49 protein-coding genes and 1 riboswitch (2 of these 50 only partly in view) are annotated in these 57671 nt (G+C 70.5%); of the genes, 31 read left to right on the forward strand and 18 right to left on the reverse strand.

Translation table 11 applies throughout. The annotated features are described in order from the left end of the window. Positions 1-743 carry the 5' portion of a terpene cyclase gene (locus OG538_RS30565; protein WP_406100372.1) on the reverse strand. 280 nt of this gene lie to the left of the window's left edge, so 743 of the gene's 1023 nt are visible here — the first part of the coding sequence; its start codon is at positions 741-743; its stop codon lies off the left edge, out of view. Positions 744-1049: 306 nt separating this feature from the next. Between OG538_RS30565 and OG538_RS30570 the strand changes: the two genes are divergently transcribed. From OG538_RS30570 to OG538_RS30590, 5 genes are all read left to right on the forward strand, one after another. Continuing rightward, positions 1050-2516 carry a GuaB1 family IMP dehydrogenase-related protein gene (locus OG538_RS30570; protein ID WP_406098662.1) on the forward strand — a complete coding sequence of 489 codons (1467 nt, stop codon included), beginning with the start codon at positions 1050-1052 and terminating at the stop codon, positions 2514-2516. A 195-nt stretch (positions 2517-2711) separates the two neighbouring features. After that, positions 2712-4169, forward strand: a complete 1458-nt coding sequence (locus tag OG538_RS30575) for an aldehyde dehydrogenase family protein (protein ID WP_406098663.1) — start codon at positions 2712-2714, stop codon at positions 4167-4169. A gap of 136 nt (positions 4170-4305) precedes the next feature. Next, positions 4306-4761: an Lrp/AsnC family transcriptional regulator gene (locus tag OG538_RS30580; RefSeq protein ID WP_406098664.1), complete on the forward strand. Its 456-nt coding sequence runs from the start codon at positions 4306-4308 to the stop codon at positions 4759-4761. Between the two features lie 254 nt (positions 4762-5015). Next, positions 5016-5813 carry a carbon-nitrogen hydrolase family protein gene (locus OG538_RS30585; protein WP_406098665.1) on the forward strand — a complete coding sequence of 266 codons (798 nt, stop codon included), beginning with the start codon at positions 5016-5018 and terminating at the stop codon, positions 5811-5813. Between the two features lie 51 nt (positions 5814-5864). Then, on the forward strand, positions 5865-7565 hold the full coding sequence (locus OG538_RS30590) for a flavin monoamine oxidase family protein (protein ID WP_406098666.1): 1701 nt from the start codon (positions 5865-5867) through the stop codon (positions 7563-7565). A gap of 6 nt (positions 7566-7571) precedes the next feature. Here OG538_RS30590 and OG538_RS30595 read toward each other — a convergent pair whose 3' ends face one another. The 10 genes from OG538_RS30595 to OG538_RS30640 form a co-directional block, all read right to left on the reverse strand. Then, complete coding sequence (locus tag OG538_RS30595) at positions 7572-8420, reverse strand: fumarylacetoacetate hydrolase family protein (protein WP_406098667.1); 849 nt, start codon at positions 8418-8420, stop codon at positions 7572-7574. Between the two features lie 39 nt (positions 8421-8459). Continuing rightward, positions 8460-9485 (reverse strand): hydroxyacid dehydrogenase, encoded by a 1026-nt coding sequence (locus OG538_RS30600; RefSeq protein ID WP_406098668.1) that lies wholly within the window; start codon positions 9483-9485, stop codon positions 8460-8462. Continuing rightward, a complete protein-coding gene (locus OG538_RS30605; protein ID WP_406098669.1) occupies positions 9469-10524 on the reverse strand; it encodes a dihydrodipicolinate synthase family protein in 1056 nt (351 codons plus the stop codon). Before OG538_RS30605 ends, OG538_RS30600 begins: the two co-directional genes overlap by 17 nt. Before the next feature lie 8 nt (positions 10525-10532). Then, a complete protein-coding gene (locus tag OG538_RS30610; RefSeq protein ID WP_406098670.1) occupies positions 10533-11561 on the reverse strand; it encodes an NAD-dependent epimerase/dehydratase family protein in 1029 nt (342 codons plus the stop codon). A gap of 6 nt (positions 11562-11567) precedes the next feature. Beyond that, positions 11568-12515 (reverse strand): carbohydrate ABC transporter permease, encoded by a 948-nt coding sequence (locus OG538_RS30615; protein WP_406098671.1) that lies wholly within the window; start codon positions 12513-12515, stop codon positions 11568-11570. Between the two features lie 2 nt (positions 12516-12517). Further along, positions 12518-13423, reverse strand: a complete 906-nt coding sequence (locus OG538_RS30620) for a carbohydrate ABC transporter permease (protein WP_406098672.1) — start codon at positions 13421-13423, stop codon at positions 12518-12520. Between the two features lie 88 nt (positions 13424-13511). Then, the gene (locus OG538_RS30625) at positions 13512-14768 is read right to left on the reverse strand and encodes an ABC transporter substrate-binding protein (protein ID WP_406098673.1); all 1257 of its coding nucleotides are present in this window, start codon (positions 14766-14768) and stop codon (positions 13512-13514) included. 41 nt (positions 14769-14809) lie between these two features. Beyond that, positions 14810-16066 carry a Gfo/Idh/MocA family protein gene (locus tag OG538_RS30630; protein WP_406098674.1) on the reverse strand — a complete coding sequence of 419 codons (1257 nt, stop codon included), beginning with the start codon at positions 16064-16066 and terminating at the stop codon, positions 14810-14812. Between the two features lie 32 nt (positions 16067-16098). Continuing rightward, complete coding sequence (locus OG538_RS30635) at positions 16099-18249, reverse strand: peptidase C14 (protein WP_406098675.1); 2151 nt, start codon at positions 18247-18249, stop codon at positions 16099-16101. A 208-nt stretch (positions 18250-18457) separates the two neighbouring features. Beyond that, the gene (locus OG538_RS30640) at positions 18458-19315 is read right to left on the reverse strand and encodes an IclR family transcriptional regulator (RefSeq protein WP_406098676.1); all 858 of its coding nucleotides are present in this window, start codon (positions 19313-19315) and stop codon (positions 18458-18460) included. A gap of 290 nt (positions 19316-19605) precedes the next feature. Between OG538_RS30640 and OG538_RS30645 the strand changes: the two genes are divergently transcribed. The 6 genes from OG538_RS30645 to OG538_RS30670 all read left to right on the forward strand — a co-directional run bounded on the left by OG538_RS30645 (position 19606) and on the right by OG538_RS30670 (position 27144). After that, complete coding sequence (locus OG538_RS30645; protein WP_406098677.1) at positions 19606-20976, forward strand: aspartate aminotransferase family protein; 1371 nt, start codon at positions 19606-19608, stop codon at positions 20974-20976. After that, positions 20976-22163 carry a mandelate racemase/muconate lactonizing enzyme family protein gene (locus OG538_RS30650; RefSeq protein WP_406098678.1) on the forward strand — a complete coding sequence of 396 codons (1188 nt, stop codon included), beginning with the start codon at positions 20976-20978 and terminating at the stop codon, positions 22161-22163. Before OG538_RS30645 ends, OG538_RS30650 begins: the two co-directional genes overlap by 1 nt. Beyond that, positions 22160-23005, forward strand: a complete 846-nt coding sequence (locus OG538_RS30655) for an amidohydrolase family protein (protein WP_406098679.1) — start codon at positions 22160-22162, stop codon at positions 23003-23005. The genes OG538_RS30650 and OG538_RS30655 overlap by 4 nt, the downstream gene beginning before the upstream one ends. A 167-nt stretch (positions 23006-23172) precedes the next feature. Next, positions 23173-24012 (forward strand): SDR family NAD(P)-dependent oxidoreductase, encoded by an 840-nt coding sequence (locus tag OG538_RS30660; RefSeq protein ID WP_406098680.1) that lies wholly within the window; start codon positions 23173-23175, stop codon positions 24010-24012. A gap of 64 nt (positions 24013-24076) precedes the next feature. Next, positions 24077-26215 (forward strand): peptidase C14, encoded by a 2139-nt coding sequence (locus tag OG538_RS30665; protein WP_406098681.1) that lies wholly within the window; start codon positions 24077-24079, stop codon positions 26213-26215. Continuing rightward, a complete protein-coding gene (locus OG538_RS30670) occupies positions 26212-27144 on the forward strand; it encodes a GNAT family N-acetyltransferase (RefSeq protein WP_406098682.1) in 933 nt (310 codons plus the stop codon). Before OG538_RS30665 ends, OG538_RS30670 begins: the two co-directional genes overlap by 4 nt. 133 nt (positions 27145-27277) lie before the next feature. On the opposite strand, the gene OG538_RS30675 is transcribed toward OG538_RS30670, so the two are convergent. Both OG538_RS30675 and OG538_RS30680 read right to left on the reverse strand, forming a co-directional pair. Next, complete coding sequence (locus tag OG538_RS30675; RefSeq protein WP_406098683.1) at positions 27278-28672, reverse strand: uracil-xanthine permease family protein; 1395 nt, start codon at positions 28670-28672, stop codon at positions 27278-27280. Positions 28673-28812: 140 nt separating this feature from the next. Beyond that, positions 28813-30045: an MFS transporter gene (locus OG538_RS30680; protein WP_406098684.1), complete on the reverse strand. Its 1233-nt coding sequence runs from the start codon at positions 30043-30045 to the stop codon at positions 28813-28815. Between the two features lie 146 nt (positions 30046-30191). On the opposite strand from OG538_RS30680, the gene OG538_RS30685 reads away from it, so the two are divergent. The 11 genes from OG538_RS30685 (at position 30192) to OG538_RS30735 (ending at position 41082) form a co-directional block, all read left to right on the forward strand. Further along, positions 30192-31370: an ROK family transcriptional regulator gene (locus OG538_RS30685; RefSeq protein ID WP_406098685.1), complete on the forward strand. Its 1179-nt coding sequence runs from the start codon at positions 30192-30194 to the stop codon at positions 31368-31370. Between the two features lie 904 nt (positions 31371-32274). After that, a riboswitch (FMN riboswitch) is annotated at positions 32275-32405 on the forward strand. 155 nt (positions 32406-32560) lie between these two features. After that, positions 32561-33661 (forward strand): bifunctional diaminohydroxyphosphoribosylaminopyrimidine deaminase/5-amino-6-(5-phosphoribosylamino)uracil reductase RibD, encoded by a 1101-nt coding sequence (gene ribD, locus OG538_RS30690; protein ID WP_406098686.1) that lies wholly within the window; start codon positions 32561-32563, stop codon positions 33659-33661. Continuing rightward, entirely contained in the window at positions 33662-34279 is a 618-nt protein-coding gene (locus tag OG538_RS30695) for a riboflavin synthase (RefSeq protein ID WP_406098687.1), read from the forward strand. Next, positions 34276-34920 carry a nicotinamide riboside transporter PnuC gene (locus OG538_RS30700; protein ID WP_406098688.1) on the forward strand — a complete coding sequence of 215 codons (645 nt, stop codon included), beginning with the start codon at positions 34276-34278 and terminating at the stop codon, positions 34918-34920. The genes OG538_RS30695 and OG538_RS30700 overlap by 4 nt, the downstream gene beginning before the upstream one ends. After that, a complete protein-coding gene (locus OG538_RS30705) occupies positions 34917-36209 on the forward strand; it encodes a bifunctional 3,4-dihydroxy-2-butanone-4-phosphate synthase/GTP cyclohydrolase II (RefSeq protein WP_406098689.1) in 1293 nt (430 codons plus the stop codon). The genes OG538_RS30700 and OG538_RS30705 overlap by 4 nt, the downstream gene beginning before the upstream one ends. Positions 36210-36254: 45 nt before the next feature. After that, positions 36255-36740 (forward strand): 6,7-dimethyl-8-ribityllumazine synthase, encoded by a 486-nt coding sequence (gene ribH / locus OG538_RS30710; protein ID WP_352123673.1) that lies wholly within the window; start codon positions 36255-36257, stop codon positions 36738-36740. A 35-nt stretch (positions 36741-36775) separates the two neighbouring features. Then, entirely contained in the window at positions 36776-37048 is a 273-nt protein-coding gene (locus OG538_RS30715; RefSeq protein ID WP_018551335.1) for a phosphoribosyl-ATP diphosphatase, read from the forward strand. Between the two features lie 61 nt (positions 37049-37109). Beyond that, on the forward strand, positions 37110-37958 hold the full coding sequence (gene hisG / locus OG538_RS30720) for an ATP phosphoribosyltransferase (RefSeq protein WP_406098690.1): 849 nt from the start codon (positions 37110-37112) through the stop codon (positions 37956-37958). Positions 37959-37980: 22 nt separating this feature from the next. Then, entirely contained in the window at positions 37981-38433 is a 453-nt protein-coding gene (locus OG538_RS30725) for a PH domain-containing protein (RefSeq protein WP_406098691.1), read from the forward strand. A gap of 184 nt (positions 38434-38617) precedes the next feature. Next, positions 38618-39988 carry a hemolysin family protein gene (locus OG538_RS30730; protein WP_406098692.1) on the forward strand — a complete coding sequence of 457 codons (1371 nt, stop codon included), beginning with the start codon at positions 38618-38620 and terminating at the stop codon, positions 39986-39988. Then, a complete protein-coding gene (locus OG538_RS30735; protein ID WP_406098693.1) occupies positions 39985-41082 on the forward strand; it encodes a hemolysin family protein in 1098 nt (365 codons plus the stop codon). Before OG538_RS30730 ends, OG538_RS30735 begins: the two co-directional genes overlap by 4 nt. A gap of 75 nt (positions 41083-41157) precedes the next feature. Here the strand turns inward: OG538_RS30735 and OG538_RS30740 are convergent, their stop codons facing one another. After that, on the reverse strand, positions 41158-43074 hold the full coding sequence (locus tag OG538_RS30740) for an AAA family ATPase (RefSeq protein WP_406098694.1): 1917 nt from the start codon (positions 43072-43074) through the stop codon (positions 41158-41160). 359 nt (positions 43075-43433) lie between these two features. Further along, complete coding sequence (locus OG538_RS30745; RefSeq protein WP_406098695.1) at positions 43434-44063, reverse strand: uridine kinase; 630 nt, start codon at positions 44061-44063, stop codon at positions 43434-43436. Positions 44064-44249: 186 nt separating this feature from the next. Between OG538_RS30745 and OG538_RS30750 the strand changes: the two genes are divergently transcribed. Next, positions 44250-45620, forward strand: a complete 1371-nt coding sequence (locus OG538_RS30750) for a peptidase C39 family protein (RefSeq protein WP_406098696.1) — start codon at positions 44250-44252, stop codon at positions 45618-45620. Positions 45621-45873: 253 nt separating this feature from the next. On the opposite strand, the gene OG538_RS30755 is transcribed toward OG538_RS30750, so the two are convergent. Beyond that, complete coding sequence (locus OG538_RS30755) at positions 45874-46866, reverse strand: LacI family DNA-binding transcriptional regulator (protein ID WP_406098697.1); 993 nt, start codon at positions 46864-46866, stop codon at positions 45874-45876. Positions 46867-47155: 289 nt separating this feature from the next. Here OG538_RS30755 and OG538_RS30760 point away from each other — a divergent pair, with 289 nt between their 5' ends. From OG538_RS30760 to OG538_RS30780, 5 genes are all read left to right on the forward strand, one after another. Continuing rightward, positions 47156-48082: a carbohydrate ABC transporter permease gene (locus OG538_RS30760; protein WP_406098698.1), complete on the forward strand. Its 927-nt coding sequence runs from the start codon at positions 47156-47158 to the stop codon at positions 48080-48082. Positions 48083-48087: 5 nt separating this feature from the next. After that, positions 48088-49023, forward strand: coding sequence for a carbohydrate ABC transporter permease (locus OG538_RS30765; RefSeq protein ID WP_406098699.1), 936 nt, complete (start codon positions 48088-48090; stop codon positions 49021-49023). A 114-nt stretch (positions 49024-49137) separates the two neighbouring features. Continuing rightward, a complete protein-coding gene (locus OG538_RS30770) occupies positions 49138-50475 on the forward strand; it encodes an ABC transporter substrate-binding protein (RefSeq protein WP_406098700.1) in 1338 nt (445 codons plus the stop codon). Positions 50476-50517: 42 nt separating this feature from the next. Next, positions 50518-52614: a beta-galactosidase gene (locus OG538_RS30775; protein ID WP_406098701.1), complete on the forward strand. Its 2097-nt coding sequence runs from the start codon at positions 50518-50520 to the stop codon at positions 52612-52614. A 337-nt stretch (positions 52615-52951) separates the two neighbouring features. Then, the gene (locus OG538_RS30780) at positions 52952-53104 is read left to right on the forward strand and encodes an SCO1431 family membrane protein (protein WP_406098702.1); all 153 of its coding nucleotides are present in this window, start codon (positions 52952-52954) and stop codon (positions 53102-53104) included. A gap of 77 nt (positions 53105-53181) precedes the next feature. On the opposite strand, the gene OG538_RS30785 is transcribed toward OG538_RS30780, so the two are convergent. Then, on the reverse strand, positions 53182-54456 hold the full coding sequence (locus OG538_RS30785) for a glycoside hydrolase family 18 protein (RefSeq protein ID WP_406098703.1): 1275 nt from the start codon (positions 54454-54456) through the stop codon (positions 53182-53184). 383 nt (positions 54457-54839) lie between these two features. On the opposite strand from OG538_RS30785, the gene OG538_RS30790 reads away from it, so the two are divergent. Continuing rightward, complete coding sequence (locus OG538_RS30790; RefSeq protein ID WP_406098704.1) at positions 54840-56012, forward strand: acyl-CoA dehydrogenase family protein; 1173 nt, start codon at positions 54840-54842, stop codon at positions 56010-56012. A 454-nt stretch (positions 56013-56466) separates the two neighbouring features. Here the strand turns inward: OG538_RS30790 and OG538_RS30795 are convergent, their stop codons facing one another. After that, complete coding sequence (locus OG538_RS30795) at positions 56467-56868, reverse strand: hypothetical protein (protein ID WP_406098705.1); 402 nt, start codon at positions 56866-56868, stop codon at positions 56467-56469. A 203-nt stretch (positions 56869-57071) separates the two neighbouring features. On the opposite strand from OG538_RS30795, the gene OG538_RS30800 reads away from it, so the two are divergent. Further along, on the forward strand, positions 57072-57512 hold the full coding sequence (locus tag OG538_RS30800; protein WP_024493538.1) for an Lrp/AsnC family transcriptional regulator: 441 nt from the start codon (positions 57072-57074) through the stop codon (positions 57510-57512). A 63-nt stretch (positions 57513-57575) separates the two neighbouring features. Beyond that, a protein-coding gene (locus OG538_RS30805; RefSeq protein ID WP_406098706.1) for an amidohydrolase crosses the window boundary here: on the forward strand, positions 57576-57671 show its 5' portion. Its footprint extends 1545 nt past the window's final position; the window shows 96 of its 1641 coding nt (coding positions 1-96); its start codon is at positions 57576-57578; its stop codon lies off the right edge, out of view.

Genomic DNA, 57671 nt, shown 5'->3' on the forward strand with positions numbered 1-57671 from the left:
CGCACGAGGTGGACGAGGTTGTGGATCTCGCCGAGCACCTGTTCCTTCTCGTACGAGTACACGTCGTTCGCCCAGCACACGACGTTGCACGACGCTTCGAGCGCGGTGATGAAGCGCGGATCGTTGTGGATCGACTCGGGCGCCTCGATGCCGGCCACGATCTCTATCAAATCCATGCAGACGTGTATCGCGCCCGTGTGGCGGCGCTTCTCGATGTACGTCGCCTCGGACGGAACCACGCCGTCCGCACGGTTGCCGGCCTCCCAGGTGGTGGCCGTCCTGAGGTACGTGATCAGGTGCCAGGCGAAGCGCCGCCGCCAGTGCGCGGCGGCGGCCGGCGTGGTGCGTTCCCACAGGTCCGTCAGGGCGACGACCGCGGCCGGCAGCCGCTCGTTGGCCAGGGTGCCCGTGCCGGCGCCCTCGACCACGGACTGCATCAGGGCGACGACGTCGCGTACCCGGTCCGGGCTGCGGCCCAGATGCCCGTCGTCGAGCTGGTCGTCGACGAGGAACAGCCAGACGAACCAGTCGGCGACGAGGTCCAGGTTCTTGCTGTCGGCGGTCGGATACACCATGCCGACGAAGGCGCCGAAGTCCGCCTGCTCGAAGCGATCCCTGGCTGAATCCCGGTGCACCAGACCGGTGTTGCGGGTCCAGCTGTCGAGATGCTCCCTTACGTGCCCGACGTGCGGATTCGTCCGCTGGGGGAACGGGCAGTAGATGTCCGGCAGTTCATGCTCCACGGGCGGGTCGTCATCCTCTCCGGTCATGTGTGCGGCGGGAGTTGCGGCCGCACCACCTTGATGCTCCGGGGCGTCGTGTGACCCGCGGGACCTGCGCGTTTGAAGCTACCTGACCCCAAGTCACCAGGTCCAGAGAAGGTGATCACGAATGGTTCGGGCACCCGTCGGGTAGGGTCCGTGGGCAAGGCAGGTTCCACTTGCCCGGGACTCCCGACCTGTTCCTCGGAGGAACATACGAACGCGGGAGTCATTTGCTGTGTCTTCGTGGAAGCGACCTGCGCCATTTCGTATGAAAACATGAGTGTTATGCGTTTTCTTGAGCCCGGCACCGGTCGATACACAGAGTCCCCCTCCGTCCCGTACGACCTCACGTACGACGACGTCTTCATGGTCCCGGGCAGGTCGGCGGTCGGATCCCGTCAAGGGGTCGACCTGTCCTCGCCCGACGGCACCGGCACCACCATCCCGCTCGTCGTCGCGAACATGACGGCCATCGCGGGCCGCCGGATGGCCGAAACCATCGCCCGTCGCGGTGGGCTCGTCGTCATCCCGCAGGACATCCCGATCGAGGTCGTCACCGAGGTCATCAGCTGGGTGAAGACGCGCCACCTCGTGCTCGACACCCCCATCGTGCTGGCCCCCGGCCAGACGGTCGCCGACGCCCTGTCCCTGCTGCCCAAGCGCGCCCACGGCGCCGGGGTGGTCGTCGACGGTGAGCAGCGCCCCGTCGGCGTGGTCACCGACCACGACCTGACCGGCGTCGACCGCTTCACCCAGCTCTCCGAGGTCATGTCGAAGGACCTGGTGCTGCTGGACGCGGACATCGACCCGCGTGACGCCTTCAACAAGCTCGACGGCGCCAACCGCAAGCTCGCCCCCGCGGTCGACGCGGACGGCCGGCTCGTCGGCATCCTCACCCGTAAGGCCGCACTGCGCGCCACTCTCTACACGCCCGCCACCGACGGGGCGGGCAGGCTGCGCATCGCGGCCGCCGTCGGGATCAACGGCGATGTCGCGGGCAAGGCCAAGCAGCTCCTCGACGCCGGCGCCGACACGCTCGTCGTCGACACCGCGCACGGCCACCAGGAGTCCATGATCAGCGCGGTGCGTGCCGTCCGGGCACTGGATCCGCAGGTGCCGATCGTCGCAGGCAACATCGTCGCCGCCGAGGGTGTGCGCGACCTCATCGAGGCCGGCGCGGACATCATCAAGGTCGGTGTCGGGCCCGGCGCCATGTGTACCACCCGGATGATGACGGGCGTGGGCCGGCCGCAGTTCTCCGCCGTCCTGGAGTGCGCCGCCGAGGCGAAGAAGTACGGGAAGCACGTGTGGGCCGACGGGGGTGTCCGCCACCCGCGCGACGTGGCCATGGCGCTCGCCGCCGGTGCCTCCAACGTGATGATCGGCTCCTGGTTCGCCGGGACGTACGAGTCGCCCGGCGACCTCCAGCAGTCCGCCGACGGTCGCTTCTACAAGGAGTCCTTCGGCATGGCGTCCGCGCGCGCCGTGAAGAACCGCACATCCGACGAGTCGGCGTACGACCGGGCCCGCAAGGCGCTCTTCGAGGAGGGGATCTCCACCTCGCGGATGTTCCTGGACCCCTCCCGCCCCGGCGTCGAGGACCTGGTCGACTCGATCATCGCGGGCGTCCGTTCCTCCTGCACCTACGCCGGTGCGGGCTCCCTCGCGGAGTTCGCCGAGAAGGCGGTCGTCGGCGTGCAGAGTGCCGCCGGGTACGCGGAGGGCAAGCCGCTGCACGCCAGCTGGAGCTGATCGCCCGCCTCGCACCGACCGTGCCCCTTCCGGCTGTCTCGCAGCCGGGAGGGGCGCTCGCGTTTCCGGGCAGCGGAGGGCCGGGACACGGCCGGAAACCGTGCCCGGGGCGGGCTGGGATCCATATCAACTCGCTGGAAAAATAAGTAATATGAATCCCACTCAGCTGCCCGCCACTCTGCGGTAAGGGATCTCATGTCCTTCTTCACTGACCTGGCCCATCAGTACATCGACGGCGAGTGGAGGCCGGGCAAGGGGTCCTGGGACATCATCGACTTCAACCCGTACGACGGGGAGAAGCTCGCCTCCATCACGGTCGCCACAGCCGATGAGGTGGACCAGGCCTACCGTGCGGCCGAGACGGCTCAGCAGGCGTGGGCGGCCACCAACCCGTACGCCCGGCGAGCGGTGCTGGAGAAGGCCCTGCGCGTCGTCGAGGAGCGCGAGGAGGAGATCGGTGACGCGATCGTCGCCGAGCTCGGCGGCACTCGGCTGAAGGCGGCCTTCGAGCTGCACCTGGCCAAGGAGTTCCTGCGCGAGGCGGCCCGGCTCGCGCTGCGTTCCACCGGGCAGATCCTGCCCTCGCCCACCCCGGGCAAGGAGAACCGCGTCTACCGGGTGCCGGTCGGCGTGGTCGGGGTCATCAGCCCGTTCAACTTCCCCTTCCTGCTGTCCCTGAAGTCCGTGGCGCCGGCCCTGGCGCTGGGCAACGCCGTGGTGCTCAAGCCGCACCAGAACACCCCCGTCTGCGGTGGCACCCTGGTGGCCAAGGTGTTCGAGGACGCCGGACTGCCCGCCGGTCTGCTGAACGTCGTCGTCACCGACATCGCGGAGATCGGTGACGCCCTGCTGGAGCACCCGATACCGCAGGTCATCTCCTTCACCGGCTCCGACAAGGTCGGACGGCACGTCGCGACGGTGTGCGCGGCGAACCTCAAGCGCTCCGTGCTCGAACTCGGCGGCAACAGCGCGCTGATCGTCCTCGACGACGCCGACGTGGACTACGCCGTCGACGCGGCGGTGTTCAGCCGGTACGTGCACCAGGGGCAGGTCTGCATGGCGGCCAACCGGATCCTCGTCGACCGCGCGGTGGAGAAGGAGTTCACCGAGAAGTTCGTCGCGAAGGTCGCCTCCCTGCGCGTCGGCGACCCGGCCGACCCGGCGACCCAGATCGGCCCGCTGATCAACTCCACCCAGGCCGAGGCCATCTCCGCCCTCGTCGACCAGACGGTCGAGGCCGGTGCGACGGCACTCCTGCACGGACGGGCCGACGGGAACGTCGTCAGTCCCTCCGTCCTCACCGGGCTGGCCGCCGATTCCCCCGTACTGTCCCAGGAGATCTTCGGCCCGGTCGCGCTCCTCGTGCCGTTCGACGGCGAGGACGAGGCGGTCCGGATCGCCAACGACACCCCGTACGGGCTGAGCGGCGCCGTGCACACCGGCAACATCGAGCGCGGCGTGCAGGTCGGGCAGCGCATCCGTACCGGCATGATCCACATCAACGACGGCACGGTCCACGACGAGCCGATCGTCCCCTTCGGCGGCGAGAAGAACTCCGGGCTCGGCCGGCTGAACGGCGACTCGATGCTGGAGGCCTTCACCACGCAGAAGTGGATCTCCGTACAGCACGGGCGCTCGCAGTTCCCCTTCTGATCCGGCGCCACCTGCGCTGAGCGCGCCCTGCCGGGCGGGCCCATGGTCTACTTCCGGGGGCGGCACCGCCGCCCCCGGAACAGCCGTGCCCGGCCCCACCAGGGCCCCGCCATCGCAGAGAAGTGACCCGTACGACGTGCGACTGAACGACCTCGACGAACGCATCGTCCACGCCCTCGCCGAAGATGCCCGCCGCTCCTACGCCGACATCGGCTCGATCATCGGGCTCTCCGCACCCGCGGTGAAACGCCGGGTGGACCGGCTGCGCGCCGAGGGGGCGATCACGGGTTTCACCGTCCGGGTGGATCCGGCGGCGCTCGGCTGGGAGACCGAGGGGTACATCGAGATCTACTGCAGCCGCAACACCTCACCTGAGTCCATCAAGCAGGGCCTCGCCCGGTATCCGGAGGTCGCCTCGGCGTCCACGGTGACGGGGGAGGCCGATGCGCTGGTCCAGGTCTTCGCGGCGGACATGCGCCACTTCGAGCAGGTGCTGGAGCGGATCGCGGGCGAGCCGTACGTCGAGCGCACGAAGTCCGTGCTGGTGCTTTCGCCGCTGCTGCGGCGGTACTCGTCGGGGTCGCCGGGATAGCGGCGCGGCCGTCCGAGCAGTGCGGCAGGAACACCGGCCGGTGCCTCAGGGACAGCCGGATCCTCCGGCGACGGTTCCGTCCTCGAACGCCGGACGAGCCGGCTGCGCCCACACCGTGCAATGAATCGCCGCGACCGGCTGATCGGACGCAACGAATCGACGGTCGATGCGCAACGCTCGCGCCTTGTCCGGGGGGAATCGCGGAACGTACCGTCAATACGTCCCCGCCCCGCCCGCATCGTCCGAGGTCAGCCATGCCGCCGTTGCGCACCGCCCTGCTCCAGAGCTCCGGATGTCCGGGCTCGGTGGCCCGGAACATCGAGGCCCTGGAGAGTGCCGCCGCGCGCGCCGCGGCGAGCGGCGCCCGGCTGCTCGTCTGCCCCGAGATGTTCCTGACCGGGTACGCGATCGGGGACGACGTGCCCCGGCTGGCCGAAGCCGCCGACGGGCCCGCCGCACAGGCCGTCGCCGAGATCGCCCTCCGGCACGAGATCGCCGTCCACTACGGCTATCCCGAGCGCGACGGCGAGGCCCTGTACAACGCCGCACAGCTCATCGGGCCCGACGGGACCGCGCTCGCCAACTACCGCAAGACCCATCTCTTCGGCGACTTCGAGGAGCAGTGGTTCACCCCGGGTGACCAGCCGGTCGTCCAGGCCGAGCTCGACGGTGTCCGCATCGGCCTCCTGATCTGCTACGACGTCGAGTTCCCGGAGAACGTACGGGCGCACGCCCTGGCCGGCACCGATCTGCTGCTGGTTCCCACCGCGCTGATGCACCCCTTCCCGTTCGTCGCGGAGTCCGTCGTCCCGGTCCGCGCCTTCGAGAGCCAGCTGTACGTCGCCTACGCCAACCGCACCGGCACGGAGGGCCCCTTCGAGTTCGTCGGACTGAGCGCTCTCGCCGGCCCCGACGGCACGGTCCGCACGCGCGCGGGACGCGGCGAGGAACTCGTCATCGGTGACGTCGACCCCGGCCTCCTGACTTCTTCCCGGGCGGGCAACCCCTACCTCCGCGACCGCCGTCCCGGCCTGTACGGCTCCCTCGCCTGAGTACGCCGCCCCGCTCACCCACCTCTTTTCCCCGCAAGGAGTCCGTACCCCATGACGTCCACGGTGCCCCCGGCCGTCCCGCACACCGACGCAGCCCCGCCGATCACCATGTTCGGGCCGGACTTCCCGTACGCGTACGACGACTTCCTCGCCCACCCCGCCGGAATCGGGCAGATACCGGCGACCGAGCACGGCAGCGAGGTCGCCGTCATCGGCGGCGGGCTCTCCGGCATCGTCACCGCCTACGAGCTGATGAAGATGGGGCTGCGGCCCGTCGTCTACGAGGCGGACCGCATCGGCGGACGGCTGCGCACCGTCGAGTTCGACGGCTGCACCACGGACGGCGAACCGCTGACCGCCGAGATGGGCGCGATGCGCTTCCCGCCGTCGTCGACGGCCCTCCAGCACTACATCGACCTGGTCGGACTGGAGACGAAGCCGTTCCCCAATCCGCTCTCCCCGGTGACCCCGTCGACCGTCGTCGACCTCAAGGGTGAGTCGCACTACGCCAGGACCATCGACGACCTCCCGCAGGTCTACCGCGACGTGATGGACGCCTGGAACGCCTGTCTGGAGGAGGGCGCCGACTTCTCCGACATGAACCGGGCGATGCGCGAGCGCGACGTGCCGCGGATCCGGGAGATCTGGGCCCGGCTCGTCGAGAAGCTCGACAACCAGACCTTCTACGGCTTCCTCTGCGACTCCGACGCCTTCAAGTCCTTCCGACACCGCGAGATCTTCGGCCAGGTCGGCTTCGGCACCGGCGGCTGGGACACCGACTTCCCCAACTCCATCCTGGAGATCCTCCGCGTCGTCTACACCGAGGCGGACGACCACCACCGTTCCATCGTCGGCGGCAGCCAGCAGCTTCCGCTGCGCCTGTGGGAACGCGAACCGCAGAAGATCGTGCACTGGCCGCTCGGCACCTCGCTGGCCTCCCTGCACGAGGGAGACCCGCGCCCCGCCGTGACCCGGCTGAACCGCACCGCCGGCAACCGGATCACCGTGACCGACGCCACCGGCGACATCCGGACCTTCCGGGCAGCCGTCTTCACCGGACAGTCCTGGCTGCTGCTCTCCAAGATCGCCTGCGACGACGCGCTCTTCCCGATCGACCACTGGACGGCGATGGAGCGTACCCACTACATGGAGTCCTCCAAGCTGTTCGTCCCCGTCGACCGGCCGTTCTGGCTGGACAAGGACGAGACCACCGGGCGCGACGCCATGTCGATGACGCTGACCGACCGGATGACGCGGGGCACCTACCTCCTCGACGACGGCCCGGACCGGCCGGCCAGCATCTGCCTCTCGTACACCTGGTGCGACGACAGCCTGAAGTGGCTGCCGCTGTCCGCGAACGAGCGCATGGACGTCATGCTGAAGTCGCTCGGCGAGATCTATCCGAACGTTGACATCCGCAAGCACATCATCGGCAACCCGGTGACCGTCTCCTGGGAGAACGAGCCCTGGTTCATGGGCGCGTTCAAGGCGAACCTGCCCGGTCACTACCGCTACCAGCGCCGCCTGTTCACCCACTTCATGCAGGACCGGCTGCCCGTCGACAAGCGGGGTCTGTTCCTGGCGGGCGACGACATCTCCTGGACGGCCGGCTGGGCCGAGGGGGCCGTCCAGACCGCGTTGAACGCCGTCTGGGGCGTGATGACGCAGTTCGGCGGTGCGACCGACGGCACCAACCCCGGCCCCGGCGACCTCTTCGACGAGATCGCCCCGGTCGAACTCCCGGAGGACTGAGCGCTGTTACGCGGGCCGGCAGACGCTGCGCTGCCGGCGCAGGCCCGAGATCCCGACCTCCATCACATCGCCCGGGCCGAGGTACGGGAAGCGACCGGACAGGGCCACGCCCTGTGGCGTACCGGTGTTGATGATGTCGCCGGGTTCCAGCACCAGGTACTGAGAAAGATGGTGCACCAGATGCGCCACGCTGAAGATCATGTCCGCGGTGGAGGAGTCCTGGCGGGGCTCACCGTTGACGAAGCTGCGCAGCCGCAGCCGCTGCGGATCGCCGGCCTCGTCGGCCGTCACCAGCACCGGGCCCAGCGGGTTGAAGGTCGCGCAGCTCTTGCCCTTCGACCACTGGCCGCCCGACTCCTCCAGCTGGAAGGCGCGCTCGGACACGTCGTTGCTGACCGCGTAGCCCGCGATGTGGGCCGCGGCGTCGGCGGGGGAGCCGAGGTAGGAGGCGCGGCGCCCGATCACGACGGCCAGCTCCACCTCCCAGTCGGTCTTCTTCGACCCGCGCGGGATGAGGACGTCGTCGTACGGACCGACCACCGTGTTCGGTGACTTGTAGAAGAGGATCGGCCGCTCGGGCGGCTCGGCACCGGACTCCGCGGCATGGGCCGCGTAGTTCTGCCCGATGCACAGGAGCGCGGAGGGCCGGGCCACCGGGGCGCCGACGCGCTGTCCGGTGATGTCGGTCTCCGGGAGCCTCGGTTCGGCGGGGATCAGGTGCGGGTTGTCGGCCAGCGCAGAGAGGAAGGCGCCGTCGATGTCGTCCGTGACGCCGGACAGGTCGTAGTGGCGGCCCTCGGGGCTGACGGCGACCGGGCGCTCATGGCCCGGCTCGCCGATGCGCATCAGTCGCATGGCGGTGAGATCTCCTGACGGGTACGGGGTCCTGTGGATTCAGTGCAGCCGGGTGAGAGCATCGGCGGTGACCGCGTGGACCGGCGGACGTCCGGCCAGCAGCCGCAGCACCTCGTTGACCGCGCTGGTGCCCAGCCGCTGCCGGCACTCGACGCTGCCCGCCGCCTGGTGCGGGGTCAGCAGCACGTTCGGCAGCGCGCGCAACGGGTGGTCGACGGGCAGCGGTTCGGCGTCGAAGACGTCGATCGCCGCGTCGAGCCGCCCCGAGGCCAGTTCGGCGAGGAGCGCGTCCTCGTCGACCAGCCACGACCGGGCGGTGTTCACCAGACCCGCTCCGTCCGGCATCAGGGCCAGCTGCTCGGCGCCGATCATGTGACGGGTCTCCTCGGTGACCGGGGCGTGCACGGCCACGATCCTGCTGCGCGAGAGCAGCGTCTCCAGCGGTACGGGCGTCACGCCGAGCGCCGCGGCCTCGTCCCCGGTAAGGAACGGGTCCGTGACGCTCACCCGCGCCCCCATCGCCCGCACCAGACGGATGTATGCGCGGCCGGTCCGCGAAGCGCCGATCACACCGATGTCGCTGCCGTGGATCTCATGGCGCGGCGGGGCCTCGCTCGCCGCCGCCCACTCCAGCCCGCCGTGCAACGCGTGGTCGAAGCGCTGGATGCGGTGGAGCAGCGACAGCGTGAAGGCGAGCGCCACCTCGGCGACGGGGCGGGCCATCTCGTCACCGGCCTGCGTGACCAGGATGCCGCGCCGGAACACGTCCTCGGTGACATAGGGGGCGACCGCCGAACCGGTGTGCGCCACCAGCTCCAACCGGTCCGCGTGGGCCAGCAGTCCGGCGTCCACCCTGGGCGCCCGCCACGCGGTGATCAGCGCGCGGGCGCCGGGCAGCGCGGCCGCGACCGCCGCCCGGTCGAAGTGGTCGTCGACGACGATGAGTTCGGCCGCCCGCTCCAGCTCCTGCCACACCTCGGCGGTGAAGAACTGGGCGCGCAGGCCCGGCGGTACGGCGACGACGACCCGTGAGGAGCGGTCGGCGGGTTCAGGAGAGCCAGGCATCGAGGTGCTCCGCAACGAAGGCGTCATCGGTCAGCCAAGGGTAGGACCCGGCCACCCGGGTGATCTCGTCGGACTGGCCGGGGGAGAGCGTCTCGGCCGGGTCCAGACAACGGATGTTCGCCAACAGGCCCTGGCGGCGCAGCACCTCGTGCACCCCGGCGATGCAGCCGCGGAAGGCGCCCCGTACGTCGAAGACCGCACTGTTGGCGTCGGTGAGCTCGGAGCGCCGGGCCAGACAGCGGACCATCGCCGCGTGGTCGCCGGCACGGGCGCGCCGGACTTCGTCGAGCAGGGTCACGGCCGAGCTCGTCCATACCGCCCACTGGCCGAGCAGCCCGCCCGCGAACCAGCGCGGGGTGCCGGTGGCCGTCTCGTACGGCGTGAGCAGATCACCGATGATGTCGTCGTCGTTGCCCGTGTACAGGGCCACTTCGTCGGCCCGGTCCGCGGCGGCCACCGCCCGGACGACGTCGGCGGTGCGGTAGCGGTCGAACGGGGCGATCTTCACGGCGACCGTGTGCGGCAGGTCGGTGAACGCCGACCAGAAGCCCGGCGACAAGTACCGCCCGCCGACGGCCTCCTGGAGGTAGAAGCCGATCACCGGCAGCACCTCGCCGACCGCCCGCGCGCGTTCCAGCAGCCCCTTCTCGTCCGCACCGGGCACGGCCGGGCTGAGCAGCACCGCGTCGTAGCCGAGCGCGGCGGCGGTCTCGGCCTCGGCGACGGCCTGGGCGGTGTATCCGCAGGCCCCGGCCACCTTCACGAACGGCCGGCCGGCCTCCGCGTCGATCGTCTCGGCGGCGAGCTCCAGCACGGGCTTGAACAGGCCCACCTCCCGCTCGCGGATCTCGAACTGGGTGGTGTGCACGGCGACCGCGGCGCCGCCCGCGCCCGAGGCGAGGTAGTAGCGGGTCAGAGCGCGCTGCCGGCGTTCGTCGAACGTGCCGTCCGCGTGCAGCGCGAGCGGATGGGCGGGGATCGCCGCGCCGTGGGCGAGCAGTTCCAGCGCGGGTGTGGACAGGAGGGAGGGAGTGGACATGGGGTGGATCAGAACCTTCCGTCACGTACCTGGAACTTGGTGGGCTTGCCGGACAGCGGCAGCCCGCGGCGCAGCCAGTCGGCCTGCCACTCGACGAGGGTGCGCAGCGCGACGTCCGGATAGCCGAAGAGAGCATGGCAGCGGCTCGCGTCGGAGAGCAGCGCGGTGGGCGCCTCCGCCCCGGTGAGGAGCGGCTCCTTGTCGAACTCCTCGCCGAACCACTGGGCGATGCGGCGCACGGAAGCGGTCTCGGGGCCGGTGAGGTTGAGGGTGAACGCCTCGCCGTCGGTGGCGTGCAGCAGGGAACGCAGGGCGACCTCGTTGGCGTACCCCTGCCACACCACGTTGGCGTGACCGGTCGTGATGTCGACGGGTTCGCCTGCCAGGACCCGGTGCGCGATGTCGGCGAGGACGCCGTAGCGCAGATCGACGGCGTAGTTGAGGCGGATGTTGGCGACCCTGGTGCCCCGGGTCAGCGCCGCGTGGGCGAAGATCCGCTCCCGGCCGAGGCACGACATCGCGTACTCGCCGACCGGCCCGACCGGGTCCGTCTCGGTACAGCCGCCGGAGGAGACGGGCACCAGCGGATACACGTTGCCGGTGGAGAACGCGGCGATCCGCGCATCCGGCCAGCGCCCGGCCACCCGGTCCGGCATGGCCGCGTTCACCGCCCAGGCGTGCGAAGGCGCCCCGGCGGAACCGAACTTGGCGCCGACCATGAAGACGATGTTCCCGGCGTCGGGCAGACCCGCCAGATCGGCGGCGGGGTCCATCAGGTCGAAGGCGACGGTCCGGACCCCGGACGCCTCCAGTTCCGCGGCGGCGGACGGGTCGGACCAGCGGGAGACCGCGTACACGGTCACGTCCGCGCGGCCCGCCGCGTCCAGCGCCCGGCGTGCCAGCCGGCACAGGCTCGGGCCCATCTTGCCGCCCGCGCCGAGCACCAGCAGATCGCCTTCGGCACGGGCGAGATCGGCGACGAGCGCGGGGGAGGGGGTGGCGAGCCGCTCTTCGAGCGCGGCCTCATCGGTGAACATGTGTGGCTATCCCTTGATTCCGGACGCGGTGACGCCCTCGGTGAAGTAGCGCTGGCCCACCATGTACGCGGCGAAGATGGGCACGAACGCGATGACGGAGCCGGAGAGCACCACGTTGAGCGGCACGTTCTGCTGCTGGAGCGAGGCGATGCCGACGGTGAGGGTGCGCATGTCGGTGGACTGGCCGATGACCAGCGGCCAGAGGAAGTCGTTCCAGTGCCAGAGGAAGACGAAGACACCGAGCGTGGCGAGGATCGGCTTCAGCAGCGGCAGCACGATCCGGTGGAAGATCTGCCACTCGTTGCAGCCGTCGAGCCGGGCCGCCTCGAACAGTTCGTCCGGCAGCCCCTGGATGAACTGCCGCATCAGGAAGACCGCCTGGGCGTTGGCCAGCGTCGGCACGATCAGACCCCAGTACGTGTCGACTCCGCCCAGCTTCGCGATCATGGCGAAGGTCGGGATCATCGTGACGTGGTACGGGACCATCACCATCGACAGGAACGACCAGAACATCGTCTCGCGGCCCGGGAAGCGCTTCTTGGCGAAGGCGTACCCGGCGAGCGAGGCGAGCAGCAGCACGCCGACGACCGAGACGACCGAGTAGACGAGTGTGTTCAGCAGCCAGCGCGGCACGTCCTGGGCACCCATGACGGTGTCGTACGCCTCGCCGGTCAGCGGCCAGGGCAGGAGACTTCCGGGGAAGTCGACCGCCGCGGACGGCTTCAGGGAGAGCACGACCATCGCGTAGAACGGGAACACCGTCACGAGCGCGGCCACGGTCAACAGCACGCCGCGCGCGATCCGCCCGGTGCGGGTGGCACGCATGCCGTGCGGGACGGTGTCCTGCTCGGAGAGCTTGCGCAGCTTGCGTTCGGCGCGGCGCGAAGCGCGGTCCCGGGGCGCGGGCGACCGGCCGGCCGGCTCGGCCTTCGTCTCTGCGGGTGCTGCGGTCATGGTCACTGGTCCTTCCCGATCACGAGCCGCTGGATCACCGCGACCACCACGGTGAGCACGAAGAGCGCGACACCGATGGCGGAGGCGTAACCCAGGTCGAAGTACTTGAAGCCCGCGTCGTAGAGCTGGAAGACGAGCGTGTAACTGGCGTTGGCGGGCCCGCCGCCGGTCATCGTGTACACGGCGTCGAAGACCTGGAACGAGGCCGTCGTCTCGATCACCGCGAGGAAGAACAGCGCCGGCTTGAGCTGCGGCAGCACGATGTACCGGAAACGCTGCCAGGGCCCGGCCCCGTCGGTGAGGGCGGCCTCCTCCAGCTCCCGCGGGATGTCCTGCATCCGGGCGAGCAGGATGAGCATCCCGTAGCCGAAGCGGGACCAGACGCCGACGATCGCGAGCGCGGGCAGCACCAGCACGTCGTCGGAGAGCCAGGAGCCCTCGGACATCCCGAACCAGCCCATCAGGCTGGACCACGGGCCGCCGGTCGAGAAGATCCACACGAAGACGGTCGCGGCCAGCACCAGCGAGGTGACGACCGGCAGGAAGAACACCGAACGGAAGAACCTGGCCCCACGGAACGCGCGCCGCGTGATCAGCGCCAGGGACACCGACGCGATGAGCGTGCCCGGCACGGCGAGCACGGTGTAGAGGACGGTGACCTTCAGCGCCTGCCAGAACAGCGGGTCGGCCCACAGGCGGGTGAAGTTGTCGAGCCCGATGAAGCTGCCGCCGCCGGTGAGGGAGTAGTCGGTGAAGCTCATCAGCACGCCGGCGACGCCCGGACCGAACCGGAAGGCGAGGAAGAGCAGGAAACAGGGAAGGACGAAGAGCAGGCCGATCCGGGCCTCGCGGCGCGCCTGCGGCCCGCTGCGACGGCCCCGGCGGGTGGGTTCCGCGACGACTGCCACGGGGATCTCCTTGCGGTACGGGGGAACTGCGGGAGGTCGGGGGAGTGCCCCGGGGGTGCGGGGCCGGAGTCCGGCCCCGCGGTCTCGGTCAGCGGCCGAGCATCGCCTGTGCGGCCTTCTGCGCGGCGTCCAATGCATCCTGCGGGCTCTTCTTGCCGAGCAGAGCCGCCTGGATCTCCGGTGCGAGGAGACCCTGGACCTCGCGGGCCTTGTCCTGCAGCGGGCCCACGTCCATGCTCGGCAGCGTGGCGCCGACCGCCTTCTGGAGCGCGTCGCCGGGGTACAGCTCGCCGCCGGAGGTGCGGGCCGGGAAGAAGCCGGCGGCCTTCTGCAGACCTGCCACGTTCTTCGACTCGGCTACGAAGTTCAGCCAGTCGCCGGTGTTCTTCCTGTCGGCGCCCTTGAGCATCGAGAGGGCGCCCACGGTGCCGTAACCGACCGAAGCGGACTCCTTGAGCGGCGGCTGGACGACGATGTTCTCCTTGCCCCAGAACGGCTCGACGTCCGCCGGGGTGTTCTGCCAGGTGCAGGCGACCTTGCCCTTCGCCGTCGGGGTCTGCTCCAGCTTGGGCGTGGTCGTGACCAGGTCCTTGTCGGTGTAGCCGCCGTCGACCAGCTTCTTCAGATACGTGAGCGCCTTGACGCCGGCCGCGTCGTTGAAGGTGACGTTCTTGCCGTCCTCGGAGAAGACGTCGCCGCCCGCCTGCCACAGCAGCGGGTAGAACGTCATGTTCAGCGTCTGCTGGGTGTCACCGCTGTAGCTGGTCGCGTAGTAGCCCTTCTCCTTCAGCTTCGGGGCGAGCGCCTCCAGGTCCGCCCAGCTCGTCGGGTAGGCCTTCTCGCCGACGGCGGCGAACACGCGCTTGTCGCAGATCAGCGGGTTGGCGCTGGTCAGGATCGGGGTGGCGAGCGCCTTCCCCCCGACGGTGACGGACTTCAGCGCGAAGTCGGTGTAGTCGGACTTGGCGTCGGCCGGCATGTATGCGTCGGCCGGGACGATGCTCCTGGCGTACTTCGGGAGCTGGTCGGGGATCAGATAGACCGCGTCCGGGCCCTTGCCGGAGGCGATGGCGGTGGCCAGAGCGGTGTCGCGGTTGGCCCACGGGAAGGTCTCCACCTTCACCGTGACACCCGCGTGCTCCTTCTCGAAGGCCTTGACGAGGCCGTCCCAGTACGCCATGTTCTTGGCCTCGTCGAAGATGACCGGGTAGGTCCACATGGTGACGGTGCTGCCGTCGTCGCCGCTGCCGGAACAGCCGGCCAGCACACCGGCGGCGAGCGCGGTGGCCATCACGGGCACGGCCAGGGCACGGACTTGGGAACGGCGGGTGAGGAGACGGGACATGAGGGGGTCCTCCGAGGACGTGAGGGTGGTTCGGGAAGAAGTCACTGGGCCGGGACCGTCTGGACGGTGCCGGTGTGCCGGGCGCGTTCGGCGGCGAACGCCGCGAGATGACTGTTGAGCGAGGTGGCGGGGCCGGACCGGACGGCCCCCGGTTCGCCGGTGGCGACGGCGGTGACGAACGCCTCGACGAGGGCGGCGTCCCCGCCGCCGTGCCCGTCGGCCGCGTTCGACCCGGACGCCCCGAGTTCGTGGACGACCGACTCACCGGTCCGGAAGTCCTGCACCGTGACCCGCTCGCCGTCGCCGATGAGCCAGCCGTGCGAGCCGAAGATCCGGGTCTGCCGGTGGGTCTGCTCGGTGAACGCCACCATCTGGAAGGTCGCGGTCACCCCGTCCGTCAGCTGCATGGCGAGCACCTGGTGGTCGACCACGTCGTTGTCGCCGCGGTAGGCACAGACCCCGTAGGGGCCCTCGCGCAGCGCCTGTACGAGACCGGCCTCGTCGGTCGCCCCGGTGACGTGCGTGACCGGCCAGACCGGGCCCTTCTCGCGCAGCGTCGGCATGTACAGCTTCAGCGCGCTGTACGGGCAGTCCGGCTCGACCGCGCAGTCGAGGCAGCGGTCGGCGGAACCGGCGGGGGCGTTCTCGGGCCGGAAGTGCTTCAGCCCGCCGAAACCGGTGACCTGCTCGATCCGGCCGCCCATGACGTACGTGATCCAGTCCAGGTCGTGACAGGACTTGGCGAGCAGCATCGGGGACGAGTCCTTCTCGCTGCGCCACGGACCGCGCACATAGCTGTGGGCGTAGTGCCACCAGCCGACCGGCTCCAGATGGTCGATCGAGACCAGCTGCCCGAGCACACCGGAGTCCACGACCTCCTTCACCAGGTCGGTGTACGGGGTGTACCGCATGACGTGGCAGACCGCGAAGAGCACCCCGGTCCGCTCCACGCCCTCGACGATCCGGCGGGTCTCCTCCTCGGTCGGGGCGAGGGGCTTCTCGGTGAGGATCGCGTAACCGGCCTCCGCCAGGGCCAGCACCGGCTCCACATGGAAGCGGTCCTGGGTGGCGACGATCACGGCGTCCGCGATCCGGTTCTCGGCGAGCGGCCGCCAGTCGTCGAACTCGGCGGGCGCACCGGCGGCGGCCCGCGCGGCGGGGCGCGGATCGGCGACGGCGACGAGCTCGGCGCGATCGGGGTGCGCCTTGATCCACTCGGCGTACGTCAGACCGCGGTTGCCGGCGCCGACGAGGGCGACCCGTACGGGCCGGCCGGTGATCGGGGTGTGCGTGGACACGGGGAGTCCCTGGTATTCGAAGGGGGATGTGGTCAGAAGCGGAGCGTGGCCGCGGTGTGGGCGACACGGTCGCCCTCCTCCGGCACCGCGGTGCGCTCGGTGCCGTCCTCGACGCAGCCGGTGTGCAGCAGATGACCGGCGCCGCCGAAGGCCGCGGGCCGCAGTTCGAGCCGGCCGCCGGTGAAGGTGCAGCCGGTTGCCCGGTAGCGGTTGGTGCCCTCGGTGAGCAGCACGTGGGCGGTGCCCTCGGCGGGGGCCGAGTCGAGGCCGCTGAGCTGCCAGTCGACGGTGCGTCCGGAACCGGTACGGGCCAGGAGGGCGCCGTCCTTGTTGGTGCCGCGCAGGCGCGTTCCGTCGATGCGGAGGCGTTGGTCCTTGGCCGAGGTCAACTTCGGCCCGGTGTCCTGCAGTTCGCCGCCCAGGACGGTGATGTCGGCGTGGGTGAGCGAGACCGGGGCGGTGTCCTTGGAGCCGGTCAGCGTGCACTGGTCGACGACGAGTGGCCCGGTGCCGTTGAACACCGCCGCGTCGACACCCTTCAGCGTGGTGCGCCGGAGGGTGAGCGGGGCGGTGACGTTGGCCTGGGTGATCTCCGCACCCGCCGCGAAGGCGAACGAGGAGTCCGCGATGACATTGGGGCGGGCGGAGAGATCCGAGGCCCGGGACACGATCAGCGGACCGGTGGCCGTACAGCCCCGCATCTGCACCCCGTCCGCGTTGACCCAGAGCATCCCGGAGCCGGCCAGGGACTTCTTGCCGATGACCAGGACGTCCTCCAGCGTCAGATCGGTGATCTTGACGCGGGCCACGAACCAGGAGCAGGCGTGCCGCCGTACGGTGATGCGCTTGGCCCTGCCGCCCCAGGCCGCACCCGAGTTGGCGAAGGTCATGAGGCCCGAGTTGCCGGTGTAGACGAGGTCGTGCTCGAACTGGCCGTGCGTCACGAACGGGCCCTCGTCGTCACCGTCGCCGTGGCAGTTGGTGACATAGCAGTAGGCGGATGCCGTGAAGTCGTTGAGGTGACGGGCGTTGGAGGTGTGACAGTCCTCCACGTGCCCGTACAGGCAGTAGATCTGCTGGGTGAGGTAGCCCGCGCCGCCGTAGGTGACGGACTTCGGGTTGGTGAGCGAGCACTGCTCGGTGCGGTAGTACGTGCACCAGCGGCGCATCACCACCGGCCAGAAGGTGCCGACGGCCTCGATCCCGGAGACGTCGCAGCGCACCGCGTACTCGTACGCGACCGGGTGCGAGCCGGTCATCTCGTCCTCGCCCCAGCCCTCGAAGATCATGTTCCGTACGTGGGCGCGCTCGACGGGCTCGATCCGGGTCCAGGTCAGGGTGCGGCCGGCGGCCAGGTCCCAGCCGATCTGGTAGTTGACCCGGATGTGCGCCGCGTCGACGACCTCGGTGACCTGGACCAGGCGCTGGATCTCCTTCTCGTACTTCCCCGCCAGGGCGTCGACTTCCACGGCCCACCACTGGCCGACGGCGAACTTCGCCGAGTCGCCGACCTCGAATACGTCCGAGAGGTCCGGCATCGCCGTGCTCAGACTGTGTTCGACGGTGGTGTCGGTGGGGGTGCCGCGGAAGGAGAGGACGGCGCCGAAGGGGTTGTCGTGGGTGTTCTTCTCGATGTCTTCGGTGTGGATGTGGTGTCCGCCGAAGTCGAGTTCGATGTCGGAGCGGCTGAACAGGTGGCGTTTGGTGAAGTGGAGGTCGGTGTGGGCTTCGATGCGGTGGACGCTGTGGTCGTTGATCATGGCGTCGAGTGCGGTGTCGGCGGGGGTGCCGGCGTCGAAGTGGCCGAAGGTGCGGAAGTCGAGGGTGCCGGTGTGGAGTTGGTGCCAGCGGCCGGTGTTGGTCGTTTCGTCGGGGGTGATGACGGTGCCGCCGTTGTGCGGGGCGGTGGATGTCTTGTCCCAGCGCAGGGCCATGGTGCCGCCGTCGCCGGGGGTGCGGTAGCCGGCGACGAGGGCCTGGGTGCCGTCGTCGAGGGGCTTGGTGTTCAGGGCGCGCAGGGCGGCTACCGTGTCCAGGCGCAGGAGCCCGCCGGAGTGAGCGGGGGCGGCCTGCGCGGTACCGGCGGCGACGGCCGAACCGGCCACGACCAGACCGGCCAGACCCGAAGCCCGCAGAAGATTCCGGCGGGACGATGCAGGGGTGCTGTGGTGCGGAACGCTCATGCGGACTTCGCCTTCCGAGAAGTGCGACGAGTGAGGAAGCGTTCCTGCGGTGGACTGCCATGGGGCGGATGGCTGAAAAGGGTTCGGTCCTCGGATGTTCACGGCGCGATGGGCAGGCGCCGGAAGCGGACCGGAAGGGGTAAATCGTCGGTGACGGTGGAAAGTCACCTCGGTTGGCAGGGAACCTACGGCGGGTGAAGTCGATCGGTCAAGACCCGATTCCGTCGGAATGTGATGTGTCGGGGTCCGGGGCGTCGGGGTCCGGGTCCTCGACCCAGCCCAGCGAGACGCTGATCCGGCGGGCCGCGTCCCGGACCTGGCCGCCCAGTTCCTGGTAGCGCCAGGCCGGCAGGCCGAGCTTGAGACCAGTGATGGAGACGGCCCCCGCGCACACCGACCGGTCGTCGAAGACCGGTGCGCCGATGCAGATGATGCCCTCGGCGTCCTCCTCGTCGTCCAGGGCGTAGCCGACCCGGGCGATGTCGCGCAGGTGGGACAGGAACGTCGCCGGATCGGTGATCGTGCGCGACGTGCGCCGGGGCAGCCCGAACCGTTCGATGACCGAGGCGGCCTCGCTCTGCGGCATCGCGGACAGCAGCGCCTTGCCCAGGCCCGTGCAGTGCGGCAGCTCGCGCTGGCCCATCCGCAGATCGAGCCGGACGCGCTGGTCGAGCTCGACCTGGTCCACCACGACCGCGTGGCCGTCCTCGGGCACGGCGAGCCGGGACGCCATGCCGGTGCCCCGGGTGAGATCGCGCAGGACGGGGTGGGCGACGCCGCGCAGGGAGACCTGGGACCTGGCGCGGTCGCCCAGCCGGGCCAGGCTCATGCCGAGCCGGTAGCGGCGGTTCATGCCCTCACCGTCGTCCGAGACGAGGCCGTACGCACGCAGGGTCTGGAGCATGCCGAAGGCGGCGCTCTTGGAGATGGAGCAGGCCTGGCCGACCTCGGTGACACTCAGGCCGTTCCCCTGCGAGGGAGCGGCGAGTGCTTCGAGGATGTCCGCCGCCCTGGCCACGCTCTTGACCCAGTACTTCGGCTCTTCTGGGGCAGAACTGTTCGTCATAGCAGAACAGGGTAGTGCCTTCGGTCGTGCGGAGGGCACCTCCGATTCAACAATGCCCCGTCAACGGTGCCTTTATGGAGCGGGAGGGGGTTGACCGGCTTTGGGGGCGGACGTAATATCCAGGCACTGTTCTGCTCTACAGAACAGCGTTCTGAAAATGCGAGACGCACTACCGAGCACCACGGATCACCCCTCTTCCTGCGGCGACTGCCGGGCGGATGGCGCCAGGGACTCACGGGCCGGGCAGGGCCCGCGAAAACCGACGACTTTCGACGCAAGGAGCAAGCACCATGAGCTCAGGCCCGGTAGGCAACGAATCCGGAGCCCGACTCGCCGAGCGCGCCCGCCAGGTCGTACCCGGCGGCGTGAACAGCGGTCAGCGCAGCGTTCCCGGACTGACCGACCTGGTCGTCACCGGGACCGACGGCGCACGGTTCCGTACCGCCGACGGACGCGAGTACACCGACTTCCACTCGGCTTTCGGCCCGCCGCTGCTCGGCCACAACGACCCCGACGTGGCCCGGGCCACCGCCGAGGCCGGCGCGACGCTGGGCCACATGGGCGTCGGCGTCACCGAGGGCGAGGTCCTCCTCGCCGAGCAGCTCACCGAGCTGATCCCCTCGATCGAGAAGGTGCTGCTCACCAGCACCGGCAGCGAGGCCACGTTCCACGCGCTGCGCGTCTCCCGCGCCGCCACCGGCCGCCGCCTGGTCGTCAAGTTCCAGGGCTGCTACCACGGCTGGCACGACGCGGTCAGCCTCAACGTCATCTCGGATCCTTCGAAGGTCGGCGGCCACGACCCGATCTCGACCGGCATTCTGCCCGAGGTCCTCGAAGCCACGCTCGTCCTGCCGTTCAACGACAGCGAGGCCGTCCGGCGCACCTTCGCCGAGCACGGCTCCGACATCGCCGCCGTCATCGTCGAGCCCGTCCCGCACAACGTCGGCGCGCTCCTGCCGTACCAGGAGTTCCTCACCACGCTGCGCGAGGAGACCACCAAGGCGGGCAGCGTCCTGATCTTCGACGAGGTCATCACCGGCTTCCGCCACGACATCGGTGGCTGGCAGAAGATCTCCGGCGTCACCCCCGACCTCACCACCCTCGGCAAGGCCATCGCCAACGGCGCACCCGTCGGTGCGATCGGCGGCCGTGCCGACCTGATGGACCTGTTCTCCACCCGTCCCGGGGCCCCCGCCTTCTTCGCCGGCACGTACAACGGTCACCCGTCCGTCGTCGCGGCCGCACTCGCCACCTTGCGCAAGCTGCGCGAGGAACCGGTCCACGACCACGTCTTCCGGCTCGGCGACCGTGTCCGCGCCGAATTGTCCGGCCTCTACGAGTGCCTCGGCGTCCCCGCCGTCGTCACGGGCTACGGCTCCGTGTTCGTCAGTTACTTCATGCCGGGCGAGGCTCCTCGCACGTACGCGGACCTGCTGAGCAACGACGCCTCCCTGTTCGTCGGCTACCGCCGAAAACTCCTCGACCACGGCCTGTTCGAGCTGCCGCTCAACCTCAAGCGCAGCCACATCAGCTACGCGCACTCCGACGCCGACGTGGACCGCCTGATCGAGGGCACCGAGGCCGCGGTCAGGGCCGTCCTCGCCGACGGCGGCGCCCGGGACCTGGAGAACACCTCGACCATGGGTGGAGCGACCCGCTGATGCTGACCGTCAACCGCACCCGCCCCGCCGGCCCCGCCGGACGGATCACCCGAGTCGAGACACTGATGCTCGGCACCTCCTGGCGCGACTTCGGCTACGTCAGGGTCCACACCGACGAGGGCCTGACCGGCATCGGCGAGATCACCCACCCCTACCGCGTGAGCGAGGTCTGCGCCCTCACCGAGGCACTGGCCGGTCGGCACCTGATCGGCGCCGACCCCTTCGACATCGAGGAGCTCTGGCTCCGCGTCTACCAGGGCGACTTCCTGCGCGGCGGCGACATCGGCGGCATCGCCCTGTCCGGTCTCGACCAGGCGATGTACGACCTGATGGGCAAGGCGCTCGGCGTTCCCGCGTACCGGCTGACCGGCGGCGCGTGCCGTGACGACGTCCGGGTGTACGCCAACGGCTGGTACACCGGCGAACGCGAGCCCGGGACCTTCGCCGCCAAGGCGAAGGAGACCGTGGCCAAGGGCTACACCGCCCTCAAGTTCGACCCCTTCGGCCCCGGCCTGCACGAGCTGGAGCGCGCCGAACTGCGCCGCTCCGTCGACCTCGTCGCCGCGGTCCGCGAGGCGATCGGGCCCGACATCGACCTCTTCATCGAAGGCCACGCCCGCTTCGCCATGCCGACCGCCGCCCGTCTCGTACGGGAGCTGGAGCCCTTCGACATCGGCTGGTTCGAGGAGCCGATGCCCTGGACCCACATCGAGCGGTACGCGGAACTGCGGCAGCGCGCCACCTTCCCCATCTCCGGCGGCGAGCACTTCCACAACCGCTACGAGTACAAGCAGCTCTTCGCGACCAACGCCGTCGACATCATCCAGCCCGACCTCTCCATGGCCGGCGGCTTCACCGAGGTACGGAAGCTGGCCGCGATCGCGGACACCCACGGCATGCTCGTGGCCCCGCACAACTCCAACTCCCCGCTCTGCACCACCGTCTCGGTGCACGCGGCGCTCGGAATCCCCAACTTCAAGATCCTCGAAACCTTCGACGGGCTCCTGGAGCCTTTCGTCTTCGACGCCCTCAAGGGCACCCTGCCGATGGAAGACGGCCGCATCGGCCTGCCGACCGCCCCGGGGCTCGGCGTCGAGCTCGTCGACGAGGTCTTCGAGGAACACCCGCCCAGCCACCGCTTCTGGAACATGTTCGCGGACGGCTGGGAGAAGCGGAACCGCACATGATCGTCGACGTCCACTCGCACCTCTTCCGCCACAGCCACGACTTCACCGACCCGTTCATGTCCGACTCCGCCCGCGCCCACGCGGGCGAGGTCGACCTCACGGTGAAGTGGGAGGAGTACGCGGCCACCGCCCCCGAGTCCACCCGCACGATCGTCGTCGGCGGCAAGGCCCGCCGCAGCGGGCTCTGGGTCGACGACGCCGCGGTGGCCTCGTACGCCGGAGCACATCCCGACCGGCTGATCGGCTACCTCTCGCTCGACCCCACCCAGCCCGGCTGGCAGGACGAACTCCGCTACGGCCACCAGGAACTCGGCCTGCGCGGCATCAAGCTGATGCCGATGTACGCGGGCTTCGACCCGGCTGCCGAGGAGTACGACGAGCTGTACACGTACGCGGAACGGAACGGGCTTCCGCTCCTGGTCCACACCGGCACCACTTTCGTCTCCAGCGCACCGCTGGAGTGGGCGATGCCCCGGCACCTGGACGCCGTCGCCATCCGCCACCCGGAACTGCGGATGGTCCTCGCCCACCTCGGCCACCCCTTCGAGGGCGAGTGCATCGCGGTCATTCGCAAGCACCCGCATGTGTACGCCGACCTCAGCGCCCTGCACTACCGGCCGTTCCAGCTCTGGCACAGCCTCCGGCTGGTCCAGGACTACGGGGTCTTCCACAAGGTGCTGTTCGGCAGCGACTACCCGTTCACGACCGTCGACGACTCCGTGAAGGGGCTGCGGGAGATCGCCCGGATCCCCGGCATTCCCGGACTGCCGCCGCTCGACGCGGACGCTGTCGAGGAGATCATCCACCGGCCCTCACTCGATCTCCTCGGCCTGAACGGCTGACCGGGCCGCTCCCCCCGATCTGCGGACCGGCGCCCGGGCCACCCCCGGTGCCGGTTGCCGGTCCGTAGCCGGGCCGCCGTGCTTCCGCCCTGTTGTGTTCCTGCGCGGCGGCCCACCACTCGCTCTGTCGTCCCTCCTCGTCCCTCCTCGTCCGAAGGAATCCCGCGATGACCGCAGCCGTCCCGCCCCGCGGCACCGACCGCTTCGACCTGACCGGCCGCACCGCGGTCGTCACCGGGGCCGCGCGGGGCCTCGGCCGGTCCTTCGCCGTCGGGCTCGCCGAGGCGGGCGCCGATCTGATCCTGGTCGACCTGCCCGGAGCCGAGGGCGTCGCCGAGACCGCGGCGGCGGTCGAGGCCCTGGGCCGGTGCTGCCGCACGTACGGACAGGACCTCGCGGACACCGAGGCGCTGGCAGGCTTGGTCGACACCGTGCGCGCCGAGGCCGGGCCGCTGCACATCCTGGTCAACAACGCGGGCACGGCGGCCCTGGAGCGCTTCAACGAGATCACCCCGGCCAGTTGGTCGCACATCATGCGGGTCAACGTCGACGCCGTGTTCTTCCTCAGCCAGCGCATCGCCGAGCACATGACGGCCGACGCCGTCGCAGGCCGCATCATCACCATCACCTCGAAGAACGCCCTGGTGGCGGAGGCCGGCCTGGCCCACTACAACGCCTCCAAGGCCGCGGCCCAGCTGCTCACGGAGACCCTGGCCGTCGAGCTCGCCCCGCACGGCATCACCGCCAACACCCTCGCCCCCGGCATGGTCGAGACCCCCATCGACGATGAGTTCCCCTTCGACCGGAAGGCCTTCGAGTCCGCGTACCGCGAGCGCATCCCGCTCGGCAGGTACGCGCAGCCCGAGGACTGCGTGGGCGCACTGCTGCTGCTCGCCTCGGACGCCGGGGCGTACATCACGGGGGCACGGCTCGTCGTCGACGGGGGAGTGCTGGCCGACCAGATGCCGCGGATGCGCTTCATGCCGCCGTACCGCACCACGATCTGACCGCGACCGACCGGCAGTCGGTCTCCACCGAGCACGCATCGACAACGCGAGGAGTGCCTCCGTCATGTCCGTCAATGCTTCGTCCCGCCGCAACGTGCTGCGGGCTTCGGGTCTGGCCGGTCTGGTCGTGGCCGGTTCGGCCGTCGCCGCCGGTACCGCGCAGGCCGCCCCCGCTCACTCCGGCGGGCTCCTGCGCCTGGACACGGTCGCCGCCCTGCGCGCCCTGAACACCAAGCCCCTCGACGACGGCACCCAGGCCCTCGTCGCCGGCTACCGCACCCCCGGCGACGGCGGCACCATGGCCCTGCGCTGGGACAAGACATCCACCGCCCCGCACAACGGCGGCACCGTCATCACCCCCGACGAAACGACCAACACCGGCCGCTGGCACCAACTCCACACCGGCACCCTCGACTTCCGCACCTTCGGCCACTTCGACGCCGGCACCCCCGCCGACACCGCACTCGACGCCATGATCAACGACCACAGCGTCCACCGCATCGAAGCCCACACCGACCTCCACTTCACCAAACGCCACCTGTTCAGCCGCTCCGACATCGAACTCGACTTCGGCGGACACCACATCCACACCGAAGACATCGAGAAGAACACCCACGACAACCCCTTCGGCGCCGTCCTCTCCTTCCGCGGCACCCCCACCGACACCACAGTCCGGCACACGCTCTCCGCCACGGTCATCGAACTCACGGACACCTTCCCGGTCCCCGACGCCAAGGCGTTCGAGGTCGGCCAGTGGTGGGCCGTGCAGGTCGACCCCGTGGCGGGCGGCGGCGGTGACGAGCGCGAGCTGCAGAAACTGGTCGAGATCACCGAGATCATCGACGCGGACCACATCAGGATCGGCTACCTCAACGGCTGGGAGCTCGCCGCAGGCCGGACCCTCACCTGGACCCGGATCGAGCCCGTCCGCAACACCCACGTCCGCAACATGGTCTTCGAAGGCGCGGGACCCGACGAGTACACCGGCTCCCACCCCGTCAGCTTCGAGTACGCCGTCGGCTGCGACGTCTCGGGCATTCACGCCACCGGCACCTTCTGGCCGGTCATCATGCGCCGCTGGTGCACCCGCTTCCGCACCGAGGACTGCTCGCTGAAGAACCCGCCCACGGTCGAGTACGGCGGCGCGGGCTACCTCACCCAGCAGATCTACTGCCTGTACGGACGCGTCGCCGACTGCACGACCAGCAATGTGCGTCACCTCAACGACCTCACCGCCTCCGCCTACTGCACCGTGGTGAACTGCCACGGCGACGGCGACGACGCGGGCGGCAACCCCTTCACCACCCATGGCCAGTACGAGCACGACCTGCTGTTCGACGGCAACTCGGGACTGATGGACATCGCCAACTCCGGTTCGCAGTGGGGCATCTCCGCCAAGCGGATCACCGTACGCAGACACGTGTGTTCCTGGTTCACCGCGAACACGAAGATCACGGATCTGACCCTGGAGGACATCACGGTGATCGCTCGCCCCACCTTCGACCAGGCGGGCACCCTCACCGTGAACGCCGACGGCGCCCAGGTGCGCGGCTGCACCGCGAAGACCTTCGCCGTCGCCCAGCGCTCCGCCCGCTCCGGCCGGCCGACCACCGTCAGCGACTGCTCCTTCGAACCGCCCGCCGGCGCGGTCCTCGTACAGACGCCGGTCACCACACCGGTCCACTTCGTACGCTGCACGTTCCGGGGCGTCGACGGCGTGATCCTGCGCGGTGCGGGCCCCGTCCGCTTCACCGACTGCACGGTCACCGGCACCGCGGACGCGGCCCCGCTCTCCGTCGGTTCCGCGGACGTGCGGATCGTCGGCGGTACGTACGAGAACACAGGCATCGAGCTCAGCGGCGTGCGCGACCAGCGGATCACCGTGACCGCAGGCGCCCGGTTCACGGGCAGCAACAAGGCCAAGGCCCTGCTCGGCCGCGCGGCGGGACCGGGGGAGGCGACCTGGGACATCAACGGTCTCAGCAGCACGGCCGCGGGGGCCGACACCGCGCACATCCGCATCGCCGAGGGCACGAACCGCTACGCGGCCACGGGCAGCCGCTTCACCGGCGGCACCCTTCACCTCGCCCCCGACGCAATCCGGTCGGCCCTGCACACCGCCTGCGTCGAGGACGGCACGCGGCGCAGCGCGATGCCGCCCGCGGGGGACACGGTGCGCACGGGCGGGAACCTCGTCCTGTGAGCGCTGTCGTCCGCACGGCGTCGCCCGCCGACGATCCCGCCCTGGCCGCCCTGTGGAAGCGCTGCTTCGCCGCCCCGCACCTCTCCGACCTGCACGCCCTCGATCCGGAACGCCACCGCCACACCTTCGTCGCCGAGAACGCCGAGGGGGACGGGATCGACGCGGTCGTCGTCTACGTACCGAGGCTGATCCGTGACGCGACGGGCACCCCGCAGCGCGTCGGCGGCATCGGCAGCGTGGCCACCCGCCCCGAGGCCCGGGGGAGGGGGCTGATCAGGCTGCTGCTCGCGGCGGCGGAGCGCACCATGACCGCCGAACAGTGCGCATGGTCCCTGCTGTTCACCGGCACACCCGGCGTGTACCGGAGCTCGGGCTGGAAGGAGTTCGAGAGCACGTACACCGAGGGGGTGGTCGCCCCCTCGGCCGCCCCCGCCGCCTTTCCGGTGCGCGGCGCGACCCCGGAGGACACCGGGGAGGTGGCAGCCCTGCACCACGCGTACAACGTGAGCCGGCCGCTCACCTCGCTGCGCGAACCCGGTGACTGGGCGGTGCGGGTGACCGCCTGGTACGGCCCCGCCGAGCCATCGCTCGTGGCCGTGGACCCCGTCTCCGGCGCGGTCACCGGCTGGATCGTGGCGCAGCACGCGGGGGACTGCGTGGAGGTGCGCGAGTTCGCGGGCGCGATCGACTGCCTGGGGGCCCTGCTCTGCGCCGTCGGTTCACGCGCCCGGGCGGCGGGGCTGACCCGGGCACGGGTCCGCATCCCCGACGCCCCGGAAGTGGCGGCTGCCCTTCCCGCCCTGCTGAGCGATGCCCGGCAGGTGACGGAACACACGGGGATGGCCAAGCCGTTGCGCGCCACGGCCGCGTCCGTGCGTTCCACGGTCACGGCGCCCGGCGCAGTCCACTGGTACGGCGACTGCTTCTGAGGGGGCCGAGCACATGGCATCCCGATCACGAGGTCCGCAGTGGGGGTGTGCGGGTCGATTCCGGCGGCTGCAACGGCGCGACGGCGTCGCTCACCCCCGATGACGCCCACCGGGCGCCCCGGGCACGGGAAGGTCAGGACCCGGAGGCCGGCGGCTCCTTGTCGTATTCGGACGTGCCGGAGTCCAGCAGGGGCTCCTGCGTCTTCAGGTGAGCCGGGGCGAACGCCCGCAGCACGTGATAGCCGGTGATCACCACGATGGTGCCGAGCGCGATCCCGCTGAGCTCGAAGTTGTCGGAGATCTTCAGACTGACCCCGCCGACGCCGATGATGATGCCCGCGGCGGCCGGCACCAGATTCAGCGGATTGCGCAGATCGACCTTGGCGTTGAGCCAGATCTGGGCGCCGAGCAGGCCGATCATGCCGTAGAGGATCACGGTGATGCCGCCGAGTACCCCGCCGGGGATGGCGGCGACGACCGCACCGAACTTCGGGCACAGGCCGAACAGCAGCGCGAAGCAGGCGGCGGCCCAGTAGGCGGCGGTGGAGTACACCCGCGTCGCGGCCATCACTCCGATGTTCTCGGAGTACGTCGTGTTCGGCGGGCCGCCCACGGCGGTCGACAGCATCGAGGCGGCGCCGTCCGCGGCGATGGCGGTCCCCAGCTTGCCGTCCAGGGAACGGCCGGTCATCTCGCCGACGGCCTTCACATGACCGGCGTTCTCGGCGATCAGCGCGATGACGACGGGCAGCGCGACCAGGATCGCCGACCACTCGAAACTCGGGGCATGGAACGACGGCAGCCCGACCCAGTCGGCCTTGCCCACCCCCGACAGGTCCAGCCGCCAGTGGTCCACGGCCTCGGTGCCGCCGGCGGGCGAGTGGATCTTCCCGAAGACGCGGTCCAGGACCCAGGACAGGACGTAACCGAAGACGAGACCGAGGAAGATCGCGATACGGGAGAAGAAACCGCGCAGACAGACCACGGCCAGACCGGTGAACAGCATCACGAGCAGGGCGGTCCACTGGTCCTGCGGCCAGTACGTCGATGCGGTCACCGGTGCCAGGTTGAACCCGATCAGCATGACGACGGCGCCGGTCACCACCGGCGGCATGGCCGCGTGGATGATCCGCGCGCCGAACCGCTGCACCGCGAGACCGGCGAGGAAGAGCACCGCGCCGACGACGAGCACCGCGCCGGTGACGACGGCGCTGCTGCCGCCACTGGCCCGGATCGTCGCGGCGACGCCGACGAAGGAGAGCGAGCAGCCCAGGTAGCTCGGCACCTGACCGCGTGTCGCCAGCAGGAAGATGGCCGTGGCGACACCCGACATCATGATCGCCAGGTTCGGGTCCAGGCCCATGAGGACCGGGGCGACGAACGACGCGCCGAACATGGCGACCACGTGCTGGGCACCGAGCCCGAACGTCCGGGGCCAGGAGAGCCGCTCGTCCGGGCGGACCACCGCGCCCGGTGCGGGTGTCTTCCCGTCGCCGTGCAAGGTCCAGCGCACGCCGAGGCCGCCCATGGTTGCTCCCTGTGTGTTGATGCGGAGGCCGGTGCCTCGTCGGGCACGGCGCCACCGCGGAAAAGATCAGCGCCATGCTAGTGCCGGAACGGGACGCCCTTTCGGCCGGGCTCCGCGCCTGCCGGTCGGTCCGCCGCACTTCAGGGGCGCGGTGCGGCCGCCGGCTCGCCCGGGACGCCTGCGTCCGGGGACGCCACGGACTTGCGGTCGCCCGCCCGCAGCACCCCGGCGCCGAGCACCAGTCCGAACGCCAGCACCGACACCACGCCGAACGAGACGACGAGCGAGGTGGCCTCTGCCAGGGAGCCGATGGCCGAGGGGGCGATGAGCCCCGAGGTGTACGTGATCGTCGCGACGCCCGCGATCGCCTGGCTCGGATTCGGGCCGCTGCGCCCGGCCGCCGCGAAGGCGAGCGGCACGACCACGGCGATGCCGAGCCCCATCAGTCCGAACCCGGACATCGCCAGGGCCGCGTTCGGGGCGGTGACCACCATGACCCCGCCGGCCGTCGCGAGGACGCCGCCGGTCCGCACCGTCCGTACCGCACCGAAGCGGTCGACGATCCGGTCGCCGGCGATCCGGGCGACGGCCATGGTCAGGGCGAACGCGGTCGTCGAAGCGGCTGCCAGCCCCGCCGAACTGTCCAGCACGTCACGCAGGTAGACCGCCGACCAGTCCAGGCTGGCGCCCTCGGCGAAGACCGCGCAGAAGCCGACGGCGCCGATGATCAGCGCCGACTTCGGCGGCAGGGCGAAGCGCGGCGGCGGCTCCTCGTCCGGTTCGCTGCGCAGGTCCAGCACCCGCTGACAGGCGATGAGGCCCAGGGCCGTGAGGACGAGGGCGGCGATCATGTGGTGCAGCCGGGCATCGGCCCCCAGATGCGCGGCGACGGTGCCCGCCGCCGAACCGATGAGGGCCCCGACGCTCCACATCCCGTGCAACCCGGACATGATCGACTTGTCCAGGCGGTTCTCCACCTCGACGCCGAGCGCGTTCATGGCCACGTCCGACATGCCCGCCGACGCCCCGTACACGAACAGCGCCGCGCACAGCGTCAGCAGGTTCGGGGCCAGGGAGGGCAGGATCAGAGCCAGGGTCCACATGGCCAGCAGCCCGCGCAGCGCGGTCCTGGCGCCGAAACGGTGACTGACCGTTCCGGCGAGCGGCATCGCGAGCGAGGCGCCGATCGCGGGGAAGGCCAGGGCGATGCCGAGCTGTCCGGCGCTGACCCCGGCATGGTCCTGGATCCAGGGCACCCGGGTGGCGAAGCTGCCGGTCACCGCCCCGTGCGCGGTGAAGACCGCGGCGACGGCATACCTGGCCCGCCTCACCTCTTGTACTCCGAAGACCGTAGCCGTGGAATCCGTCGTCATGCCGCCGTGCCCTCCCCTGGGAATCCTCTGTTCGCGACGCTCCCCGGCGTCGTCCGTCACGATGCGGGGAGTAAACTATCAGGAACCCTGCCTGATAAATAGACCGCACGGTCCTCGCCGCAGCGGTGATCTGGAAGGATCCCGGCATGCCCGCATCACCGAGCACCGCCCGGGCCATCAACGACCGGCTCGCCCTGCGCCTCCTCCAGCAGGACGGCCCGCTGACGGCCACCCAGTTGAAGACCCTGACCGGGCTCTCCCGGCCCACTGTCGCGGACCTGGTCGACCGGCTGCAGGGCGCGGGCCTGATCCAGGTGGTCGGCGAGGCCGGGGCCGACCGCCGCGGACCCAATGCCCGGCTCTACGGCATCGTGGCCGACCGTGCCCATCTGGCCGGTCTCGACGTACGCACCGACAGCGTCGCCGTGGTCGTCTCCGACCTGCTGGGCGTGACCCTCGCCGAGGCGACCCTGCCGATCGGGAGCGATACGGCCGCCGACGACGCCGTGGAACAGGCCGTCGCCCTCCTGGAACGCACCGCACGCACAGCCGGCCCGGCACCGCTGCACAGCGTCGGCGTCGGCGCCCCCGGCCTGATCGATCCGGTCACCGGTGAGTTGCGCGACACCACGGGTCTGCCCGCCTGGCATCGCCGACTGGTCCGGGCGCTTCAGCAACACTTGCCCGCGACCGTGCTCGTGGAGAACGAGACCAATCTCGCCGCCGTCGCCGAACATCGTGTCGGAGCCGCCCAGGACCATGAAACCTTCGTCCTGCTCTGGCTGGGCCACGGCGTCGGGGCGGCCGTGATGCTGGACGGGAAGCTGCGCCGCGGCGCCTCGGGCGGTGCGGGGGAGATCGGCTTCCTGCCGGTGCCCGGCACGATCGGTATCCCTTCCGCCGTCAACTGCGACGGCGGCTTCCACTCCCTCGTGGGCTCGGCGTCGATCGTCGAACTGGCCGCCGCCCACGGCATCACCGCACCGGCCGGGGAACAGGAGCCCGGCGCCGCGGTCGCCGTCCGCGCGGCGCTGGCGGGGGAGGGCGACAGTGAGACCTTCCTCAACACCCTCGCCGACCGCCTCGCCCTCGGCGTCGCCGCCGTCGCCTCGGTCCTCGACCCGGGCTGTGTCCTGCTGGCGGGTGAGGTCGGCCATGCGGGCGGCGAGGCGCTGGCGGCCAGGGTCGAGGACCGGCTGGCCAGGATGTCCCCGCTGCGCACCGAAGTCAGAGCCGGCCGGCTGGGCGGCACCGCGGTCCTGCGCGGCGCCCTGCTTTCCGCCCGTGAGGCAGCCCAGGACGCGTTGTTCGCCCCGGCGGTGTGAGGGTTTCTGCTCGTGCGGGTGCCCCTGCGGGGCGTTGCGCCGGGCTTTTGGCTGCGCCCCGGTCGGGGCGGGGCCCTCGGCCGGGCGGGCGCGCGGGGTTCCGGGGCGGGGGGTTCTGTCCTCAATCGCCGGACGGGCTTGGTGTGGGGTCCCCTGCGGGGTGCGCCCGGTCCGGGGTGGGGGGTTCCGTCCTCAATCGCCGGACGGGCTTGGTGGGGTGCGGGTGCCCCGCAGGGGCGCTTCGGCCTGGTGGTGGGGGTCCGTGGCCCCTCCGGGGCGTCTCCTCAGACGACGAACGTTCGGCGGGTACGCAGCGGACCCGGGTCGATGTTCGTCGTCCTGCGGGGACTCCCCTGCACGGCCCCGGACCCGGCCGCCGTGCGTCTGCGGCAGTCGTACGGCCGGTGTGCACTCGCGAGTGATGCAGGGTGGGGCCGTGCAGGGCAGTCCCCGCAAGAAATGGCGTACGACCCGGGTCCTCCGCGTGACCGGGTGCACACGCCATTTTTGAGGAGTCTGCCCGGAGGGGCACCACCCCCACCCACCCGACGTGGCGCACCCCGCGGAGCAACCCGCACCACTCAAGCCCGTCCGGCGATTGAGGACGGAACCCCGCACCCGGACAACGGCGCACCCCGTGGGGCACCCGCACCCCGGACAACGGCGCACCCGCAGGGACCCGCACCCCACAGGGAACCCGCACCCCGGACAACGGCACACCCCACGGAGGACCCGCACCATCGAGCCCGTCCGGCGATTGAGGACGGACCCCCGAGCAAACACACCCCCGCCCCCCCCATCCGCGTCCGAAAACGCCCTTGTCACAGCCCGTTTGTGAGCCACTCCACAGCGTTCACCCGTATGGGTCACCGCCGCTCGTGGCACACTGATCGTGTACCAGCAGCAGCGCACTCCGGGGTCGGTGCAATTCCGAACCGGCGGTTATAGTCCGCGACCCGTCCGCATCCAGCGGCCGGTTGACCAGGTGAGATTCCTGGACCGACGGTTAAAGTCCGGATGGGAGGCAGTGCGCGGCGGGCCGTTTCGCGGGTACGCCGCCGTCGGCGGATGGTTTTCGGGCGACCGATCCATCCGTTTTTCGGGCATTCGGCGTCCCAGTTCCGCGTCCCGCTTCATCTGTCGTCATCGACAGGCCCCGGAGTCCGTGCCCGAAGAGGCAGGAGGACCCGGTGGACACCGCAGCCGACACGACCGCCATGCGCCGAGCCATCACGCTCGCCGCCCGTGGTCTCGGCTCCACCAGCCCGAATCCGGTCGTCGGATGCGTCGTCCTCGACGCGACGGGGCACCCCGTCGGTGAGGGCTTCCACCAGCGCGCCGGAGGGCCGCACGCCGAGGTCCACGCGCTGCGTGCGGCGGGTGCGAAGGCCCGTGGCGGCACCGCCTACGTCACCCTCGAACCCTGCAACCACACCGGCCGCACCGGCCCCTGCGCGCAGGCTCTCGTCGAGGCCGGAATCGCCCGTGTCGTGTACGCGGTCGGCGACCCGAACCCGCAGGCCACCGGTGGTGCGGACACCCTGCGCGCCGCCGGGATCACAGCCGAGCAGGGCCTGCTCGCCGAGGAGGCCGAAGCGGTCAACGCCGCATGGCTGACCTCGGTGCGTCTCGGGCGGCCCCACGTGACCTGGAAGTATGCGGCGACCCTGGACGGCCGGATCGCGGCCGCCGACGCCACCAGCCGCTGGATCACCTCCGCCGAGTCCCGCGCCGATGTCCACCGGCTGCGCGCCGAAGCAGATGCCGTCGTGGTCGGCTCGGGGACCGCCCGCACCGACGACCCCCAGCTCGGTGTCCGGGGCGTCGACGGAGTCGTCCAGCCCCTGAGGGTCGTCGTGGACACGCGTGCCACCGCCGTACGGCCGGGCGCCCGGGTCCTCGACGCCTCCGCGCCCACCGTGGTCGCGGTCGCCGAGGGCGCCGACGCCCGCCACCTCCCCGACGAGGCCGTTCTGCGGTTGCCGCGCGCGCCAGGCGGTCCCGGACTGGACCTCTCCGCGCTCCTCTCCGCCCTCCACGGACGCGGCGTCCGCTCCGTACTCCTGGAAGGCGGCCCGACCCTGGCCGGCGCCTTCGTCGCGGCAGGACTGGTCGACAAGGTCGTCGGCTACCTCGCCCCCGTACTCCTCGGCTCCGGCCCCGCGGCCCTGGCCGATGCCGGAATCTCCACCATCGCGCAGGCGTTGCGCCTCGATGTGACCGACACCGCTCGCATCGGCCCCGATCTGCGCATCACCGCCGTCCCCGGCCCCGCCCGGAAGGAAATCTGAGTGTTCACCGGAATTGTCGAAGAACTGGGTGAGGTCACCGCCGTCGAGAAGCTCGACGACGCCTCACGATTCCGCCTGCGCGGTCCCGTCGTCACCGAGGGCGCCAAGCACGGCGACTCGATCGCCGTCAACGGCGTCTGCCTGACCGTCGTCGACCTCGGCGAGCACGAGTTCACGGCCGACGTGATGGCCGAGACGCTCAACCGCTCCAGCCTCGGTGCGCTGGCGACCGGCTCCCGGGTCAACCTGGAGCGTCCCATGGCACTGGGCGGCCGGCTCGGCGGGCACATCGTCCAGGGCCACGTCGACGGCACGGGCCGCATCGTCGAACGCACGATCTCCGAGAACTGGGAGATCGTGAAGATCTCCCTGCCGGCTGACCTGACCCGCTACGTCGTGGAGAAAGGGTCGATCACGGTCGACGGAGTGAGCCTGACCGTCGTGGACGCCGGCCCCGACTACTTCACCATCAGCCTCATCCCCACCACCCTTGCCCTGACCACGCTCGGCATCAAGGAGCCCGGCGACCCGGTCAACCTGGAGGTGGACGTCATCGCGAAGTACGTCGAGCGGCTGCTCGGCAACTCCACGCAGGAACCAGGGGAGTCGGCGAAGTGAGCGCCCTGCACTGGCTGAACTCGGAGGCGTTCACCGTCTTCGAGCAGCACATCATCTGGTCCGACATGATCGGCAACACGATCGGTCTGATCGCCCTGACCCTGGGCTGGCTCCGCTCGATCTGGACCTGGCCCGCCCAGCTCCTGTCCGGCGCGGTGCTGGTCGCCGCCAACGTCTCCGTCCACCAGGCGGGCAGCGTAGGCAAGCAGGTCGTGGTCATCGCCGTTGCCGTCTGGGGCTGGCAGCAGTGGTCCCGCGGCCGGGAGCAGGCCCAGGACGGCTCCATCGCCGTACGGTTCGCCACCTGGCGCGAGCGCGGCTACCTGCTCGGCGGCGCCGCCCTCGGCACCCTCGCGGTCGGCGGCCTGTTCACCGCGTTTCCCTCGCTCTCCTGGAGCCCGTGGGCGGACGCGTACATATTCGCCGGAACCCTCGTGGCGATGCTCGCCCAGGCCCGAGGCATGGTCGAGTTCTGGTTCGCCTGGCTCCTCGTCGACCTGGTCGGCGTACCGCTCAACTTCCACAGCGGTCTCGCCTTCTCCGGTCTCATCTACGTCGTCTACGGGGCCCTCGTCCTGTGGGGCATGCGCGACTGGTGGCTGCGGACGCGGACACCCGCTCTGAAAGGAGCCACGGCATGACTGCCCAGCCCACCTGGTTGCACCGCGATCACGAAGCCGAGGACCTCTCCCTCGACCCCGTCGAGCAGGCCATCCGTGACATCGCCGCCGGCCGGCCCGTCGTGGTCGTCGACGACGAGGACCGGGAGAACGAGGGCGACCTCGTCATCGCCGCCGAGAAGGCCACGCCCGAGATCGTCGCCTTCATGATGAGTGAATGCCGCGGACTCATCTGCGCGCCCATGGAGGACGACGAGCTCGAACGCCTCGAACTGCCGCAGATGGTCGACCACAACACCGAGTCGATGAAGACCGCCTTCACCGTCTCCGTCGACGCCTCGGCCGCCCACGGCGTGAGCACCGGCATCTCCGCCGCCGACCGGGCCACCACGCTCCGCCTGCTCGCGGGCGGCGCGGCCGGTCCCGCCGACTTTGTGCGTCCCGGCCACATCTTCCCGTTGCGGGCCCGCTCCGGCGGGGTACTCGTGCGCAACGGCCACACCGAGGCCGCCGTCGATCTGGCCCGGCTCGCCGGCCTCCGGCCCGCCGGGGCGATCGTCGAGATCGCCGGGGAGGACGGCGTCATGCTGCGCCTGCCCCAACTGGTGCCGTTCGCCCGCAAGCACGGGCTGACGATCATCTCCATCGAGGACCTGATCGCCTACCGCCGTACCTCCGAGCCGACCGTCCGCCGTGAGGCGGAAGTGCGGCTGCCCACCAACTTCGGCGCCTTCACCGCGTACGGCTACCGCTCCATCGTGGACGGCGTCGAGCACGTCGCACTCGTCCACGGAGACATCGGCGACGGCGAGGACGTCCTGGTCCGGGTCCACTCCGAGTGCCTGACCGGCGACATCTTCCAGTCCCAGCGCTGCGACTGCGGCCCCCAACTGCACGCCTCCATGCGGCGCATCACGGACGAGGGCCGCGGCGTCGTCGTCTATCTGCGCGGCCACGAGGGCCGCGGCATCGGACTGCTGTCCAAACTGCGCGCGTACGAACTCCAGGAGCGCGGCGTCGACACCCTCGATGCCAATCTGGAGCTCGGCCTCCCCGCCGACGCGCGGGACTACGCGGCCGGTGCGCAGATCCTCAAGGACCTCGGCGTCCGCAGCCTGCGGCTCATGACGAACAACCCCGAGAAGACCGCCGCGATCCTGCGGCACGGTCTGGCCGTCACCGGTCGTGAACCGATGCCCGTCCAGGCCGGCGAGCACAACCTGCGCTACCTGCGTACCAAGCGTGACCGCATGGGTCACGACCTGCCCTGGCTCGACGCCGCCACCGCGTCGACGTGCGGCAACCAGTAACCACCAGGCCATTACCCCGTCAGTTGAACGAGCTGTAGGAGAGACATGAGCGGCAAGGGCGCACCCGAACTGTCCGTACGCAACTGCGGTGACCTGCGCGTCGCCGTCATCGCGGCACAGTGGCACGAGAAGGTGATGGACGGACTCGTCGACGGCGCGCTGCGCGCGCTGCACGAGCTGGGCATCGACGAGCCGACCCTCCTTCGGGTCCCCGGCAGCTTCGAGCTCCCCGTCGTCGCCAAGGTGCTGGCCGGCCGCGGTTACGACGCGATCGTCGCCCTCGGCGTGATCATCCGTGGCGGTACCCCGCACTTCGAATACGTGTCCCACGGCGTCACCAACGGCCTCACCCAGGTCGCGGTCGACACCGGTGTCCCCGTGGGTTTCGGTGTCCTCACCTGCGACACCGAGGAGCAGGCCCTCGACCGGGCCGGCCTGGACGGGTCCAACGAGGACAAGGGGCACGAAGCGGTCACCGCGGCCGTCGCCACCGCCACCACACTGCGCTCGGTCAGCGAACCCTGGCGCTGAGTGCGGGTCCGGGACCCCTTATTCTTGAGGACATCATGGCGAACAAAACCTTCGAAGAGCTCTTCGCCGAGCTGAAGCTCAAGGCCGCCAACGGCGACCCCTCCACCTCCCGTACCGCCGAACTGGTGGACAAGGGCGTGCATGCCATCGGCAAGAAGGTCGTCGAGGAGGCCGCCGAAGTCTGGATGGCCGCCGAGCACGAGAGCAAGGACGCCGCCGCCGAGGAGATCTCGCAGCTGCTCTACCACGTCCAGGTGATGATGGTCGCGCGCGGAATCTCCCTGGACGACGTCTACGCCCACCTCTGAGCACGACCCCGCACACGTCCGTTCGTTCCAGTCACCCCTTTCGCAAAGGAAACCCGACCTCATGCTGCGCATCGCCGTCCCCAACAAGGGTTCACTCTCAGGGCCTGCGATGGCGATGCTCCATGAGGCCGGGTACCAGCAGCGAAAGGAGTCGAAGGAGCTCGTACTCGTCGACCCCGAGAACCAGGTCGAGTTCTTCTACCTGCGTCCCCGCGACATCGCGATCTACGTCAGCTCCGGGCGCCTCGACATCGGCATCACCGGGCGCGACCTGCTGCTGGACAGCGGCGCCGATTCCGAGGAGATCCTCCAGCTCGGCTTCGCCCGTTCGACCTTCCGCTACGCCACCAAGCCCGGCACGGCCGCGGGTCCGCAGGACTTCGACGGTCTGACGATCGCCACCTCCTACGAGGGCATCGTCGCCAAGCACCTCGCGGAGGTCGGTGTGAAGGCCTCCGTCGTCCACCTCGACGGTGCCGTGGAGACCGCCATCGAGCTCGGTGTCGCCCAGATCATCGCCGACGTCGTCGAGACCGGCACCAGCCTGCGCAACGCCGGACTCGAAGTCATCGGCGAACCGATCATGAAGTCGGAAGCGGTCGTCATCCGCCGCACCGGCGCCCCGGACGACGACCCCAAGGTCCAGCAGTTCCTGCGCCGGCTCCAGGGCGTCCTGGTGGCCCGCAGCTACGTGATGATGGACTACGACTGCCGCGTCGAGCACCTGGAGCGCGCTGTCGCCCTCACCCCGGGCCTGGAGTCGCCGACCATCTCCCCGCTGCACCACGAGGGCTGGGTCGCCGTCCGCTCCATGGTCGCCGCCAAGGAGGCGCAGCGGATCATGGACGACCTGTACGACCTCGGCGCCCGCGCCATCCTCACCACGGCCATCCACGCCTGCCGCCTCTGACGGCCGGAGACGGAAGAAGCGCATGCCAGCCCCCGCACTCCCCGCCCTGCCGGTCACCTTCCGGCCCACCCTCACCCGGGTGGTCCTGCTGAGCGTCGGGGCGGCGATGTTCGCCGTCATCACCGTCGTCGCCTTCACTCTGGAGCAGCTCAGCGGGGGAGAGCGGGCCAGCTTCGTCTTCACGGCGCTGCTCTTCTTCGGAGTCCTGGCGCTGCTCAGCCGCCCCAAGATCGTGGCGGACGACAGCGGGGTGACCGTGGTCAATCTCACCCGTACCCGGCGGCTGTCCTGGGCGGAGATCGTCCGCGTCAACCTGCGGGCCGGCGACCCGTGGGTCTTCCTCGACCTCAGCGACGGGACCAGCATGCCCGCCCTCGGCATCCAGCCCGGAATCGCCAAGCAACAGGCCATCCGCGACGCCCGCGTGCTCCGTGCCCTCGCCGAGAACCGCGGCACCGGCAAGGACATCGGCTGAGCCCCCTGCCCCGCACGGCCTCTCGTTGATTACTCTGGAGAGTGGCGGCGCCCTGTGCGCCCCGCCCCGCACCAGAGGTCTCCGAGGCCCGCGGGGCTTTCCTGCGACCCAAGGAGTGACTCCCTCCAGCAATGGACGGATCGTCCGGTAGTACCTGCGCCGCCCCTTCTGTGGAGGCGGCGGCATGACCACCCCCCTGCTGCTGCTCAGTGCGGCATTCCTTCTCATCCTCGCCAACGGGTTCTTCGTGGCAGCCGAATTCGGGCTCGTCACCGTGGAACGGGCGGACGCCGAGCGCGCCGCCGCCGAGGGCGACCGACGGGCCCGAACCGTCGTCGACGCCCTGCGCGAACTCTCCTTCCAGCTGTCCGGCACCCAGCTCGGCATCACCATCACCTCACTGGTGGTCGGCATGCTGGCCGAGCCTGCACTCGCCCAGCTGCTGGAAAGCCCTCTCTCCCTGACCGGTCTGCCCGACGGCGCCGTCCCCGGCATCAGCGTGGTCGTCGGCATGCTGCTCGCGGCCGCCGTCCAGATGGTCATCGGTGAGCTCGTGCCGAAGAACTGGGCGGTCTCCAAGCCGCTCCAGGTAGCGCGGTTCGTCGCCGGACCCCAGCAGGGCTTCACCCGGGTCTTCCGCCCGGTGATCGGCCTGCTGGACACCGCCGCCAACCGGCTGGTGCGGCTCCTGGGCGTCGAACCGGCCGAGGAGCTGGCGTCCGCCCGGACGCCGGGGGAGCTGGTATCCCTCGCGCGGCACTCGGCCGAGGCCGGCGCCCTCGAACAGGACACCGCGGACCTCTTCGTGCGGACCCTGTCGCTCGCCGGGCTCACCGCCCAGCACGTGATGACCCCGCGCGTGAAGGTCAGTGCCCTCCAGTCCTCCGCGACCGCGGAGGACGTCCTCAACCTCACCCGTGCCACCGGCCTCTCCCGCTTCCCCGTCTACCGGGAGCGCATCGACGAGGTCGTCGGCATGATCCACCTCAAGGACGCACTGGCCGTTCCCGCCCAGGAGCGTCTGCGCACCCCGGCCGGCCGGATCGCGGTGCCGCCGCTGCTGGTGCCCGAGACCCTGCCCGTGGAGCAGCTGCTCCAGCGGCTGCGCAACGAGCAGCCGATCGCCGTCGTGGTCGACGAGTACGGCGGCACCGCCGGTGTCGTCACGCTGGAGGACATCATCGAGGAGCTCGTCGGCGAGGTACGGGACGAGCACGACGCCGAAGGCGCCGACCGTCCCGAGCTCGCCGCCGCGGCCCCCGAGGACGGCCGGCCCGCCTGGGACGCCGAAGGCAGCTGCCGGGTGCTGACGCTGCGCCGGATAGGCCTTGACGTACCCGACGGCCCGTACGAGACCGTCGCCGGGCTGGTCGCCGACCTGCTCGGCCGGATCCCCGCCCCCGGCGACCGGGCCGAACTGCCCGGCTGGCGGATCGCCGTCCGCCAGGTCGGCCACTACCGGGCCGAGAAGGTCCGCTTCGTGCGTCTGGCCGAGTCGCCCGCACCGGCCGACGCGCCGCGGGCGTCCCGCAGGGTCCTGGAGGCTGCCCGGTGAGCCTGATCCAGTTGATCTTCGCGGGACTCCTCGTCCTGGCGAACGGCTTCTTCGTCGGAGCGGAGTTCGCTCTCGTCTCGGTACGCCGAAGCCAGATCGAACCCCTTGCGGCAGCAGGGTCGAGCCGGGCCCGCAAGGTGCTGTACGGCCTGGAGAACCTGCCGCAGATGATGGCGGCCGCCCAGTTCGGCATCACCGTCTGCTCGCTGACGCTCGGCGCCGTCGCGGAACCCACCGTCGCCCGTCTGCTGGAGCCGGTCTTCCACACGGTGCACCTGCCCGAAGGACTGATCCATCCGCTGGGCTTCGTGCTGGCGCTGGTCTTCGTCGTCTTCCTCCACCTCGTGATCGGCGAGATGGTCCCGAAGAACCTGGCGATGGCGGCGCCCGAGAAGACCTCGATGTGGCTCAGCCCCGGCCTCGTCGGCTTCGCCCGTCTCTGCCGTCCGGTCACCTCGGCGCTGGGCGCCTGTGCCCGGCTGGTGCTCAGGCTCTTCGGTGTCGAGCCGAAGGACGAGGTGGAGGCCGTCTTCACCAGCGAGCAGCTCAACCGGCTCGTCGAGGACTCGGGGCAGGCCGGACTCCTGGAGCCGGAGGCACAGGAACGGCTGGAGGACGCCCTGGAGCTGGGCAGCAGACCCGTCACCGACGTACTCCTGCGCCGGGCGAACCTGGTGACGGTGGATCCCTCCGTCACTCCGCGCCGGATCGAGGAGCTCACCGTACGGACCGGCTACTCGCGCTTCCCCGTCTGCGCGGAGGGCGGCGGCCCGTTCATGGGTTACCTGCACGTCAAGGACGTCCTCGACCTGGAGGACGGTGAGCGGGCCGTCCCGCAGCACGTGTGGCGCCCGATGGCGACCGTGCGGGCCGAACTGCCCCTGGACGACGCCCTGACCGTGATGCGACGCGCGGCGACGCATCTGGCGCAGGTCGCCGACGCGTCGGGCCGCGTGCTCGGTCTCGTCGCCATGGAGGACGTACTGGAAATGCTGGTCGGAGAGGTACGGGACCCGGCCCACCGCGTCTCGGAACCGCGCCGCACAGAGGAACGGCGGGCCGGCTCGGACGAGCTGTCCGCCATGGTCGGCTGAGGGACAGCCCTTGGCGCATACCGTCCCCCTGCCGCCGGGAGCCCTGGCTCCCGGCGGCAGGGGCACGGGACCGCCTCACATCTCCGGAGGCTCCTGCCGGCCCCGGCCCACCGGCCCCCGCCCGGAAAGCACCTCGCCGTACGCCTGCATCAGATCCGGCAGGCGCAGTGTGGCCAGATCGTCGCGCGTCGGCACCGTCGTGTATCCGGAGAGCCGCAGATCGCGGTAGGCGCAGCTCTTCTCGTACAGCGTGCGCAGGAAGCGCCCGTTGCCCAGCTCGTCGAGCCACCCCTGGTCGACGACATGGCCACTGATGGACCGCAGCTCCTCCAGCGACTCCTCGTCCCACGCGTCCCCGTTCTCCGCGGCCAGCACCTCACCGATGGACGTGAGCTCCAGCGGCCGGTAGCTGGGGAAGTCCACCCGGGTGGTGAAGCGGGAGGAGAGCCCCGGATTGGTGGACAGCAGCCGGTCCATGCCCTCCGGGTAGCCCGCCAGGATGACGACGAGATGATCCCGGTTGTCCTCCGCGCGCTTGAGCAGGACCTGCAGGGCCTCGTCACCGTACGCGTCGCCCTTGCTGTACCCGGTGTTGGAGAGGCTGTAGGCCTCGTCGACGAAGAGCACCCCGCCCAGCGCCGAGTCGATCAGCTCATTGGCCTTCACCGCCGTCTGGCCCAGGAACTCGCCGACCAGGTCCGCCCGCTGGGCCTCGACCAGATGGTCCCCGCCGAGCAGGCCCAACGCGTAGAACACCCGGCCCAGAATCCGGGCCACCGTCGTCTTGCCCGTCCCGGACGGCCCCGAGAAGACGAAATGCCGCTTCGGCGGCTGTACGGGAAGGCCCTGGCCCGCCCGCAGCCGCGCCATGTTCAGCTGCGCCGACAACGCCTTGACCTGCCGCTTCACCGGCTCCAGGCCGACCATCCGCTCCAACTCCGCCAGCGCCTCGGCCAGCAGTACGGGATCGCTGGGCCCGGCCGGGAAGGGCTGCGCCGCGGACTGACCGGGGAGCGCGGTCCTCTGCCGGACCCCGCCCGGCGGCGGTGACACCCCGGTGCCCGGCAGATCCTGCGCCTCGACCCCCGGCCGCAGCTCCCTGCCGTCCACCAGATCGGTGCCCAGCAGCGAGTCGCCGTCCGGCTGGGCCTCGGCGAACGCGCCGTCGGCTCCCAGACCGGTCAGCGACACGGCAGCCAGGCCGGACGCCTCCTCGGAGCCGTCCAGCCCGTCGTAGTCCGCGATCGCGGCCAGTCGTGCCGAGGTGTCCATGAACGCCGGGTCGATCCGGTGGACCGCCCGGTACAGAGGCAGCGCGGCTGCGCTGCGGCCCGTGCCTTCGTGCGCGCGGGCCAGCCAATAGCGCAGTTCCTTGCGCTGCGGCTGCTCACTGCGGCAGCGCATGAGAGCGGTGGCAAGCAGGGGTTCGGCCTGCCCGTACATCTCCAGCCGTACCCGCGCCATCCCGCCGAAGAGGCCCGCCTCGATTCCCAGCAGCGGATCTTCGATCAACTGTTCGGTGTGACGTACGAGTTGCTCCCAGTCCTTGACGAGGTAGGAGCGGCAGGCGTGGAGGAAGCGGACCTGCGGGTCGGCGTCCACCGGTGGCAGGCCGGCCAACGCCCGGTCGAGCTCCGGGACATGGCGGCCGTCCAGCCAGTGCGAGGCGTGCGCGAGCAGCAGGTCGCGGGGGCTCTCCAGGACCGGCTGCACCCACCAGCCGAGCCAGTACCAGGAGTTGAGCGTACGACGATGCCGCCCGCGCTGATCCCCGAAGCGCTCGCGGTGGCGGTACATCTGCAGCAGCGCCGTCGTCGTGTCGATCCTCAGCGCGTGGAGGCCGAGCCAGGCGTCCGCCATACCGGGATCGAGGCGCACGGCGGCCCTGAACTCCTCTTCGGCCTGCGGATAGGCGCCCATCGTGTAGGCGTCCATGCCCCGCAGCCACGCGAGGTCGGCCGGGGCCTGTGCGCCCTGCGTCCCGCTGTCCATCAGGTCCCCCACAAACCGTGCCCCCAGGATGTCCCGCCGCACGACAGGCCGCCGAGGCGCGCCGAATCGCTGTGCCGTGGACGGGAATTGACCGCACCGAGAGGCATCGTACCTGCGCAGGGAGTGTGCGACTAAGGGCGCCGCAGGCCGAAGACGGGCCGTGACCCACGGTAAGCGGAACGGGGTGCGGTGAGGCCGGAAAGCGGGTTCGAGCGCAGAGCGAAGCCCCCGATCACGGGGGAACAACCGGGGGCTTCGCGTCTGCGGGGGCTCCGAAAAGCCGCACATTGAGAACGTAAGACCTGTACCGCCCTCGGGTCAAGCAGAGTTGAGGCACTGCCGCCCCGATTTCCGACTGCTCAGTATGGAGGGGTCGAGTGGTCACGGTGGGTGACGGAATGGTTCATTCCTGCTGTCGCACGTGCCCCCTCCAGCCACTCGTACCCCACAGGCAACTGGCGTACCAGGACATCGGCCCAGGGGCGTGAGGGATCGGCCGAGAAATGAGCCGCCTCGGCGGCCGTCCACCCGTCCCAGAAGGCGCTCAGCGCAGGTCCGTCCCGTCGCCGGCCGCGCTCCCAGGACTCCGCGGGCGGCAGGTCCATCCACAACAGGTGTGCGAGGGAGGGACGCAGCGACTGCCGTCCGGCGCCGACGCCCTCGATCAGGACCAGGGGAGCCGGGGCCAGAGTGCGCGGCCGGCCGAAGCCGCGAGCTGTCCAGTCGTACGGCGCGTAGCGGGCGGTCTCGCCGCGCGACAGCGGTCCGGTCACCTGCTCCCGCAGCCTTCCGGTCCAGCCGAACAGTTCCTCGTGGGTGGCCAGATCGTCCAGATGCAGTACGGGGGCGTCGCCGAGCTTCACCGCGAGCCGTGCGGCGAAGGTGCTCTTGCCCGATCCGGCGTGACCGTCCACGGCGATCAGCCGAACCGGGCCGCAGGACGGCGGCAGGGTGCGCAGCCGCGCGGCAAGGCGAGAGAGGTCGTTCATGGCCCCAGCCTACGAGCCGGCCCGGTCGGCAGCGCGAAGCAGCCGCAGGTCACGCCAGTGGTCCAGACCCATATTGGTCCGTGGGCGCGTGCCGAATCGCTGGCCGAACCGGGTCACGACCGGCAATAGTTGGCGCACTGTCGTGCACCCGCAGCGCCATTCCGCTTACGACCGGGAGTCTCGCCCATGCCCAGTCCGACTTCACGCAGAACCGTGCTCACCGCCGCGATCGCGGCAGCGGCCGGCGCCGGAACGGTGTCGTCCGCCGCTTCGGCGTCGGCCGCGGCTCCACCCCGAAACCGGCCCGACGCACCTTCGGCGACTGCCTCGCTCGTGGACAACCACGCGTGGACCACGTACACCGACTGGCGCTGCGGTTCCGGCGCCGGGACCCGTGCCGTCGCCGGCCGCCGCGCGGGGCTGGTGATCGGCCACCCGCTGGGGCGGACGGACTACACCGACCCGCACACCGGAACCACCGCGGCGTGGGACTACGCCACCTGGACCTCGCCGGTCCACCGCTCCACCGTCCCGGCCACCGAGGTGATCGCTTCCTGGAACGCGGCCACGCCCGCCGGTACCTGGATCCAGATCGAACTGCGGGGCGCGTACTCGGACGGCACCGAGACCCCTTGGTACGTCATGGGCCGCTGGGCCGCGGGTGACGGCGACATCCGCCGCACCTCCATCGACGACCAGACCGACGGCAAGAGCTCCATCTGGACCGACACCTTCGCGGTGGACGACGCGGCGAGCGGTCTGCGCCTGTTGTCCTACCGGCTGCGGCTGACGCTGTACCGCACCCCCGGCACCCGGCTCACTCCCACGGTGTGGCGGCTGGGCGCGATGGCCTCGGACATTCCCGACCGGTTCACCGTGCCCGTCTCCACCCCCGGCCTCGCCCGCGAACTGCCGGTGCCGCGCTACTCGCAGAACGTGCACGTGGGGCAGTACCCCGAGTACGACAACGGCGGCGAGGCGTGGTGCAGCCCGACCTCCTCGCAGATGATCGTCGAGTACTGGGGCCGCAGGCCCAGCGCCCAGGACCTCTCCTGGGTCGAACCGGGTCTGGAGGACCCGCAGGTCTGCCACGCGGCGCGCTTCACGTACGACAATCAGTACGAGGGCTGCGGGAACTGGCCGTTCAACGCCGCGTACGCGGCCACGTACGAGGACATGAGCGCCGTGGTGACCCGCCTCGGCTCGCTGAACGACGTGGAGACACTGATCCGGGCCGGCATCCCGGTCATAACGTCGCAGTCGTTCCTCAAGACGGAACTGACCGGTGCGGGCTACGGCACGTCCGGCCACCTGATGACGGTGATCGGCTTCACCGAGGACGGCGACGTGATCGCCAACGACCCGGCGTCGCCGAGCGACGAGGCGGTGCGGCGTGTCTATCTGCGGCACGAGTGGGAGACGATCTGGCTCCGCACGAAGCGCTACAACGCCGCCGGCAATGTGTCGTCGGGTACGGGCGGGGTCTGCTACGTGTACTTCCCCGCCCACCCGGCCCCCGCCCAGCGCCGCGCTCTGCGGTCGCTCGGTCTGCTGTGAGCACGTAGGACCCACGGCCGCCTCGACGACCTGAAGGTGGTGACCGCCACCGCCGTGTGCGAGGCGGCCGGAGCGCTCCGGAGGGCGCGGAACGGATGCGGCCCCGGGTGGGTGCCGATGCTCTGAGAGGGGACCGGCAGGCTCCGCCCGCCCCATGGCATGCGCGCCCGGCCGCGCGGCGGCGCCCGGCGACCTCGTGGATGCATCCCGGCCACGGCGGGCGGGTCCGGCCCGGGCCGGGGTGCACGCCGGCTCACTGCCGCCGCGGCGGTGGGGCCGTGCTCGCGCGCATGACGAGGCGGGTGGGGACCAGCGTCGTGCCGTGGTCCGGCCCGCCACGGCGCATCTGGTGCAGGACGCCCTCCACGCAGCGCCGGCCGACCTCGCCGAAGTCCTGGTGGACGGTGGTCAGCGGCGGCTGGAAGGAACCGGCTTCCGCGATGTCGTCGAAGCCGACGACGGACACCTCCTCGGGCACCTTGCGGCCGCGCTCGTTCAGGGCGCGCAACAGGCCGAGTGCCATCTGGTCGTTGGCCACGAACACCGCGGTGCAGTCGGCCTGTTCGGCGAGGTGAAGTCCTGCCCGATAGCCGGACTCGGCCGACCAGTCGCCCCGGACGATCTCCGGCGCGGTCCGGCCGGCACGGTGGAGCGCGGTGCGCCATGCGTCCGTCCGGCGCTGCGCCGCGTACGACTCCTCGGGTCCCGCCAGGTGCCAGACCGTTTCGTGGCCCAGGCCGAGAAGGTGATGAACCGCGTCGCGGGTGCCGCCCGCCTGGTCCGTGTCCACCACCGCGTACCGGTCGCCGGCGTCGGAGTCCGCCACCACGACCTTCACGTGCGGCGGAAGCGAGAGGCGGGCCTCGTCGAGGAGATGGACCTCCATGATGACGATGACCGCGTCCACCGCCAGCTCGCCGAGCCTCGAGAAGGCGCCGCGTACCTCGTCCTGCGTGGGGACGGCGACCGGCAGCAGCGTGACGGCGTATCCCTCGTGAGCGGCCGACGTGGCGATGGCCTCCAGCGTCCGGACGTTGCCCGTCGTGGAGAGGGTGAACGTGATGACGCCGATGGTGCGGAACTCGCCGCGCTTGAGGGCGCGCGCGGCGCTGTTGGGGCGGTAGCCGAGATCCTTCATCGCCGCGAGAACCTGCTGCCGGGTCTCCTCGTTGACACCGGGGAAACCGTTGGACACGCGCGAGACCGTCTGGGACGAGACCCCGGCGAGGTGGGCGACGTCCGCCATGGACACGGACCTGCGGCCGCGCGAGGTCCTCGTCGCCGGAGCCGGTCCGCTCCGCTCCGGCTGCGGTCCTGGGGTGTGTTCGCCTGGTCCGTCCACCGGTTCCCTCATCGAGTGCCGCCCTTTCAGAGCGGCTCTTGACCGCTCATCTGGAGGCAGTGTAGACATGCCGCCACCGAATGTTTACGCAAACATAACGCCTGGCCGGCGGAATGATCCAGCCGGGAACCGGCCCGGAACGTTTGCGTGAATCCCGGTTTCGGTTGGGTGAAGCAGGAGCGAGGGGCGCGAGATGACGACGCTGCAACCGCCGGCGGCCGCAGTGGCCGACCCGGCCGGGCCACCGGTGCGCAGGACGCACCGTTCGTGGACGGGATGGGGGTTCATCGGCCCCTTCGTCCTCGTCTTCGCGCTGGTCTTCCTGGCACCCCTCGCGTACTCGGTCTACCTGAGCCTCTTCCGTACGCAGCTCATCGGAGGTACCTCCTTCGTGGGCCTGGACAACTACCAACAGGCCCTCCAGGACAGCCAGTTCTGGGAAGGCGTGCTACGCGTCGGCCTGTTCCTGCTGGTCCAGGTCCCGATCATGCTGGGTATCGCCCTGCTCGTGGCGCTCGCGATCGACAGCGGCCGCCTGTTCGGCAAGGACTTCTTCCGGATCGCCGTCTTCCTGCCGTACGCCGTGCCCGCCGTCGTGGCGACCCTCATGTGGGGCTTCATGTACGGGCCCCGCTTCGGTCTCGTCGGTGACATCAACGACGCCCTGGGCGCGAACCTGCCCGACCCGCTCTCCTCCGGCCTGGTCCTGGCGTCCATCGGCAACATCGTGACGTGGGAGTTCGTCGGTTACAACATGCTGATCTTCTACTCCGCGCTGCGTGTCGTCCCGCATGCCCTGTACGAGGCCGCGGAGATCGACGGCGCGGGTCAGTGGCGGGTCATCTCGGCGATCAAGCTCCCGGCGATCCGGGGAGCCCTGGTCATCGCCACGATCTTCTCGGTCATCGGCAGTTTCCAGCTCTTCAACGAGCCCGCCATCCTCCAGAAGCTCGCGCCGAACGCGATCACCACCGACTACACCCCGAACTACTACACGTACTCGCTGTCCTTCTCCGGTCAGCAGCACAACTACTCCGCGACGGTCGCCATCGTCATGGGCGTCATCACGATGGCCGTGGCCTATGTCGTCCAGCTGCGCGGCATGCGCAAGGGAGCGTGACCCCGATGAGCAGCACCGCCACCGCCCCGCGTCCGGTGAAGCCGCCGAGGTCAGCCGCCCCGCGTCTGCGCACCCAGCGCCGTGCGCACGCACCGGGCCGGCCACGCCGCAGCGTCCTGCTGACCGCGCTCACCGGCGTCGTCCTCCTCTACAGCCTGCTGCCGCTGGTGTGGCTCGTCATCAGCGCCACGAAGTCACAAGCCGGGCTCGCCCGTTCCTTCGGCCTGTGGTTCGACCGGGACTTCGACCTCTGGGACAACATCAGCGGTACCTTCACCTACCAGGACGGCGTCTTCGGCCGCTGGCTCCTCAACACCCTGCTGTACGTGGTGGCGGGCGCGGGTGGTGCGACCCTCCTGGCCGTGCTCGGCGGGTACGCGCTCGCCAAGTTCCGGTTCCCCGGCAAGCGTGCCGTGTTCGCGGTCGTCATCGGGGCCGTGGCGGTACCCACCACCGCGCTGGCCGTGCCGACCTTCCTGATGTTCAGCAAGATCGGGCTGACCGACTCCCCGTGGGCCGTCATCATCCCCTCCCTGATCTCGCCGTTCGGTCTGTACCTGATGTGGGTGTACGCCACCGACGCGATCCCCGCCGAGCTGATGGAGGCGGCCCGCATCGACGGCGCGAGCGAGCTGCGCACGTTCTTCCAGGTCGCCCTGCCCCTGCTCGCGCCCGGCACGGTCACCGTCCTGCTCTTCACCACGGTCGCGACCTGGAACAACTACTTCCTGCCGCTGATCATGCTCAAGGACCCCGACTGGTATCCGCTGACCCTCGGCCTCGACGCCTGGAACAAGCAGGCGGCCACGGCCGGTGGTGAGGCCGTCTTCAACCTGGTCGTCACCGGCTCGCTGCTCACCATCGTGCCGCTCGTCGCGGCCTTCCTGCTCCTCCAGAAGTTCTGGCAGTCAGGCCTGTCCGCCGGAAGCGTCAAGGAGTAGCGCAGCCGGGACCGGCCTCCCCGCAGTACCCCCGGCCAGGTTCCGCATCTGCGGGATCCGCACGGCCGTGCATCCGTAAGTCCTGTCGAACCACGAGGAAGTGGAAGTACCGCCATGCCCAAGCACTCCCGCCGCCTGTTGCGCGGCCTCGGTCTCGTCTGCGCTCTGGCCCTCGCGGCGACCGCCTGCGGTTCCGACGACGACAGCGGTGGCCACAAGCAGGTGGGCGCCGGCGACCTGCAGACCGCGTTGAAGAACGGCGGCAGCGTCACGGTGTGGGCCTGGGAGCCCACGCTGAAGCAGGTCGCCGCCGACTTCGAGAAGAAGTACCCGAAGGTCGACATCAAGCTGGTCAACGCCGGGACCAACAACGACCAGTACAAGGCGCTGCAGAACGCCATTTCGGCGAAGAAGGGCGTCCCGGACGTCGCGCAGATCGAGTACTACGCGCTCAGCCAGTACGCCCTGACGAAGTCCGTCACCGACCTGAAGGCCTACGGCGCCGACAAGCTGGCCGGCTCGTACTCGCCGGGTCCGTGGAACTCGGTACAGACCGGGGACGGCATATACGGCCTGCCCATGGACTCCGGCCCCATGGCGCTGTTCTACAACAAGAAGGTCTTCGACACGTACGACATCGCCGTGCCGACGACCTGGGACGAGTACGTCGACGCCGCCCGCAAGCTGCACAAGGCGGACCCGAAGGCCTACATCACCAGTGACGTCGGCGACGCCGGTCTGACCACCAGCCTTCTGTGGCAGGCGGGTTCGCATCCCTACAAGGTCGACGGGACCGAGGTCGGCATCGACTTCGGCGACGCGGGAGCCAAGAAGTTCACCGAGACCTGGCAGAAGCTCATCGACGAGAAGCTCGTCTCGCCCGTCTCCGGCTGGAGCGACGACTGGTACAAGGGCCTCGGCGACGGCACCATCGCCACGCTGCCGACCGGCGCGTGGATGCCGGCGAACTTCGCGTCCGGCGTGAAGGGCGCGGCCGGTGACTGGCGCGCGGCCCCGCTGCCGCAGTGGACGAAGGGGGCCGACGCCTCCGCCGAGAACGGGGGCAGCTCGCTCGCGCTGCCCGAACTCGGCAAGAACAAGGAGCTCGCCTACGCCTTCGTCGAGTACGCCAACTCCGGTGCCGGTGTGCAGACCCGGATCAAGAACGGCGCCTTCCCGGCCACCACGAAGGACCTGAACGACAAGGCCTTCCAGGAGACCGCGTTCCCGTACTTCGGGGGGCAGAAGGCCAACAAGGTCTTCGCCGACGCCGCGAAGGCCGTGCCCGCCGGCTGGAACTACCTGCCGTACCAGGTGTACGCCAACTCGATCTTCAACGACACCGTGGGCAAGGCCTACGTCTCGGACACCAAGCTCGGCGACGGGCTCAAGGCGTGGCAGGACGCGTCCGCCAAGTACGGCAAGGAGCAGGGCTTCACCGTCGAGAAGTAGCCCACCCCCGCGACACGACCACGCATCTCTGGAAGGACCTGCATGACCTCCCCCCGCACCTCTCGGTTCCCGTACGCGAAGGGGCCGGACGGCATCCGTCGGCTCGGCTACGGCGCCGACTACAACCCCGAGCAGTGGCCGCGGGAGGTGTGGGAGGAGGACGTCCGGCTGATGCGCGAGGCCGGGGTCAACATCGTCTCCCTGGCCATCTTTTCCTGGGCCCGGATCCAGCCCACCGCCGACACCTGGGACTTCGGCTGGCTGGACGAGGTGATGGACCTGCTGCACGCGGGAGGCATCGGGGTCGACCTGGCCACGGCCACGGCCTCACCGCCGCCGTGGCTGACCACCGCGCACCCGGAGATCCTGCCGGTGACCGCGACCGGCGAGACCGTGTGGCCGGGCGCCCGCCAGCACTGGCGGCCCACGTCCCCCGTCTTCCGGGAGCACGCCCTGCGTCTCGTCCGCGAACTGGCGACGCGCTACGCGGACCACCCCGCCCTCGTCGCCTGGCACGTCAGCAACGAACTGGGCTGTCACAACGTCTACGACTTCTCCGACGACGCCGCGGACGCGTTTCGTGCCTGGCTGCGCCGCCGGTACACCACGCTGGAGGCCCTCAACCACGCCTGGGGCACCGCATTCTGGTCGCAGCGCTACAGCGACTGGGGCCAGATCCTGCCGCCGCGGCTGGCCGCTTCGCATCCCAACCCCACGCAGCAGCTCGACTTCAAGCGTTTCTCGTCGGATGCGCTCAAGAGTCACCTGCTGGCCGAGCGCGAGCTCCTCGGCGAGCTCACCCCGGAAGTGCCCGTCACCACCAATTTCATGGTGATGAGCGGTATCAAGGCAATGGACTACGCGGACTGGGCCGATGCCGTCGATTTCGTGGCCAACGACCACTACGTGGTCCCCGGGCCGCAGGACCGTGACGAGTTGTCCTTCTCCGCCAATCTGACGAGCGGCATCGCGGGGCACCGGCCGTGGTTCCTGATGGAGCACTCCACCAGCGCCGTGAACTGGCAACCCGTCAATGTGGCCAAGCGGCCGGGCGAGCTCGCCCGCGACTCGCTCCTGCACGTGGCGCATGGCGCCGACGCCGTGTGCTTCTTCCAGTGGCGCCAGTCCGCGGCAGGCGCGGAGAAGTACCACTCCGCGATGGTGCCGCACGCCGGTGCCGACAGCGCCCTCTTCCGGGCGGTGGTGGACCTCGGCGGGACACTGGAGGCCCTTGCCCCGATCGCGGGCACCGAGCGTGAACCCGCCCGGGTGGCCGTCCTCTTCGACTGGGAGTCGTGGTGGTCCGCAGAGCATGATTCCCACCCCACCTCACGTCTCGACTACCACTGCGAGGCCCTCGACTGGTACTCCGCACTGCTGCGCCTGGGCATCCGCGCGGACATCGTGCCCGCCCACCGCACCGACATCTGCGCCTATGACGTCGTCATCGCCCCGGTCCTGCACATGGTGTCGCAGGAGGTCTCCAAGAACCTCACCCGGTACGCCGAGAACGGCGGCCACCTCATCACCACGTACTTCTCGGGCATCGTCGACGAGAACGACCACATCTGGCTCGGCGGGCACCCCGGCGCGCTGCGTGAGCTGCTCGGCATCCGGATCGAGGAGTTCGGGCCGCTGCTGGACGGTGAAACCGCCGACCTCGTCCTCGAAGCGTCCGACGGCACCGCCACCGGAAGTCTGTGGACCGACCGGATCGACGTCACCGGGCCGGACGTCGCGGTCCTCGCGCGCTACCGCACGGGTGCGTACGCCGGGCGGCCGGCGGTCACGCGCCGCAGCACCGGCGGCGGCACGGCCTCCTACGTCTCCACGCGCCTCGGCGTCGAGGGTCTCGCAGGGCTGCTGCCCACTCTGCTGGCGCCGGCGGAGGTCGCGAGTGAGCTTCCGGAAGCGGCACGTGGGCTCGTGGAGCTCGCGGTGCGCCGCGACGCGCACCACCGCTACCTGTTCCTGGTCAACCGGGGCGGGACGCCGGTGGACCTGCCGGCGATGGCCGGTGAGGTGCTGGTCGGCCCCGCTGCCGACGGCGGTCCGGTCCTGGCGCCGCACGAGGTCGTGGTCCTGCGGCAGCAGGCACCGGGGAGTGTCGGCGCGGAGCACGGTGACTGCACGGGGTGACGCCCGCCGGAGTCCGGGGCGAAGGGGCGCACGGGTGAGCTGCCGTCCCGGGCAGGCGCTCCGACACGACGGGGCCCTGCCGCTGTCCGGACCGGGACGGGCGAGGCCCCAGTGTGGCGCGGCGGTGTGGTGTCGGGCACAGGCGACTTTCTCGGCCGGCCGGCCAGTCCGCCCCGCCACCGCGCCGTACCGGGCCCGGTGGGGGGCGGGCGAACGCTGTCGCCGTCAGGCCGCCGCGGGGGCAGTGACGCAGATCTCTACCCCGCGGGTGCATCCGGCTGGCACTGTGGTCGGGTCCTCGGGGGACGCCGACTGCCGACCGACCGAACGAGATGCCATGACCGCGACTGCTGCCGCAACCACCACCCCTGCCCGCCGCCGCGCACGGACCGGCGGGCCCGAGGACGGCTCCAAGCTGCTGGAGAACGTCCTGGGCTGGACCCTCGTCATCGTCATCGCCATGTTCGTCACGCAGCTGGGCCTCATGTGATCCGGGTCCGTCGCCGGACGTGACGGGGGCGGGGAGCCCGCCCGGCTCCCCGCCCCCTCATGCCTGCCGCGCCGGAGTCAGCCGATCGCCTTGATCAGCTCCCCGTCCGTGGTGTCACCGCTGAGCTCCCAGAAGAAGGTGCCGCCCAGGCCCTGCTGGTTCTTGTACGCCATCTTGGTGCCGATGGTGGCGGGGGTGTCGTAGCTCCACCAGTTGGTGCCGCAGTGCGCGTACGCGGTGCCGGCGACGGTGCCGGTCGCGGGGCAGCTGTTCTTGAGGACCTTGTAGTCCTCGATCCCCGCCTCGTACGTACCGGGGGCCGCGCCGGTCGCGGTGCCGCCGGGTGCGTCCTGGGTGACGCCGGTCCAGCCGCGGCCGTAGAAGCCGATGCCGAGCAGCAGCTTCGAGGCAGGCACGCCCTGCGCCTTCAGCTTGTCGATGGCCGCCTCGCTGTTGAAGCCCTCCTTGGGGATACCCGTGTAGGAGGTGAGCGGGGAGTGCGGGGCCGTCGGACCCTTCGCGTCCCAGGCGCCGAAGAAGTCGTACGTCATCGGGTTGTACCAGTCGACGTACTTCGACGCGCCGCCGTAGTCGACGGCGTCGAGCTTGCCGCCCTCGGAGCCGTCCGCACTGATCGCCGAGGTGACCAGATTGTCCGTGCCGAACTTGGAACGCAGCGCCGAGAGCAGGTTGCCGTACGCGTCTCGGCCGCTGGTGTCGCAGGTCAGACCGCACGCGTTGGGGTACTCCCAGTCGATGTCGATGCCGTCGAAGACATCGGCCCAGCGCGGGTCCTCCACCAGGTTGTAGCAGGACTCGGCGAACGCGGCCGGGTCCTGAGCGGCCTGACCGAAGCCGCCGGACCAGGTCCAGCCGCCGAACGACCAGATGACCTTCAGGTCGGGGTGCAGCTTCTTCAGCTTGCGCAGCTGGTTGAAGCTGCCGCGCAGCTCCTGGTCCCAGGTGTCCGCGACCCCGTCGACCGACTGGTCGGCCGTGTAGGCCTTCTCGTAGTCGGCGTATGAGTCGCCGACCGTGCACTTGCCGCCCTGGACGTTGCCGAAGGCGTAGTTGATGTGCGTGAGCTTGTCGGCCGAGCCCGAGGTCTCGATGTTCTTGACGTGGTAATTGCGCTGGTAGACACCCCAGTTGGTGAAGTATCCGACCACCTTGCTGCCGGCCGCTGTGGGGGCGGCCGGTGCTGCTGCCGGTGCGGCGGCCTGCTGGGCGGCGGGGGCCGCTCCGGCGGACCCGGCGCCTGCGACACCCAGCAGGGCTGAGCCCAGGGCGGCGGTACAGGCGGCAGCGGCGAGCGCCCGCATGCGGGCTCCCGGGCGATGCGGTCCGGTCATGGTTGCTCCTCGTGGGGGAGGGGACGTGCCAGTGGACGACCGGCTTCCGGCGCGCGTGCATTTTTGGCATGGACGCGGAAAGCTGGTTCGTCGAAACCGTAGATGGACTAGACCAGTTGGGTCAATGGTTCGGACCAACTCCCGTGATCGTCCCCGCCGCCGCCGCTGCTTTCCGGGCGTCCTCTGTCAACCGGTGACGGATACCGTCCGATCGGGCATACTCAAGCCGCCACAGCCGCCGGCCTGCACCTCTCGTAATCCGGGAGGGCAACATCGGCTGGGCAGCAGTGTTTTCCGGGCATCGTCCGGAGATCCCCCGGCGGCGCCGCTCACACCCCGCGCGTGCGACCGCCGCAACGCCCGACAGGGAGGAGAGCGCCGTCATGTCCGACCGTGCCCCGCAATTGGTGGAACGCCGTCTGCCCACCGAGGAGTCCAGGCAGCTCATCGCGCTCGTCCGCGACATCGCCCAGCGGGAGATCGTGCCGAGGGCCGCCGAAGAGGAGGACGCGGGCCGTTTTCCGCGCGAAGTCTTCACTCTGCTCTCCGAGTCCGGCCTGCTCGGCCTGCCCTACGACTCCGCCCATGGCGGCGGGGACCAGCCGTACGAGGTCTACCTCCAGGCCCTCGAGGAGCTCGCCGCCGCCCGGCTCACCGTCGGACTCGGCGTCAGCGTCCACTCCCTCGCCTGCCACGCGCTTGCCGGCTACGGCACGAAGGACCAGCAGACCGACCACCTTCCGGCGATGCTCGGGGGCGGCCTGCTGGGCGCCTACTGCCTCTCCGAGCCCGCTTCGGGCTCCGATGCCGCCTCCCTGCGCACCAAGGCCGTACGGGACGGTGAGGACTGGGTCATCACCGGCACCAAGGCCTGGATCACCCACGGCGGCATCGCCGACTTCTACACGGTCCTGGCCCGTACCGGCGTCGAAGGCCCCCGGGGCATCACCGCCTTCCTCGTCCCGGGCGACGCCCCCGGCCTGAGCGCCGCCGTGCCCGAGAAGAAGATGGGGATGAAGGGCTCGCCCACCGCCCAGCTGCACTTCGACGGAGTACGGGTCTCCGACGCGCGACGGATCGGCGAGGAGGGGCAGGGCTTCGCCATCGCCCTGTCCGCGCTCGACTCCGGCCGGCTGGGCATTGCCGCCTGTGCCATCGGCGTGGCCCAGGCGGCGCTGAACGAGGCCGTCGCCTACGCCACCGGGCGCGAGCAGTTCGGCCGTCCCATCGCGGACTTCCAGGGGCTGCGGTTCATGCTCGCCGACATGGCCACCCAGATCGAGGCGGGCCGCGCGCTCTACCTGGAGGCCGCCCGGCTGCGCGATGCGGGGAGCCCCTTCTCCCGGCAGGCGGCGATGGCCAAGCTGTTCTGTACGGACGCCGCGATGCGCGCCACCATCGACGCCGTCCAGGTGCTCGGCGGATACGGCTACACGCTGGACTTCCCCGTCGAACGGCTGATGCGCGAGGCGAAGGTGCTGCAGATCGTCGAGGGCACCAATCAGATCCAGCGCATGGTCATCGCCCGCCACCTCGCGGGTCCTGAGACGCGCTGACCCGCAGGGGCCGGTCCGACCACACGGGCGTCGTCATGATCCGGTTCCACTCCTGGTCATGGCGGCCCGGCAGGGTCCTGCCGGTGCTCTCCCAATGCCCTAGCAGCGACCGGTAGATGGGCGGATCGGTCGAGTGGGGCGCCGAGCGTGCCGCCGGACGGGACGGCTCCGACGGCGCAGGTGAGGTGCGGGACCGCGGAACCGATTCTTCGGAGGCCGGAACAGCGAGGCGTCGGCGACCGGGACCGGCCGGGGAGTGCAGCAGGGTCATGCCCGGCCAACGGTGTGGAGCCGGGCCGGGTCACTGTCCAGCTGATTCGAGCGCCAGTTCGTCAGGTCCTCTCGGCGTGCCTCACCGGACCGGGCCGGCGGGGCGGCCGGCTGCCCGGGTCACGGCGCCCCTGCCGGGGCGTGGCGCGGGCAGTCCGTCCTGGTGCCCCCGGCGGCTGCGGTCTCAGGCCGCGTCGCGACGCAGCTGGTGCGGCACCCGAAGCGGGCGCGAGCCGGCCCCGCCGGCGTGCGAGAACGGCTGCATCCTCCAGTCGAGCCCCTGGGGGAGCGTCAGCAGGAGGGCCGTCTCCTGCTCCTGGGCGTCCGCCGACTCATCGGCGGGCCGGGCCTTGGACGCCGCGCGGCCGGTACCGGCACACACCGTCAGGACGAACGGGTTCCACGGAGTGGGGCACAGCGCGTGCTCCGGCAGTACGTCCTCGTCCGCCAGGAGCGCGATGGGCTGTGCGCAGTCCGGGCAGATGACCCGGTACATCTCGAACGTGTCGTACGCGTCGGGAGCGGTGTCCTCGAAAGGATCAACGGGCTCCGGTTCGGTACGTCCGGTGAGCTTCAGGCTCTGCATGGGAAATTCCCCCCTCGGGTGGGCCGACAAGGCGCCGCGGCCTCGACCACAGCAAGCACTTCCCGCCGGGCATCCGGCGTAACCGCGAGGGACGCGGCTACCGGCGCGTAAACCTGTGGCATTCGTCACACGCCCCGTGCAGGTGCCCTTCACCGCCCCTCCACGGCTGTGCCTGGAGGGCGTGGGGCCATAGATTGATCCATATGGAGGAGCTGGACCGTCAAATCGTGGAGTTGCTCGTCAAGGACGGGCGGATGAGCTACACCGACCTGGGCAAGGCCACGGGCCTGTCCACGTCGGCCGTTCATCAGCGCGTCCGCAGGCTGGAGCAGCGTGGGGTGATCAGGGGCTATGCCGCGGTCGTCGACCCCGAGGCCGTCGGCCTGCCGCTGACCGCGTTCATCTCGGTGAAGCCCTTCGATCCGAGCGCTCCGGACGACATCGCGGAGCGGCTCGCGGGCGTCCCCGAGCTGGAGGCCTGCCACAGCGTCGCCGGCGACGAGAACTACATCCTGAAGGTGCGGGTCGCGACCCCGCTGGAGCTGGAGCACCTGCTCACCCGGATCCGCTCGCTGGCCGGGGTCTCCACGCGTACCACCGTGGTCCTCTCCACGCCCTACGAGGCCCGCCCGCCGCAGATCTGACGGGCGCGGCCGTAAGGGGGGTCGCGCACCGCGCGGGCCCCGGCAGGCGGGAGACTGGTCCTCATGACCGAGAGCACCGCCCCCCAGAGCGAACACCGCACCGTGCTGCTGCGCGGTGGAGACGTCCACAGCCCCGCCGATCCCTTCGCGACCGCCATG

Source organism: Streptomyces sp. NBC_01013 (genome assembly GCF_045162765.1).
GTDB lineage: Bacteria > Actinomycetota > Actinomycetes > Streptomycetales > Streptomycetaceae > Streptomyces.

Coding starts and splice junctions, on each gene's coding strand:
- OG538_RS30745 (WP_406098695.1), bottom strand. CDS start 44,063: ATGAACGACCTCTCTCGCCTTGCCGCGCGGCTGCGCACCCTGCCGCCG.
- OG538_RS30575 (WP_406098663.1), top strand. CDS start 2,712: ATGTCCTTCTTCACTGACCTGGCCCATCAGTACATCGACGGCGAGTGG.
- OG538_RS30655 (WP_406098679.1), top strand. CDS start 22,160: ATGATCGTCGACGTCCACTCGCACCTCTTCCGCCACAGCCACGACTTC.
- OG538_RS30765 (WP_406098699.1), top strand. CDS start 48,088: ATGAGCAGCACCGCCACCGCCCCGCGTCCGGTGAAGCCGCCGAGGTCA.
- OG538_RS30705 (WP_406098689.1), top strand. CDS start 34,917: ATGACTGCCCAGCCCACCTGGTTGCACCGCGATCACGAAGCCGAGGAC.
- OG538_RS30800 (WP_024493538.1), top strand. CDS start 57,072: ATGGAGGAGCTGGACCGTCAAATCGTGGAGTTGCTCGTCAAGGACGGG.
- OG538_RS30760 (WP_406098698.1), top strand. CDS start 47,156: ATGACGACGCTGCAACCGCCGGCGGCCGCAGTGGCCGACCCGGCCGGG.
- OG538_RS30640 (WP_406098676.1), bottom strand. CDS start 19,315: ATGACGAACAGTTCTGCCCCAGAAGAGCCGAAGTACTGGGTCAAGAGC.
- OG538_RS30585 (WP_406098665.1), top strand. CDS start 5,016: ATGCCGCCGTTGCGCACCGCCCTGCTCCAGAGCTCCGGATGTCCGGGC.
- OG538_RS30590 (WP_406098666.1), top strand. CDS start 5,865: ATGACGTCCACGGTGCCCCCGGCCGTCCCGCACACCGACGCAGCCCCG.
- OG538_RS30570 (WP_406098662.1), top strand. CDS start 1,050: ATGCGTTTTCTTGAGCCCGGCACCGGTCGATACACAGAGTCCCCCTCC.
- OG538_RS30600 (WP_406098668.1), bottom strand. CDS start 9,485: ATGCCTGGCTCTCCTGAACCCGCCGACCGCTCCTCACGGGTCGTCGTC.
- OG538_RS30680 (WP_406098684.1), bottom strand. CDS start 30,045: ATGACGACGGATTCCACGGCTACGGTCTTCGGAGTACAAGAGGTGAGG.
- OG538_RS30785 (WP_406098703.1), bottom strand. CDS start 54,456: ATGACCGGACCGCATCGCCCGGGAGCCCGCATGCGGGCGCTCGCCGCT.
- OG538_RS30645 (WP_406098677.1), top strand. CDS start 19,606: ATGAGCTCAGGCCCGGTAGGCAACGAATCCGGAGCCCGACTCGCCGAG.
- OG538_RS30650 (WP_406098678.1), top strand. CDS start 20,976: ATGCTGACCGTCAACCGCACCCGCCCCGCCGGCCCCGCCGGACGGATC.
- OG538_RS30780 (WP_406098702.1), top strand. CDS start 52,952: ATGACCGCGACTGCTGCCGCAACCACCACCCCTGCCCGCCGCCGCGCA.
- OG538_RS30795 (WP_406098705.1), bottom strand. CDS start 56,868: ATGCAGAGCCTGAAGCTCACCGGACGTACCGAACCGGAGCCCGTTGAT.
- OG538_RS30605 (WP_406098669.1), bottom strand. CDS start 10,524: ATGTCCACTCCCTCCCTCCTGTCCACACCCGCGCTGGAACTGCTCGCC.
- OG538_RS30730 (WP_406098692.1), top strand. CDS start 38,618: ATGACCACCCCCCTGCTGCTGCTCAGTGCGGCATTCCTTCTCATCCTC.
- OG538_RS30715 (WP_018551335.1), top strand. CDS start 36,776: ATGGCGAACAAAACCTTCGAAGAGCTCTTCGCCGAGCTGAAGCTCAAG.
- OG538_RS30775 (WP_406098701.1), top strand. CDS start 50,518: ATGACCTCCCCCCGCACCTCTCGGTTCCCGTACGCGAAGGGGCCGGAC.
- ribH (WP_352123673.1), top strand. CDS start 36,255: ATGAGCGGCAAGGGCGCACCCGAACTGTCCGTACGCAACTGCGGTGAC.
- OG538_RS30750 (WP_406098696.1), top strand. CDS start 44,250: ATGCCCAGTCCGACTTCACGCAGAACCGTGCTCACCGCCGCGATCGCG.
- OG538_RS30790 (WP_406098704.1), top strand. CDS start 54,840: ATGTCCGACCGTGCCCCGCAATTGGTGGAACGCCGTCTGCCCACCGAG.
- OG538_RS30660 (WP_406098680.1), top strand. CDS start 23,173: ATGACCGCAGCCGTCCCGCCCCGCGGCACCGACCGCTTCGACCTGACC.
- hisG (WP_406098690.1), top strand. CDS start 37,110: ATGCTGCGCATCGCCGTCCCCAACAAGGGTTCACTCTCAGGGCCTGCG.
- OG538_RS30635 (WP_406098675.1), bottom strand. CDS start 18,249: ATGAGCGTTCCGCACCACAGCACCCCTGCATCGTCCCGCCGGAATCTT.
- OG538_RS30615 (WP_406098671.1), bottom strand. CDS start 12,515: ATGACCGCAGCACCCGCAGAGACGAAGGCCGAGCCGGCCGGCCGGTCG.
- OG538_RS30595 (WP_406098667.1), bottom strand. CDS start 8,420: ATGCGACTGATGCGCATCGGCGAGCCGGGCCATGAGCGCCCGGTCGCC.
- OG538_RS30725 (WP_406098691.1), top strand. CDS start 37,981: ATGCCAGCCCCCGCACTCCCCGCCCTGCCGGTCACCTTCCGGCCCACC.
- OG538_RS30770 (WP_406098700.1), top strand. CDS start 49,138: ATGCCCAAGCACTCCCGCCGCCTGTTGCGCGGCCTCGGTCTCGTCTGC.
- OG538_RS30665 (WP_406098681.1), top strand. CDS start 24,077: ATGTCCGTCAATGCTTCGTCCCGCCGCAACGTGCTGCGGGCTTCGGGT.
- OG538_RS30610 (WP_406098670.1), bottom strand. CDS start 11,561: ATGTTCACCGATGAGGCCGCGCTCGAAGAGCGGCTCGCCACCCCCTCC.
- OG538_RS30755 (WP_406098697.1), bottom strand. CDS start 46,866: ATGGCGGACGTCGCCCACCTCGCCGGGGTCTCGTCCCAGACGGTCTCG.
- OG538_RS30685 (WP_406098685.1), top strand. CDS start 30,192: ATGCCCGCATCACCGAGCACCGCCCGGGCCATCAACGACCGGCTCGCC.
- OG538_RS30625 (WP_406098673.1), bottom strand. CDS start 14,768: ATGTCCCGTCTCCTCACCCGCCGTTCCCAAGTCCGTGCCCTGGCCGTG.
- OG538_RS30675 (WP_406098683.1), bottom strand. CDS start 28,672: ATGGGCGGCCTCGGCGTGCGCTGGACCTTGCACGGCGACGGGAAGACA.
- OG538_RS30740 (WP_406098694.1), bottom strand. CDS start 43,074: ATGGACAGCGGGACGCAGGGCGCACAGGCCCCGGCCGACCTCGCGTGG.